The organism is Aminobacter sp. LjRoot7 (genome assembly GCF_964252895.1).
Lineage (GTDB): Bacteria > Pseudomonadota > Alphaproteobacteria > Rhizobiales > Rhizobiaceae > Aminobacter > Aminobacter aminovorans_B.
Genome location: NZ_CAXUPX020000018.1, coordinates 1 through 56418, shown reverse-complemented (window position 1 = coordinate 56418; position 56418 = coordinate 1). Strand labels below are relative to the sequence as shown.

Here is a 56418-nt window from a genome sequence, read left to right as displayed (position 1 = left end):
GTCGCCGATGCCGATGATGCCAGGCCGGGTAATGCCGCCGATACCGATCGGGCCACCTGTCACGTCGACCCAGTTGTTGGTGATGTCAGAGACGATCATGCCGAGCGCGAGCGTGGCCACGGCGAAATAGAGATCGCGGGTACGCAGCACCAGCGGCCCGACCAGGGCGCTGACGATGGCGCCGGCGATCGGCATGACGGCCAGCGCCACGATCATCGGCAGTTCGAAGCGGGTGCTCAGCGCCGCCGCGCCATAGGCGCCCAGCCCATAGAATGCGCCCAGCCCGAGATGGAAATAGCCGGCATAGCCGAGGATGAAATTCAGGCCGATCGCCAGGATCGCCCAGAGCATCATCAGGAGCGCGACCGTGGTGATGTAGCCGTCATCCATGAAGAAGATGACAGCCAGGCCGGCGATGAGCAGGACCCAGCCTGCATGAGACAGATGCCTAGCCATGGTTCCCCCTCGTGAACAGCCCGCTGGGCTTGATGAGCAGAACGGCCAGGAGGAAGATGAAACCAAACGTGTCGCGATAACCGCTCGACAGGTAGCTGGCGCCGAAGGATTCCACCAGGCCGAGCATCAGGCCGCCGATGAAGGCGCCCCAGATCGACCCGACGCCCGCGAAGATGATGACGATGAACGCCTTGAGCGCGATGGCCGCCCCCATTGTCGACTGGACCGCGAAGGCAAGGCTGAAGAGTGCGCCGGCGACGCCGGCCAGGCCCGAACCGATCATGAAGGCCAGCGCGTGATAGCGCGACACCGGAATGCCCATGAGCTTGGCGGCAAACGGGTTGAGCGCCATGGCGCGCATGACGCGGCCCGGATCCGTGAAGCGTATGAAGACGTCCAGGGCGACGGTGGCGACAAGCGCCACCACGAAGATGATGATCCACATGACGGGGACGCGGGCGGAGCCGATGGTCAGGACCTCGGACGGACTGCCCGGCGTCTGGCGGGGGCTGTCGCCCCACACCATGACCCCCGCCGAGCTGATGATCACCACCAGCGCCAGCGATACAATCAGCAGGGATACTTCCGGATATCCGCCGAGTCTCGAAAAGACCGCGGCGGACAGGAAATATCCCATGGCAATGGCCACGGCCACGCCGACGACAAGAGCAAGCGCCAACGGCATGTTGAACGCCGCCATCAGGGTGACCGGCAGCATCGCCGCAACCATGACCGGTTCGCCATGAGCGAAGTTTGGAACCCGCACCACGCTGAAGATCAGGACGAGCCCGACTCCGGCGAGCGAGTAGATGGCGCCTTGCGCCAGGCCGTTGACGAGATCCTGCATTATTCGACGAAGCCCACCGGAACGAAGCGACCGTCTTTCCACTCGCGCACGACGAGGGCGAAGTAGGACTGGTGGTTCTTGAAGATCCTGCCGTCGTCCTGCGGGATCATCGGCTCGATGATCTCGGGTACGTCGGAGACCTTCAGGTCGTCGAGCACCTTGCGGATTGCCAGAATGTTGGTGACGGTGCCGGCCTTTTCGAGCGCGCGGGCGAGCACGAAGACGCCGCCGTAAGCGCTGAGCGAGGTCGCGCCGCTGGCGTCATCATAGGCGGCCCTGTAGGCTTCCTCGAAGGCCTTGGCCTTGTCGGCATTTCGCCCACCCTCGATCAGGTCGTTGGCGAGCGGCACGAAGAGGTCGCGCACATTGGCCATGGATGCCTCCGCCTGGGCGTCGATCACGTCCTTCGCCACGGTGCCGGAACTGGAGACGATCGGGCCGGTAAAGCCGAGGTCGCGCGCCTGCTTGATCGCGCGGGCGACGTCGCCGCCATAGCCGCGGATGTTGATGATATCGGGATTGCCGCGTACCAGCGCGGTGATCTGCGGACCGAACTGGGTCGCGCCGAAGGAGAAATCCTCCTTGCCGACGACTTCCATGCCCTGCTTGGTCAGCAGTTCCTCGAGGACGGGCGTCTGCTGGACGAAGCCGCTATGCTTATGGTCCGTCAGGATGCCCACGCGCTTGATGTTGCCGAGCGAGGCAATGTACTTGACCGTCGAGGTCGTGTACTGGGCTACGGCGACGCGCGGATGGTAGAGCGACTTGTCCTTCTCGGTGATGGTGATCGCCGCGCCGAGCACGACGCTGATCACGTCGTCGCGATCGCGGACGATGGGCGCGTAGGCGCCGGTCACCGCGCCGGAGAGCGAACCGACCATCAGCACCGGCTTGCCGTAGGACAGCATCTTCTGCACGGCAGTCACGCCGGATGTCGCGGCCGAACGGTCGTCATGGACGTCGAGTTCGATCTCGTATGTGGTATCGCCGACCTTGAGGCCGCCGGCCTTGTTGATCGCGTCGACAGCGAGCTTGACGGCATTGGCCTGGGCGATTCCGTTGGTCTGGCCCGGGCCGCTCAGCGACTCCAGGTCATAGAAGGTAAGCGTTTCGGCGGCGAAGGCCGAAGACGTCGCCATGAGCAGGGCGCTTCCCACGCCGAGCCCGATTTTCCTGATTTTCGACAGAAGCAGCATCCCTGATTCCTCCCTTGGGTTGCAATGTTCAATGCGAGCCGAGATAGATCTTCATGACGTCCTCACCGAGCAGCTCATCGGTCGGTCCCGATGCGGCAACCCGCCCGTCGACCAGGATGTAGCTGTGCTCGCAGAGGCCCTGCGTCAGCTGCACGCTCTGTTCGACGACCAGCAGCGACAGCTCCGAATGCTTTTTGAGATTGACGAGCGCCTCGATCATCATCTCGACGACGACAGGCGCCAGGCCGAGCGTCGGCTCGTCGAGCATCAGCACCTTGGGCTCCGACATCAGGCCACGGCCGACGGCCAGCATCTGCTGTTCGCCGCCCGACAAGCTGTCTGCGGCCTGTTCGAGACGCTCCTTGAGACGGGGGAACAGGTCCAGCACGAAGGCCAGAAGGTCTTTGCGACGGTGCGGCTTTGCGTAGCCGCCCAGCCAGAGGTTTTCGGCCACCGACAATCCGGGAAAAACCTGACGGCCCTCGGGCACATGCACGATGCCGCTGGCGACGATGCGGTCCGACGACCAGCCGGACGCATCCTGACCGGCCATGGAGATCTGCCCGCGCGCCGGCTTGACGATGCCCGACACGGCTTTCAGCAATGTCGACTTCCCGGCGCCGTTCGGGCCGACGATCGCGACGCTGGCGCCGATCGGCACGCTCAGCGTCACGTCATGCAGCACGACCGATCGATCGTAGCCGGCTGACAGATTGCGGACAGCGAGCGCCTCTCCCATTCAATTTCCCCCGAAACGCTTGCCGAGATAGGCGGCCTGGACATTCGGGTCGCGGATCGCGTCCGCGCCCTTGCCCTCGAAGATCATCCGCCCGGAATCGAGCACCATCACCCGGTCGCAGAGCCGCATCACCGATTTGACATTGTGCTCGACCAGGCCGATGGCGACGCCGGTGCCGGCGAAATGACGGATGACCGCCGAGAGCCTCTCGATCTCGGATTCCGCGACGCCCTGGAAGGGCTCGTCGAGCAGGAGAACGCGCGGCCGGCAGAGCGCGACCGCGGCGAGATTGATCATCTTCTGCACGCCGTAGGGCAGGTCCGAGAGGATCGTGTCCGCATAGGACGTCAGCGCGAAGAGCTCGAGCAGTTCGCGCGCCGAATAAGCGCGGCCGCCGGCCGATGCGTGCGGCGAGAGCGAGGCAAGCCGCAGCATTTCATTGCCGGTCAGCTCGGTGCTCGGCCGCGTGTTCTGGAAGGTGCGAAGCAGCCCGTGCCGCGCTCTGTCACTCATCGAGAGCGTGGTTATGTCCTCGCCATGGATATGCACGGAACCGGCGCTCGGCGGGTACAGGCCTGAAAGGACATTGATCAAGGTGGTCTTGCCGGCGCCATTGGGCCCGAGGATGCCGAGTATCTCCCCGGCGGAGATCTGGAAAGTCACATCGACCAGCGCCCTGAGGCCGCCGAAGTTGCGCGACACGCCCTGGCAGGCGATCGCCGCGGGCTGGCCGTCGGGCGATCCCCGTGGCGATTCGACCGTCGATGGCTGGTTTATGGCGGCGACGATTGCCATCCGAACTCCTCTTCCGGCGGCTTGTGGAACCACTCGCTTGCACAATTTTCTAACGAGCGCTTGATCAAATAGACCGCTCGTGACATGGTGTCAACATCAATTGAACAAACGTTAGGATAAGAAGCAAAGATGCGCGCTTTAGTATGTCTGGAGCAGGGCAAGCCAGCCAAATGGAGCTGGCAGGAACATGCGCTGAGGAGCGTGGGACCGCGTGACGTCCGGGTCCGCATCCGGGCGGCGGGCGTCAATTTTCCCGATAGGCTGGCCTCTGAGGGCGGCTATCATATTCCCACGCCGCCGCCTTACGTGCCCGGCCTGGAGGCGGCTGGCGACGTGCTGGAAGTCGGCCCTGAGGTCGAGGGCTACAAGGCGGGTGACCGGGTCATCATCGATGGCAGTTCCGAATTGCAGGGCCTGTTCGCCGAGGAATGCGTCGTCGACCAGTCGCTTCTCATCCCGCTGCCGGCGGCAATGGATTACGTGAAGGCGTCCGCCTTCCCGGTCGTCTATGCCACGGGCTATCACGGTCTGGTCCAGCGGGGCGAACTCGAGGCCGGCGAAACGTTGGTGGTGCATGGCGCAGCGGGCGGTGTCGGGCTCTCGGCGATGCAGATCGGCAGGGCGCTCGGCGCGCGCGTCATCGGAACCGTCGGCGACCACACCAAGGCGGACGCATTGCGCGCCATGGGCTATCCCGACATCATCACCGTGGGCACGGAAGACGTGCGCCAGCGCCTGCTCGACCTGACCGGCGGGCGCGGCGCCGATGTCTATTACGATCCGGTCGGCGGCGAGCTTTTCGACATCTCCATGCGCGCCATCGCCAAGGAGGGTCGCATCCTCATCATAGGTGCCGCCGGCGGACAATATGGGATGCTGAAGACCAATCATGCGCTGGTGAAGGAGATCTCGGTTGTCGGCGTGCTCTACGGCGCCTGGAAGGCCCGCAAGCCAAAGCTGGCGGCCGACAACATGCGCGCGCTCGGCGAACTCGCATCCGCGGGCAAGATCGATCCGCATATCTGGAAGACACTGCCGATGAGCGAGGCGCCGGCAGCGCTCGACTATCTCGGCTCGCGCAGCGTCATCGGCAAGATCGTCGTGGTGCCGGACGGGTCGCATGCCTGAGATCGATCATTCGGCCGACGCGCGGCTCGGCGAGGTGCGGCCGCAGCACATGCTAGATCTGCCGCGCCTCGACGCCTATCTCCGCCAGCACCTCGCAGGCTATCGCGGGCCGCTCGACGTGCGGCAATATGCCGGCGGCCAGTCCAATCCGACCTACGCGCTTGCGACATCCGACCGCCGTTACGTCATGCGCAAGAAGCCGCCGGGCGTGCTGCTCGAATCGGCCCACGCCATCGACCGGGAATACCGGATGCTCACGTCGCTCGATCCGATGGGCATCCCGGTGCCCAAGGCGCGGCTCTATTGCAACGATCCCTCGATCATCGGCACGCCCTTCTATGTCATGGACCACCTGGACGGGCGTATCTTTCGTGACCCACGGCTCCCCGACCTCGATAGGTCCGAGCGTTCGGCGATCTATGACGAGATGGGCGCGGTGCTCGCCCGCCTTCATGCCGTCGATCTGAAGGCGGCTGACATCGAGGATTTCGGCCGCATGGGCGGTTATGTCGATCGGCAGATGAAGCGTTGGACGACGCAATATCGCGATACCGGCATCACCGATATCGAGGCGATGACATTCCTGATGGACTGGCTTCCGGCTCATGCGCCCTGCCACGGTGAAACGACGATTGCGCATGGTGACTACCGGCTGGAGAATCTCGTTTTCCATCCCGTCGAGCCGAAGGTGATCGGCATTCTCGACTGGGAGCTTGCCACGCTCGGCGAACCGCTCGCAGACCTTGCCTACAACTGCATGGTCTATCGCCTTTCGCTGCCGATGCAGCCGGGTTTCGACGGGAAGGTCCCCGAGGGCATTCCCGATGAAGCGGATTATGTTGACCGGTACAGCCGGCGCACCGGCCGCGCGGTCAGCGACGCGCAGTGGCGTTTCTACATGGCTTTCTCGCTGTTTCGCCTGGCTGCCATTTCGGCCGGCATCTATGTCCGGGGCATGAAGGGCAGCGCCACCTCGGACAACGCGCTGGCATTCCTGACCCATACCCGCACCATTGCCGATCGCGGCGCGGAAGCGGCGCAGGGTCGATAGGGGAGACGACATGGATTTCGAACATTCCGCCAAGGTGCTTGCGTTCCGCGAGAAGCTGGAAACTTTCATGGTGGCACATATATATCCGGCCGAGGAAGCGCTGATGCGCGGTTCGACCTCGCAGCCGGCCTGGACGTCGCCGTCCTCCTGGACCTCGATCGAACTGACCGAGGATCTCAAAGACAAGGCCAAGGCGGCCGGACTCTGGAACCTGTTCCTTCCCGACGCCGAGCATGGCGCCGGCCTCACCAATCTCGAATATGCGCCGCTTTGCGAGATCATGGGCCGCAGCCCCTTCGCGCCCGAGATTTTCAATTGTTCGGCACCCGATACAGGCAACATGGAACTCCTGGCGCGCTTTGGGACGCCGGAGCAGAAAAGCACCTGGCTCGATCCGTTGTTGAGGGGCGAAATCCGCTCCTGTTTCGCGATGACGGAACCGGCGGTCGCCTCGTCCGACGCGACCAATGTCGAGGCGAGGATCGAGCGTGACGGCGACGACTATGTAATCAACGGGCTGAAATGGTTCACCTCGGGCATTGGCGATCCGCGCTGCAAGGTGATCATCTTCATGGGCAAGTCTGACCCCGGCCATGCCGATGTCTATCGCCAGCAGAGCATGATCCTCGTGCCGCGCGACGCGGCGGGCGTCCGGGTGACCAGAATGCTCGACGTCTTCGGCTTTACCGAAGCGCCGCACGGGCACGGTGAAGTCACCTTCGAAAACGTGCGGGTGCCGGCCGCGAACATGATCCTCGGAGAGGGCAAGGGCTTCGAGATTGCCCAGGCGCGGCTCGGGCCGGGCCGCATCCATCACTGCATGCGCCAGATCGGCGCCGCCGAACGGGCGCTCGAACTGATGTGCCAGCGCGTCACCCAGCGTGTCGCCTTCGGCAAGCCGATCGCCGAGCAGTCGGTGACGCTGGAACGCATCGCCGAGGCGCGCGTCGCGATTGATCAGGCGCGCTTCCTCACGCTGCACGCGGCATGGAAGATGGACCGATCAGGCAACAAGGAGGCGCGCAAGGAGATCGCGATGATCAAGGTCGTGGCGCCCTCCATGGCCTGCCGCGTCATCGACATGGCGATACAAGCTTTTGGCGGCGCTGGCGTCACCCAGGACGTGCCACTGTCTCAGCTCTACGCCTGGGCGCGTTCGCTGCGCATCGCCGATGGACCCGACGAGGTGCATCGTAATCAGATCGGACGGCAGGAATTGAAACGGAGCGGGGCAGCTGCCGCTTCGCATGGGAGGACCAATGGCTGACACCTATCAGGATATCAGGGTCGATCGCGAGGGCGTGATCGCCATCATCACCATCAACCGGCCGGCGAAGCTCAATGCGGTGACGGTGCATTCGATCGATGAGATCGAGGCGGCGCTGGACCAGATGGATCGCGACGACGGCGTGCGCGCGGTCATCATGACCGGCGAGGGCCGGGCCTTCTGCGCCGGCGCCGACATTTCCGGCGGTTTCGAAGTGCCGAAGACCGGCGACCCGTCGACGGGCGAAGGCATCCAGTCCGATCCGGGCGGGCGCGTCGCGCTCCGGCTCTTCCGCATGCAGAAGCCGGTCATCGCAGCAGTGAACGGGCCAGCCGTCGGCTTCGGCTCAAGCGTGCTGCTGCCGATGGACTACCGGATTGCATCGACCACGGCCAAGTTCGCCTTTCCCTTCGTCAAGCGCGCCATCGTCGCCGAATCCTGCTCGAGCTGGTTCCTGCCGCGCCTGGTCGGCATCGCCACGGCGCTGTCGTGGATGATCTCCGGCCGGACGTTTCTCGCCGAGGAGGCGAAGGCGGCGGGGATGATCCAGGAGATCGTCGAGCCCGACGCCTTGATGGAGCGTGCCCGGACCGTTGCACACTCGTTCATCGCGGAAACATCCTCGTCCTCGGTGGGGCTGGTGCGACGGCTGCTCTGGACGATGCTCGGCCAGGATCATCCGATGCAGGCGCACAGGCTGGAATCGCGTGGGCTCGTTGCGGCCTATCGCGGGCCGGACTACGAGGAAGGCTTCAAGTCGTTCCTCGAAAAGCGCCCGCCGCAATTCTCCTCAGCCCCGAGCCGGGACTTGGCATTTGCCAATTCTTGGTGGGCCGAGCCTGGCTTCGAGGAAGAATAATGGGTGACTTGGGTCCAAAAAGCTGGGTAATGACTAAACAAGCGCTTGATTGTCGCATGCATGCTTGTAATGGGATGGGATGGCGGCAAGGCTTGTTGGGGCAGCCAACGCCCGGGGATATCGGATGAAAGTCAAAAAGAGCGTTCAGAAAAGCCAGGCCCCTGACGATGCAAGGGCGGAAGCACGGCGGCGCCAGATCATGCAGGAGGCCGCGAAGCTCTTTGGATCGCGCGGATTTGAGGCGACGACGATACGCGATATCGCCTCGGCCGCCGGCATCCTGGGCGGTTCGATCTATTATCACTTCGGATCCAAGGAAGATATCTTCCTAGCCGTGCACTCCGCGGGTATGGAGACGATCACCAACAGCGTGCTGGAGGCGATCTCCGACATAGACGATCCCTGGGAGCAACTGGAAGCTGCCGCCGTCGCGCATTGCAATGCGCTGCTCTCGTCCGGTGAACTGCCGGTGATCGTGTCGCCCTATTATTCCGAGTCCCTCAAGACGCTTCGGCCGCAGTTGATCGCCCAGCGCGACCGATACGACAAGATTATGGCGGGAATCGTCGAGCGGCTCGATCTGCCGCCCGGCATCGACAAGCATATTTTCCGGCTGCATTTTCTCGGCGCGCTCAACTGGCTGCCAACCTGGTATCGGCCGAAATCCGGCATGCTGGCAGCCGATATCGGTCGCCAGCTCGTCGCGATGGTCCGGCGCTGACCGGACTCGCCGCCGATCTGCGGTGGCAGTCCAGCCAACAGGGAGCGCTCAACGCGGTCCCATCCGGATCGCGCCGTCAATGCGGATGGTTTCGCCGTTGATCATGGTATTTTCGACGATGTGAACGGCCAGTGCCGCATATTCGCTCGGCTCGCCGAGGCGCGACGGGAACGGTACTTGGGCGCCGAGGCTGTTGCGGATTTCTTCCGACACCGTCATCAACAGGGGGGTCAGGAAGGTGCCGGGCGCGATTGTGTTGACGCGAATGCGGGACTGGGCGAGGTCGCGCGCCGCCGGCAATGTCATGCCGACGATGCCGCCCTTCGACGAGGCATAGGCTACCTGGCCGATTTGACCTTCGTAAGCAGCGACGCTTGCCGTGTTGATGATGATGCCGCGCTCCTCGCCGACGGGTTCGAGCGGGATCATGCGTGCCGCCGCGAGCCGCAGCATGTTGAACGATCCGATCAGGTTGACCTGGATGACCTTGCTGTATTCGGCGAGGGACAATGGACCGTTCTTGCCGACCGTCTTGCCCGCGGGCCCGATGCCGGCACAATTGACGAGGATGCGCGCGGCGCCATGCTTCTCGGCGGCGGCGTCCAGTGCGTCGGCGGCACTTTCCTGCGTCACGTCACAGGTGAGTGCCAGACCACCAATTTCCGCCGCCACGGCTTCGGCGCCATCCAGGTTGACATCGAGCACGGTCACCTTCGCACCCTTGGCCGCCAGCGCGCGCGCCGTCGCGGCGCCCAGGCCGGAACCACCGCCAGTGATGACTGCTGCGACGCCCTTGATGTCCATGAATGCAACTCCCTTGCTTGCGGTCGTCCGGTCACGCGACCGTTTCGAGCCATGTTTCGAGAATGTCGTCCGCTTTCAGCACTGTCGATGGCGGTGGCGACTGGATGGAAGACGGGGTGCGCGAGAAACGCGGCGCCGGGGCCGACTGGCGGACGCCCGCGACCTCGACGAAACTCTTGCGGGCGACGATATGCGGATATTCTTCTGCCTCGGTCATCGTCAGGACCGGCGCGAAGCAGGCATCCGTCCCTTCGAGGATCGCGCACCATTCGGCCCGGCTCTTGCGGCGGAATATCTTTTCTGCCTTCGCCGATTGCGAAAGCCATTTCGCGCTGTCGTTCTGGTCGGCGAATTCGGAACCGTCGAGGCCCGCCTTCTCGCGGAGCAGGCTGTAGAATTGCGGCTCGAGCGCGCCGACGGAAATGTACCTACCATCGGCACATTCGTAGGTCCTGTAGAAATGCGCGCCACCGTCCAGGAAATTGCCGCCGCGCAGCCGCTCGTCCCATTGCCCTTCGGCGGCGAGCGAATGGAAAAGGGTCATCATGTTGATGACGCCATCGACCATGGCGCAATCGACCACCTGGCCCAGGCCGGTCTGGAGGGCTTCGACACGCGCGGCGAGAATGCCGGAGACTAGATAAAGCGCGCCGCCGCCATAGTCGCCGACGAGATTGAGCGGCGGCACCGGCACGCCGTCCGCCGGGCCGATGGAGCCAAGCGCGCCCGTCACGGCAATGTAGTTTATGTCATGCCCCGCGGCGCGCGACAGCGGCCCTTCCTGGCCCCAGCCGGTCATGCGCGCATAGACGAGCTTGCGGTTGCGGATGCCGGGGGCGTTCGGACCAAGGCCCATGCGCTCCATGACGCCCGGCCGGAAGCCCTCGATGAGAACGTCGGCGGCATTGATCAGTTTGTGCGCGGTGGCGACGTCGGCCTGCGTTTTGAGATCGAGTTCGACCGAGCGTCTGCCGCGGCTGGTGATATCGGTCGGCTTCGAGCGCCCCTTGCCCCTGCGGTCGATCCGCACGACATCGGCGCCCATGTCGGAGAGGATCATGGCGGCGAGGGGAGCCGGCCCGAGACCGGCGAATTCGATAATGCGCATCCCGCGAAGCGGACCTGTGGCGTTGTTCACCATTTGATATGTCCTTCGCGATGCTGGTAACCGGGGCGGCAGCTATCGCCGCCCCTTCTTTCTACCAATCGTTGGTTTGGTGAAATGACGCTGAAATGCTCGTGGAAACGGGAGATCAAAGGCATTCTCAGCGTCCGACGAATCGTGCCGGCCGCTTCTCACGAAAGGCGGCGACGGCTTCCTGGGCGTCCTCGCTGGCGACGAGGCCGCATTGGACGACGCATTCGCGCTCGAGCTGCTGGGCGAAGTCGTGACCCGTGGCTTCGTCTAGGATGCTCGACAGCGCCCTGAGACCGAGGGGCGGCGCATCCGCCAGCAATTGCGCCAGCGTCCGGACTTCGCTCGGAAGGTCTGCGTCCGGAACCGTCTTCCAGATCAGCCCCCAGTCCGCCGCATCGCGCGCGGGCAGCCTGTTGCCAAGCATGGAGAGGCCCTTGGCGCGCGCGCGGCCGACGAGGCGCTCCATGTGCCAGGTGACACCCATGTCCGGTACCAGGCCGAGCTTCGGTGTGAAGACCTGCATGAAATAGGCCGACTCGGCCGCGACCACGATGTCGGCGGAGAGAGCGAGGCCGATGCCTCCACCGACTGCCGCGCCGTTCACCGCCGCGATCGTCGGCTTCGGAAAGGACTGCAGTTCCTCCATCAGCGGATTGATCTCGTTGCGCATCAGCGCGGCGAGCTTGGCCGGCCGCTCGGAGAGCGGTCCATCCAGCGCTATCTCGGGATCGCCGAGGTCGGCGCCGGTGGAGAAGGCGCGACCGCGTCCGGTCAGGATGACAGCCCGTATGCGATCGTCCTCCCTGATTTCGCGAAGCACGGCGCGCAGCGCGCGTATCGTATTCCCGGCCAGCGCGTTCATGACCTGCGGTCGGTTTATTTCTACGGTCGCGATCCCTGCCTCGACTGAGACGACGATTGATTCTTGGCTCATGCGGGTGCCTCCTTGATCTACAAATCAAACATTTGTTTGTTACTTGTCAAGCCATTCCGCGCCTGCTATCGAAAAGGCATCAGAAAGCTTGGTCGGGGGGGACTGTCCTTGTCGGGACCGCATATCAGACTGGATGTCGAGCGCGACATTGCCGTTGTTACGATGGCGCGTCCGCCCGTGAATGCGTTTACGCCGGGCATGTATGAGGAGATCCGCAAGACCTTCCATGCCATCGCCGACGACAGGAGCATCCGGGTCGCGATCCTTGCCGCGGAGGGCAGGACCTTTTGCGCCGGCAACGACATCAGCGGCTTCCTGGAGCAGACCTTCGACCAGTCGGAAGCCGAACTCGCGCTGATCCGCGTCGCCTTCAACGCGCTGCAGGATTGCCCCGTGCCCGTCATCGCCGCCGTCAACGGCGCGGCGATGGGCACGGGCATCGTGCTTTCGGCGCTGTGCGACATCCGCATCACATCCGAAAAGGCGTTCTTCGCCCTTCCGGAGATCGCGGTCGGCGCCATGGGCGGCGCCCGGCATGTCATGCGCATGGCACCGCAGGGCATCACCCGGCTGATGGCCTTTACCGGCTGCCGTCTTTCCGCAGAGGAAGCCCTGCGCGTCGGCATGGTCGAGCGGGTGGTGCCACCGGAGGCGCTGATGACGACGGCGATGGAGATTGCCGAGCAGATCGCGGCCAGGAGCCCGAACGCGATCCGCCTCGCCAAGCAGGCCGCGAACCGCGTCGAGATGATGCATCTGAAAGAGGCCTACGAATACGAGTGCACGCTGATTTCCTCGCTGCGCAAGAGCGACGAGTCGCGCGAGGCCGCGCTCGCCTTTATCGAGAAACGCACGCCATCCTTCGCGGTTGGCCGGTGAACCGGCCCGACATGGCATGAATCGCGTCCGCGAAAAAAGCAAACGATTGTTAGAATTACAAAACACGAGAGTTGAAGCAGGAGAGTTGCATGGTCGGTCCGGACCTCGCTGAAGAAATGGAAGCCTTTCGAAACAGTGTTCGCCGCTTTCTCTCCGAGGAAGTGGTTCCTGATATCGCGACGTTCCGCGCCGCGCGCCGCGTGCCGCCCGCCGTCTGGAAAAAGGCCGGCGAGATGGGCCTGCTCGGCGTCAGCATTCCCGAGCAATATGGTGGCGCGGGCGGCAATTTCCGGCATGAGGCGGTCATCATCGAGGAGCTTAGCCGCATCGGCTTTCCCGATTTCGGCATTCCGCTCCACAATGGCATCGTCGCGCCCTACATCGCCAATTACGGCTCCGAAGAGCAGAAGCGAAACTGGCTCCCGAAACTCGCGACGGGCGAGATGATCGGCGCCATCGCCATGACCGAACCCGGCACCGGTTCCGACCTCCAGGCGATCCGCACCAAGGCGACCAGGGATGGCAACCGCTATCTCATCAACGGCCAGAAGACTTTCATTACCAACGGCCAGAACGCCAATCTCGTCATCGTCGCCACCAAGACCGACGCGAGTGCCGGCTCGAAGGGCACATCGCTCTTCGTCGTGGAGACCGAGGCGGTGGAGGGCTTTCGTCGCGGGCGCAACCTCGAGAAAATCGGCTTCCACGCACAGGATACGTCCGAACTGTTCTTCGATGACGTCTCTGTTCCGCCAGAGGCGCTGATCGGAGATAGCGAGAACCGGGGCTTCTACCAGTTGATGGAACAGCTGCCGCAGGAGCGACTGATCATTGCCGTGCAGGCGCTCTCGGCGATCGAGGCGGCGATCGATGCCACCATCGACTACACCAAGCAGCGCAAGGCCTTCGGCAAGGCTGTGATGGACTTCCAGAACACGCGCTTCGTGCTCGCCGAGGCGCGTACGGAGGCCACGATCGGCCGGGCATTCCTGGAGCAATGCATCGACAAGCTGGTCAACGGCGAACTCGATGCCGCGACAGCCGCCATGGCGAAGTGGTGGTTCACCCAGAAACAATGCGAGGTGACCGACGCCTGCCTGCAGCTGTTCGGGGGCTACGGCTACATGGCCGAATATCCGATCTCGCACATGTGGGCCGATGGCCGCGTGCAGAAGATCTACGGCGGCACAAATGAAATCATGAAGGAACTGATCGCCCGGACGCTGTGATACGGCCGCGATGATAGTCTGAGGAGAAACTTGCCATGCAGGAATGCTACATCTACGACGCCGTGCGCACGCCGCGCGGCCGCGGCCGGCCGGACGGCGCGCTTCATGAAGTCCCCCCGCTTGATCTGGCGGCACATGTCCTGCAGTCGATCCGGGACCGCAACGAACTCGACACGTCTATCGTCGATGACGTCGTCCTCGGCTGCGTCATGCCCGTGGGCGACCAGGGCTCGAATGTCGGGCGCGTCGCCGCGCTCAACGCCGGCTATGCCGAGACGGTCGCCGGGGTGCAGGTCAACCGCTACTGCGCCTCGGGCCTCGAGGCGGTCAACATGGCCGCCGCCCAGGTGATGTCGGGCCAGTCGGATGCAACGATCGGCGGCGGCGTCGAATCCATGTCGCGCGTACCGATGGGCGCCGACGGCGGCGGCTGGTTCGCCGATCCGCAGATCGCCTTCAAGACCTATTACACGCCGCAGGGCATCGGCGCCGACCTGATCGCCACCAAATGGGGCTTCTCGCGCGACCATGTCGACGCATTTGCCGTCGAAAGCCAGAAGCGAGCGGCCAGGGCATGGGAAGAAAAGCGGTTCTCGAGATCGATCGTGCCCGTCAGGGACGAACTCGGCCAGGTTCTGCTGGACCGGGACGAGCATATGCGGCCGGCAACGACGATGCAAAATCTTGCCGCACTGAAGCCGGCCTTCGCCGCGATGGGCGAGGCGATGGGCTATGACGCGGTCGCGATCCAGCGCTATCCCGAGGTCGAGGCGCTCGACCATGTGCATCACGGCGGCAATTCATCCGGCATCGTCGATGGTGCCGCTGCCGTGCTGCTCGGCTCCAGGGAAGCGGGCATCCGCATGGGCCTCAAGCCGCGAGCCCGCATCCGCGCCTTCTCCTCGATCGGCAGCGAGCCCAGCATCATGTTGACCGGCCCCGAAAAAGTCACCCGCAAGGTGCTCGCCCGTGCCGGCATGACGCCCGGAGATATCGATCTCTTTGAACTCAACGAGGCTTTCGCCTCGGTCGTGCTTCTGTTCCAGCACCTGCTCGACATCGACCCGAACAAGCTCAACGTCAATGGCGGCGCAATCGCCATGGGCCATCCCCTCGGCGCGACCGGCGCGATGATCCTGGGTACTATGGTCGACGAACTCGAACGTGCCGATCTCAACACGGCGCTTGTGACGCTTTGCGTCGGCGCGGGTATGGGCACTGCAACCATTATCGAACGCGTGTGAGGACTGTGATGGAAAACCTGAAAATCGATATCGATGCCGATGGCATCGCGCTCATCACCATCGATATGCCGAAGCGCTCGATGAACGTGCTGAACGAGGGGTCGATCGCCGATTATGCCGAGGCGGTGGAAAAGGTCATCGCCGACGAAACGATCAAGGGCGCCGTCGTCACCAGCGGCAAGCCGTCCTTCATCGCCGGCGCGGATCTGGACTGGATCCTGTCGTTGGCGGAAGCCGATCTGCCGGGCGAGCAGCGCGCCATCAACGTCTATGAGACGGTCATGAAACTGCAGCGGATCATGCGCCGCACCGAAAATGGCGGCAAGCCTTTCGTTGCCGCCGTCAACGGGCTGGCGCTCGGCGGTGGCCTGGAATTGTGCCTTGCCTGCACCCGCCGCATCGTCGCCGACGATCCACGCATCCAGCTTGGCCTGCCGGAAGCCAAGGTCGGCCTGTTGCCGGGCGGCGGCGGCACGCAGCGCTTCGCGCGCATCATGGGGCCGCTCAAGGCTTTGCCGCTGCTGCTCGAAGGTCGCGCGCTTTCGCCCGCCGAGGCGCTGAAGCTGGGCATCGTCGACGAGATCGTGCCGGCTGCCGATCTCGTATCCCGCGCCAAGGCCTGGATCCTTTCGTCCAAGCCGGAGGACTGGGTGAAGCCCTGGGACCAGAAGGGATACAAGGCGCCGGGCGATGATCCGCGCACCATGGAAGGCTCGCTCGCTTTCTCGGCGGCCAATGCGATGAACCGCAAGAAGACATTCGGCAACTATCCCAATCTCGATGCGATCCAGAAGGCAGTCTATGATGGCATCAACGTGCCGCTCGACACCGCACTCAGGATCGAGTCGCGCTATTTCGCCACCCTGATGGTCAGCGACGTCGCCCGCAACATGGTACGCACCCAGTTCGTCAACCTGCAGAAGGCCAACAAGCTCGAAGGCCGGCCGGCCGAAGTCGCGGCGCGGAAGGTGACCAAGCTCGGCGTGCTCGGCGCCGGCATGATGGGCGCGGCCATCGCCCATGTCGCGGCCAAGTCGGGCATTCCCGTTATCGTCATCGACCGCGACCAGCCCAGCGCGGACAAGGTGCTGGACCATATCCGCGCGGCCTCCGCTTCGGATCTGGCCAAGGGACGAACGAGCCAGGCCGCGATTGACAAGCTGCTGGCGCTCTTGACGCCGACAACAGACTATTCGGCGCTGTCCGGTGCCGAACTCGTGGTGGAGGCGGTCTTTGAGGACAGCGCGATCAAGGCCGACGTGACCGGAAAGGCCGAAGCCGTTCTCGGCGCCGATGCGGTCTTCGCGTCCAACACGTCGAGCATCCCGATCTCCAGCCTCGCCGAGGCCTCGTCCCGGCCGGAACAGTTCGTCGGCATCCATTTCTTCTCGCCGGTCGAGCGTATGCCGTTGGTCGAGATCATCATGGGCGGCAAGACCGGCCAGGCCGCGCTGGCGCTCGCCATGGATTTCTGCAGGCAAATCCGCAAGACGCCGATCGTGGTCAATGACGGCCGCTTCTTCTATACGAGTCGCGTCTTCGCGACCTATACGACCGAGGGCTGCCTGATGGTTCAGGAGGGGATTTCGCCCGTCCTGATCGAAAATGCCGGAAAGATGGCCGGCATGCCGGTCGCCCCCCTGGCTCTGTGCGACGAGATTTCGCTCGATCTGATCTACCACATCAACAAGCAGGACGCGAAGGATGTCGGCCGCGGTTTCCCCGGCTCGCCGGCGGAAGCCTTGATCGAGCGGATGATCGAAAAGGAACGCCGACCCGGCAAGAAGGCAGGCAAGGGCTTCTACGACTACCCGGCCGACGGCCACAAGCGTCTGTGGCAAGGCCTCGCCGACGTCGCGACACTGCGCGCCGACCAGCCGGAAGCATCCGCGCTCATCGAACGCCTGCTCGTGATCCAGGCCCTGGAGGCTGCGCGCTGCCTGGAAGAGGGCATCGTCGCGACGCCCGCCGATGCGGATGTCGGCGCCTATCTCGGCTGGGGATTCGCGCCCTGGACCGGCGGTCCGATTTCCTACATCGACACGATCGGCGCCGCCAAATTCGTGGAGACCTGCCGTACACTGGAGGCGTCGTGCGGGCCGCGATTCCGTCCGAGCGAGAGCCTCGTCAGGATGGCGGAGAGCGGGGAGAGGTTCTACGCCCTCAGGGGAGCGGCGGAAAAGGCAGCCTGAATTGCAATGCCATCCTCGGGCTTGTCAGAGCCCGGGGATTCCTGTCCTGAAGATTTATACAATTCTAAATTAAATGACTCTCGCCAGCAGACGGCGCCGCTAGCATTACCTTCGATCAGCGCTTCACGCTGTCCACGCGTGCGGGTCTTGCGACCGGCATTTCCGTTCAGCACCAGGGGCCGGAGACGCCTGATCAAGGCTCCGAAACCCGAACCATCAGCTTGCCGTCGTTCTTGCCCGAGAACAGCAGGTTGAGCGCGTCGGGGGCGTTGTCCAGCCCGTCGACGATGTGGTCCTTCCACTTCAGCCTGTTGTCGCGAATGAGCCCCTCGATCTCGGCATAGCCATCACGCGCCCGGCGGAAATGGTCCATCACCAGGAAGCCGTGGATGGTCAGACGTTGCATCAGCACCCGCTGGAACTCGCGCGGTCCGGATACCGGGCCGCCCTCGTTATAGGCCGAGATCATGCCGCAGAGGGCGATGCGGCCACCGATCTTCATGCTGGCGATCGCGGCGTCGAGGATCGCGCCGCCGACATTTTCAAAATGCATGTCGATGCCGTCGGGGCACAGGCGGCGCAGCTCGGCGCCGACATCCGACGCCTTGTAGTCGATTGCCGCGTCGAAGCCTAGTTCGTCCACGAGCCAGGAACACTTGTCGGGTCCGCCGGCAATGCCGATGACCCGGCACCCGCGCGCCTTCGCGATCTGGCCCGCGATCGATCCGACCGCGCCTGCGGCCGCGGATATGGTGACGGTCTCAGCCTCCTTGGCGCCGCCGATATCGACGATGCCGACGAAGCCGGTAAGCCCGGGCGGACCGAGTGCGCTCATATAGGCGCTCCGCGGCAGGTCGGGCTTCGCCGGCACCTTGCTGAGCCTGGCGGCGGGCAGCGTCTGGAATGCCGCCCAGGCGCCGTCATGCGGCATAACGACATCGCCGGTCGCGAACCGGTCGGACCGCGATTGCTCGACGACGGCCAGCGTCACGCCGCGCATCATGTCGCCGATCTGCACCGGCGGCAGATATTGCTCCATGTCGCTCATCCAGATCCGGTTGGTCGGATCGAGCGAGAGGTAGATCGTGCGGATGAGCACCTCGTCGGGGCTGGGCAGGCGGATCGGTTCCTCGACCAGTTCTAAGTCGCCCTTTCGAGGCTCGCCTTCGGGACGGTGTCTCAGCCGCCAGGCGCGATTGATTTCGTTGCTCATATCAGGACGCCAGCTTCTGGCGCTTGACTGTTATGCCGGCCTTTTCCCGATCCCAGGTGTCAGCCGTGACGCCATCCTTGCGCAGCAGGTGCTTCTGGACGCGCTGCGTCGGGGTGCGCGGAAAGTCCTCGACGATCCTGATATAGCGCGGCACCATGTAATGCGGCATGCGCGGCAGCAGGTATCTCAGAAGCGCTTCCGGATCGATCGTCCGGCCTTCCACCGGGCGCACGACGGCCATCACCTCGTCCTCGGCGAACTCGCTCTGCACGGCCACGGCGGCGGTCTCCTTGACGTCGGGATGTCCGTTCACCTCGAACTCCACCTCGACCGAGGAGATGTTCTCGCCGCGCCGGCGGATGGAATCCTTGATGCGGTCGACGAAATAGTAATTGCCCTCGTCGTCCTGCCTGAAGGCGTCGCCGGTGTGGAACCAGCCGTTGCGCCAGGCGGTCGCGGTCGCCTCGGGGTTCTTGTAATAGCCGGCATTCATCGCCCAGGGCGTGTCGCAGCGCATGATGAGCTCGCCGATCTTGCCGCGCGGCACCTCGCAATCGTGCTCGTCGACGACACGGCACTCGACACCCTGGCGGACCGTGCCGCAGAAATTGGTCGGGACCGGGTCGAGCACGGTGCAGAGCGGCGACGATGTCTCCGTCATGTTGAACACGCCGTAGGGATGGAAGCCGACGCGCTTGGCGAGCTGCTTGGCCTCTTCGGTCAGCGGGTTCATGATCGCGTATCGAAGCGGCGTCTTCTCCTCGTCCTCGGTCCGCTCGGCTTTCAGCAGGAAGGTGGCGGGCGCGCCCATGATGATGGCGAATGTGCCGCCGGTCTTGCGCACGTCGCGCCAGAACGTATCGGTGACGAACTGGTTGAACAGCGCGATCGAGCCGCCCTTCTGGATCGCCCAGGCCACGAAGGAGAAGCCGCCGATATGAAAGAGCGGCATGTAGATCACGCCCCGATCATCCGCGCCCTGATAGGGGTAGGTGTTGAGGCCCGTCGCAGCGACATGCGCATAGGGGCAGAGCACCGCCTTGGACGCGCCCGTCGTGCCCGATGTATAGAGAATGCACTGGATGTCCCAAGGCTCGATGGGGCGATCGAGCGCCGGCGGAGTCCTGTTGCCCGAGGCCAGCACAGCCTCGCCGTGGAATTCGAGATCGCCGATCGGCGTCACGGCCTCGTTGCCGGCAATAATCACCTTCTTCAGCTTGGCGGTCTCGATGTCGGCCAGCAGCGGCACCAGCGCCGGATGCGCCACCATGACCTCCGCGTCGGAGAGCGCGATGGCATGTTCCAGCAGGCGCCCCTTGTAGGCGACATTGACAGGCACGAAGGTCGCACCAAGATAGTTGATGCCGAGCAGCGTCTGCAGGATCAGTTCGCCATTGGGCAGCCAGACCAGCACATGGTCGCCCTGCTTGACGCCGACGGAGGCAAGCCCATTTGCGGTCTCGATCACCTTGTCGCGCAGCTGCGAATAGGTACAGGGCACGCGGTCGTCGTTGAAGGTCGCGAAGATCTTCTCGCCATACTCCTCGGCGCGGCGATCGAGCAGGTTGCGTACCACGCAGCTGTCCGACTGGGGAACTCTTGGATCACTATGTCCCGACATGTCGATCTCCTCCATAACTTCCATAACGCATCAATTGATGGACAGCACGCATTTGCCGACGATTTCGCGGTTCGCCAGCGCCGTCAGCGCATCGGCCGCCTTTTCCAGCGGATAGGTGCGGCCGACATGGGGCGCGATATGGCCCGCCTCGGCCCATTGCCCAAGAATGCGCATGTTCTCGTCGAAGAGATCGGGATGGCGGCCGCGCCAGTTGCCGTGCAGCACGCCGACGATCTCCACTTCCTTGATAAGGATGTGGTTGGTCTTGACCGGGGCATAGGTGCCGCTGGTGGCGCCGATGATCAGGATGCGGCCCTCGAGCGCGATGCAGCGCATCGATGCCTCGAAGACGGGGCCGCCAACCGGATCGTAGATGATGTCAGCGCCCTTGCCGCCGGTCAGCTCCTTCACCCGCTCGCGGATGTCCTCGGTGCTGTAATTGATGACATGGTCGGCGCCCATCGCCTTGACGACGGCGAGTTTTTCGTCGCTGCCGCCGGTGGCGATGACGCGGGCACCGAGATGCTTGCCGATCTGCACCGCCGCCGTGCCGACGCCGCCGGTCGCGCCGTGCACGACCAGCGTCTCGCCCTTGCGGATGCGGCCACGATCGACCAGCGCGTGATAGCTCGTGGCATAGGTCGCGAGATAGCCGGATGCGGCCTCGTAGCTCATGCCCTTCGGTATGGCGGTCAGCGCGGAGAGCGGCGCGGTGACCTCTTCCGCGAAGAGGCCGAGCGGTTCGGCGGCACCGGTCACTATGACGCGGTCGCCCACTTTCCAGGAAGCGACGTCCGGTCCAATCTCGACGATCTCGCCCGCGGCCTCGATGCCCGGAATGAAGGGCAGGTCGGGCTTGACCTGATAGCCACCCGCGATCTGCAATATGTCGGGGAAGTTGAGCGCCGCGGCTTTCAGCTTGACGCGCACTTCTCCCGCGCCTGCGGGGTGGGATGGCCGCTCCTCGATTTCCAGCACCGAGGGATCGCCCAGGCGGTTGCATACGACTGCCTTCATACTCGAAATCCTTCCAAATGCACCGAGGGGGCGCTTCAATCCATGCGAAAACCGCCGTCGACATTGATCGACTGGCCGGTGATGAATGCGGCGTCAGGGCCGCAGAGAAATGCGATCGTCGCGGCTTGATCCTCCGGCACGCCGGGCCGCTTCATCGGGATTGCCTTGCGCGTGCCGCCCTGGACACGCCCGACCTCGATGCCGGCCGACGCGGCCTGCCGGGCATAGGTGCCGAGCATCATGTCGGTCTCGGTGACGCCGGGGCAGACGGCATTGACGCGGATGCCGAGCGGCGCCAGTTCCTGAGCCATCTGCTGGGTAAGCCCGATCACGGCGAATTTCGAGGCGCTGTAGCCGCCATAGTTGGCGATCCCGAAGCGCGCTGCGAGCGAGGCGAGATTGACGATCGCCCCGCCTTCGCCGGCTTCCAGCATGGCGCGGGCCGCGTGCTTGGAGACATAGTAGACGCCGTTCAGGTTGACGTCGATCGTATGACGCCACACCGCGTCGTCGAGATCGACGATCGGCGCCGAACCGGCCCCGCCGGGCACGCCGGCATTGTTGACAACGATGTCCAGCCGCCCGAGCGTCGTTTTCACCCGAGCGATCATGGCTTCGACCTGGTCGGGCTTGGTCACGTCGCAATCGATGGCGATCGCGCGCCGTCCGAGCGCTTCGATCTCGCGCGCCACCGAGGCGACGCCGTGCCAGCCGGCACTCCGTTCATGTTCAGGAAACGACGCGGGATCGCGGGGCAGGGCGGAGACGGCGACATCGGCGCCTTCCGCCGCCAACCGCAATGCCGTCGCACGGCCGATGCCTTTCTGCCGGCCGGCCCCCGTGATCAAGGCCACCTTTCCGTCAAGCTTGCCCAAGTTTTCCTCCCTCGAACGTCAGTTGGAGACGACGACCTTCTCTTCGGTGAAGAAGAGCGGCGAGCGCGAGAAATCGATGAAGCGCCGTTCGTCTTCCAGCAGTTCACGGGCGGCGCGCTTGGCCGCCTTGTCGGTGAAGGTGGCCCTCAGATCCTCGAGCGTTTCCCAGGAGACCTGGGCAATGCCGTCGTAAGGCTCGGGCGCGCCGCGTGCGGTGGCCGGGCTTTCGAAGCCCGGGATCAGCAGTCGGGGCATCTGCACATAGCGCTTCATCCTCAGGGCTTCCGCCCGTTCCTTGACGAAAGGCCCGTGCTCCTCCCACCAGAAGCGCCGGAATTCCTCGACGCTCATGTCGTCCCGCTTGCGGACGCAGAATACGATCGTGATCATGGTGTTCTTTCCTTCCGCCGATCTTCGATGACGTGGCGGTAGGTCGCGTAAGTCGGCTGTTCGATGGCCAGCTTGTCGAGAGTCGTGGCCCAGAGATGGTCCGATAGGCCCGGCGTACCGAGCGTGACGGCGCCGTCGCGGATGGCGGCGCAGAGTTCGGCGTTGAGGGTCTCTAGATCGCCGTCATGGCCCAGCAGTTCCGCCAGGCGTTGCCCTTCGGCGGCCGCGACGGGTGGCTTGCCCGCGATCTCCCGCCGGACGAGATCCAGCGCATTTGCCGCGACGCGGGTCTTGAACGAAGCGGCGCCGTCGAGTTCCGGCACCAGTTCCTCCCGGAGGAACCGGATCACGGCTTCGAGCAACTTGTCGCCGGACGGCCTATCGAGCATGGCGGCCCTCCGGGTCCAAGAGGCAGAGCAGATCGAGTTCGGTCTCGGAACGGCGGCGGCCGATCGAGCCGCGCTCGACAGAGGCGTCGGCGCCGGTCAGGAACTGTTCGGCCATCTGGGCGCACTGGATGCCCCAGTTCATCGTATAGGCCAGTTCCCAGAAATGGGCGCGTTTTGGATCGACGGACCGGCCGCTTGCCTTCTCATAGGCGGCGAACAGATCCTCGCGGCTGCCGAAGCCGCCGACGGGCCTGTCGATCTCGCCGAACCGCCAGGACGGGATGGTGAGATAGCCGAGATCCTCGTGCGGATCGCCGATATGGGCGCCTTCCCAGTCGAGCACCGCGCGCAGGCGGTCCGGCGAGACCAGCAGGTTGCCGTTGCGGAAGTCTCCATGCAGGAGGCTGAGGGGGTCGAGATCGGGCAGCATGTTGTCGCCGAGCCAGCGGAACGCCAGTTCGAAGACCGGGCCGGGCGCGTCCAGTGCGAGATAGTCCTGGTAGATCCGGTCGATCGCCTGCGCGGGCTGGCGCCGTTCCAGCCCGGCGATACCCGACGGGTCGATGCGATGTACGGCCGCCAGCACGCTGCCGCATTCCGCCGCCAGCCGGGTGCGAAGATCCCCATAGGCCGCGTCGCGCAGGATGCGGCGGGGGATTGTTTCCCCCTCGATGAAGCTCATGATGAAACCGTCGCCCAACCGGTCGCCGGGAGAGAGCACGTGATGGACCTCCGGCACGGGAACGCCGGCATGCTGCGCCCGGCGGATCAGCTCCGCCTCGCCGCCGAGATTGATGCCGTAGGGCCGATCCGCGCGCAACGTGCCACGCGCCCGCCGCAGGATGAGCGGCAACGTGCCCTCATCGCGGACGACGTCGAAGGCCCAGGTCTCCTGCACGGCACCGCCCGAAAGCGGCCGCAGGTGGCTCACCTCTTTCAAACCGGGCAGCAGCGGGGCGAGCGCGCCAACGAGGCGCTGCTCCATGCTTGGCTCTATGGGTTGATCGATGTCCACGTCTTCGTTCCGCTATTGCGCGGTCTTGGCGGAAAGATGCGCGAAGGCCTCGCGGCGCGGCCCCATGAAGCCGAACAGGTAGCCGGCGACCTTGCGCATCTGGATTTCCTCTGAGCCTTCGGTGATCCGGTAGCGCCGGTGATGCCGGTAGATATGCTCGAAGGCCTTGTGGCGCGAATAGCCGATGCCGCCATGGATCTGCATGGCGCGGTCGGCCGCCTCGCAGCACATCCGGTTGGCCCAGTAGTTGCACATCGAGACCTTGTCGGACAGGCGCTTCTCGACCTCCGGATGCGGCATCTGGTCCATCTCCCACGCGGTCTTGCGGATCAGCTGCCTGAGCATTTCGGCTTGCGTTGCCAGTTCCACGAGCGGCCACTGGATCGCCTGGTTCTCGGCGAGCGCATGACCGAACGGCATGCGGCTGCGCGCATATTTCACGCTTTCCTCGATGCAGTAGACGGCGGCGCCGAGCGAACTCGCCGCCTGGCGGATGCGGTTCTCGTGCACGAAGGCCTGTGCCAGCGCCAGCCCGTTGTCGGGCGGGCCGAACTGCGCGTCATCGCCCACCCAGACATTGGAAAGCGTGAAGCGTGCGTGGTCGGTCGGCATGTTGAAGGTCCACATATATTCGTCGATGTGAACGCCCGGCGTGGAGGTCGGCACCAGGAAGGCGCTGATCCCCCGCGCATCGCCGTCCTTGCCCGCCGTACGGGCAAAGACGACGCAATGCGTCGCGATATGCATGCCGGTGATCCACATCTTCTCGCCGTCGATGCGCCAGCCCGGCTTGCCGTCGCGGGTCTCGCGCACGGCCCCTGTCTCCATATGGGTCGCGTCGGAGCCGTGATGCGGTTCTGTCAGGCCGAAGGCGATCCAGGCCGAGCCGTCGAGGCAGTCACGGATGAACTTCTCCTTCTGCTCGGGCGTGCCGAAATCGCGCAGCATGACGATGACGGGGAAGTTGCCGACGATCGAGTGTTCGTTCTGCAGGTCGTTGTGAAGGCCCAGCCCCTTGGACGCCAGATGCTCGCGGATGACGGCCATCCATAGGTTCGAGCCACCCTTGCCGCCGAACTCCGTCGGCAGCGCGAAGCGGAGATACCCCGCCTTGTCGGCGCGGCGCTTGGCTTCGTTGAGCAGGGCTTCCCATTCGTGACGCGGCAGGCCCTGGTTCTCGAAATCGGTTCGCGCCCATTCGCGGCGATGGTCGAAGAAGCGCTCGTTGTCGTCGGCGGTCTGGAGTGGCACGATTTCCGCATCGATGAAGCGGTCGAGTTCGACGAGATAGGCGACGAGGTCGGCGGGCAGGTTGAAATCCATCTCGGGTATCCCTCTACTTGCCGGTGAAGACGGCCTTGCGCTTCTCGGCCAGCGCCGCGAAGCCTTCCTTCACGTCCTCGGTCAGGTAGGTCGCATAGGCCCAGTGCTCCTCGCCGGGATAGTCGGCCGGCCCGTAGCCATAGGCGGTCGCGATGCCCTGCTTGGTGGCGGCCAGCGCCATTGGTGGACGATCGGCCAGTTCCTGCGCGAAGGCGGCGAGGCCAGCCTCGAACTCGGCGTCGGCGAAGACGCGACTGACGACGCCGTTCTGGCGCGCTTCCTCGGCCTTCCACATTTTCGCGTTGAGCAGGAAATCCTTGGCGGCGCCGATGCCGAGATAGCGGGTGATGCGCAGCGCCGGCGCGACGAAACCGATCGCCACTTCGGGCAGCGTGAAGCTCGAGCTCTCGGTCGCCACGCGGAAGTCGCAGGCGAGCGCCAGTTCGGCGGCATTGCCGATGACGATGCCGGTCAGGGCTGCGATGGTGATGAAGGGCAGGCGGTCGACGATGTCGAACAGTTTGAATTCGCTGGCGATATAGGCCTGAAAATCCGGCCCCATCGACTTGATCGTATCGATGTCGGCACCGCGGCTGAAGCTCTTCTCGGTACCCGAGAGGATAAGCACGCGCGGCTTGCGCGCGACGGCGTCCTCGATCGCGGCATGGAACTCTTCCAGCAGGACCGGCGTGATCACGTTACCGCGGGTCCTGGTATCGAAGGCGAGGCGGATGATCTGGCCCTTCTCGTCCGAGGTGAGGGTGATCGTCTCGAAGCTCTTGGTCACGCTGCTGTCATCCCTGTTTCAATCGATCCCGGCGCGGCCTTCGCAAAACACCTCGCCGTGCCGCAGGCCCTCGAAAGGACCGGCGGCAGGGATCTTATCTCAATATCGCCGGCGCGTCGGAGGGTTCCGGGCGCCGAGGTCGGTTTGCTAAAACTCGATCGCCTTGCCCGGCGACGGAGCTTCCATCGTGTCGCGTCCGTCGACCTTGATAAAGTCGGCGACGACCCAGCCGCGCTCGTTGTCGGCACGGTCGAGCTTGAGGAAGGTCACATCGCCGATGCACTGGTGGTCCTCCTTGCGGAATTCGCGCACGCCCTTGGCGGTGTCGAACTTCATGCCCTCCATCGCCTTGACGATCTGCTGCGTGTCCGTGCCGCCGGTCGCCTTGATGGCGTTGGCATAGGCGTAGATCGACGCATGCGACAATTCGACGAAATCGTCGGGGAATTCCTTGCCGGTCGCCGCGACATAATCCGTGTAGAGATCACGACCCATCGCAAGGTTCTTGTAGGCCTCATAGTACCAGAAGACGCCCATGAGGATCGACGGCGGAATCCTGTTCTTGAGTGCGGTGGGCACGCCCCAGCCGCTGCCGGCATCGGCGGCGAGCGGGAATTTCGAATCCATTCCGAGGCTTGCCGCCTGGGAGAAGAACAGGATCGCATCCGCCCCGTTCGTCGTGTTGAGGAAGCACTGCGCCGGGGTCGCCATCAGTCGGGCGATCTGCTGCTTGAAATCAGGCGCTCCCACCTTGGTGACGATAGGATCGGTGATCGTCACATCTTTGTTGGCGAGCTTGGGATAGAATTCCTTGAGCCCGCTCTCGAACGCTTTCCAGATCGACTTGCCGTTGGCGGCGTCGGTCACCACGCCGGTCCAGTTCGTCAGTTCCGGCATGCGCTCTGCGAACAACTTCGCCTGGGCGCGATATTTGGTATAGGCGTTCTCGCAGATCCGGAAATAATTCGGCGTGAAGGCCTCGTGCGTCAGGCTGTCGGCGACCGCAGAGCAGGAGATTAGCGCCGCATTCGCGTCGGTCAGCAGCGGCGATATGCCAAGCACCGAAGCTGTCGAGATGTTGCCGCAGAGCAGGTTGACGCCCGAGGCGAACAGGTCTCGGCCGGCGGTCACCGCGTCCTTGCCGGTTCCCTTGTCGTCGCGGGCGACGAGTTCGAGCTGCATGCCGTTGACGCCGCCCGCCTTGTTGATCTGGTTGACGGCGATCTCCGCGCCGGTCAGCAGGGGCCGGCCCATGACCTCCATCCCGCCGCTGAGCGGGCCGAGAAATCCGATCTTGATCGTCTTCGCCTGCGCGCGGGCGCGCCCCGGCAGGAGACCGGTGGAAGCGACGGCGGCAGCGGCGGTCGTCTGCAAGAGTTTGCGTCTCGAAATAGTGGTCAAGGTGTTCTCCTCCCAGAGCTTGATCGATTTTTGGTTGCCTTCGGGGCGTCGCCCCGCGATATGAATTCTAAAGAACGTTTGTTTTATTAACATGCGCCGGAGACGTCGGGGTGTCAAGCATGCCCGGCGTCCGAATGCGCGAAAACCGCTTCGAGAGAGCGAAATTTTTTCGCCATAACATGTTGTAAAACAATAATTATCGCAGAAGGCCGTTTTAGCCTCCGTCGTCGCGATGCCGCTGGTTGCACCGCCGTCAGACAGCGAGATATTTGTCCGCGATCTCCGGATTTCCGTCGAAATCCCCCCAGGAGCCGCCGAACACGATCCGGCCGGTATCGATGACATAGACATGATCGGTGCATTTTCGCGCGAACCAGACATTCTGCTCGCAAAGCAGGAGCGCTATGCCCTCCGCCTCGCAACGTGCGAGAATATCGGTCGCCATCTGTTCGACGATGACCGGCGCCAGGCCCTCGGTCGGCTCGTCCAGCAAGAGAAGGCTCGGCTTGGCCGCGAGGCCTCGCGCCACGGCGAGCATCTGCTGCTGTCCGCCGGAAAGCTCGCCGCCCATGCGTTCGCCGAGCGTGGAGAGCATCGGGATCGACGCGATAACATCCCGCGCCTCCTTCAATGCCACCCTGCGACTGACGCCGAACCGTGCGAAGGATATGTTTTCCAGCACCGTCATATGCGTGTAGATGCGCCGGTCCTCCGGCACGAGCGCAATGCCCTTGCGCGCCCGCTCATGCGCCTTCGTCTTTTCGATCGACGCGCCGCGCCAGGAAAGCCCGCCCCGCACGGTCGTGCCGGCATTCATGATGCTCTTGAGAAGGGTGGACTTGCCGGCACCGTTGCGGCCGAGCACGGCGACGCGCTGGCGCTCGGCCACAGTGAGCGATACCTGGTGCAGGATATGGCTTTCGGCATAGAAGGCGTCGATGGCTGCGACGTCAAGCATGGTACATCTCCTGCCCGAGATAGACATCGCGCACCGTCTTGTTGGCACGGACCTCCTCGGGCGTGCCGATGGCGATGATCTGGCCGTAGTTCATCACCATCAACCGGTCGGAAAGCCCGAAAATGACACCCATGTCGTGCTCCGTCATCAGAACCGTGACCTCGCGCTCGGTCTTGATCTTGCGAATGAGCTGGGTGATCGCAACGCGCTCGCTCGGCGACATGCCGGCGGTTGGCTCGTCGAGCATCAGTATGCTCGGACGTCCCCCGAGCATGACGGCGAATTCGAGCCGTTTCTTGTCGCCATGCGACAGGAACTTCGCCTTGATCGTGGACGATTGCGCAAGGCCGAGATCGGCGAGCAGCGCATGGGCTTCATCGCGCACCGCAGCCGCCGGCCTGAGGTCATACCATCTGCCGATGCGCTTGCCTTCGGCGCGAAGACGCGCTTCGATCACGACAACGACATTTTCCTCGACGGTGAGTTCGGGAAAGACGCGCGCCACTTGGAAAGTGCGCCCGAAGCCTGAATGGACGCGGCGGAAGGCAGGCTCGGCGGTGATGTCGCGGCCACGGAACCGGATCTTTCCGCTGTCCTGGCGGGCCTCGCCGGTCAGTACCTTGAACAGGGTTGTCTTGCCCGCGCCGTTCGGACCGATGATCGCGAAGGTCTCGCGTTCCCGCACGTCGAAATCGAGACCCTTCAGGACCTTCATTGCGCCATAGCTCTTGTGCAGGTCTGCGACATCGAGAAGAGCGGTCATGGCGCGGTCCTTTCGATCTGTTGTGCCTGGGCCGGCTTGTTCCCGGCCCGTGCGCCGGAGAGCCAGCGCTTCAGCGCGACCGCGGCGCCGCTGATACCGGTCGGCGCGATCAGGATGATGCCGATCAGCACCCCGCCGATGACGATCTCCGATGCGCCATCCAGCGTCCGCGTTGCATAGTTGATGAGCGCATAGGCGAAAGCGCCGACCGCGGGGCCCCAGAAGAGGCTGGAGCCGCCGAGCAATGAGTTCAACATCGGTTGCGCGGAATGCAGCCAGTGGCTCAGGTCGGGCGTGACGATCTGCACCCAGGGCGCCGACAGCCCGCCGCAGATCGCGGCGACCGCGCCGGATACGGCGAAGGAAATGACCTTGAACCGGTAGACATTGATCCCTATGAATGTCGCGCGCTCGGGATCCTGTGCGATGGAGCGCAATGCGCGTCCGTACCGGCTCCGGACGAGCCACCAGAGCGCCAGCGCGACGACCAGGCACACGGCGAGAATGCACCAGTAGTAGGCGGTCGACGACCGAAGGTCGAGCGAGGCTACTCCCAGATTAACGACGGGCCGGGGAATGCCGCCCAGGCCTTCGTCGCGGCCGAAATAATCGACATAGCCGATCACCATTCGGACCAGTTCGGCGATGGCCAGCGTCAGGATGGCGAAATGGATGCCGGAGGCACGCTTGAGCGCGACAGCGCCGATCACGAACGCCGTGGCGCCGCCCAGCAGGAAGGCTACCGCGAGCTGGCCGAAAAAGTCGAGCGGCCAGCCGTATCGTTGCGCGCAGCCGACGAAATAGGCGCCGAGCGCGAAAAAGGCGGCATGGCCGAAGCTCGCGATGCCCGCATAGTTGAACAGCAGGTTCCAGGACAGCGCGAAGACCGCCTCGATGATCGCCAGGCCTATGATGAAGGTCACGCCGTCATTGACGAACAGCGGCAGCAGCGCTAGCGCGACAAGGGCGATCAGGCCGGCCATGAGCCAGAATTGATTGTCTTTGCCGGGCATCAATGCACTCCTGAACTGAAGATACCCTGAGGTCGGATCAGGATGAAGAGGATGAGGACGACAAAGAGGCTGATACCCGGCAGGTCGGGCAGCAGTACGGTGCTCACGCTTTCCACCAGGCCGAGCATTATCGAGGCGAGGAATGCGCCGCGCACATTGCCGAGCCCGCCGATGATCACGGCGGTGAAGGCGAGAAGCAGGAAGACGTCGCCGAGCGAGGGCGAAAGGCTCTGATTCGGCACCAGCAGCCCGCCCGCGACGCCGGCAAGCATGAAGCTGACGACGACGGCTGCGGTCATGATCACCGGCGTGTTGATACCGAGGGCTTCCGCCATCCACGGGTCACGCGCCACGGCCTGCACGGTCTTGCCGATCCACGACCGCTGCAGCAGGAATTCCAGCAGGAGAAAGACGGCGATGCCGGCGGCGATTACGAACAGGGAATAGACCGGAATGAAGACGCCGCCGACGAACCAGGTCTGGTCGAGCATTTCCGGCGGGCGGACCAGCTGGAAATCCAGTCCCCAGATGACCTTGATGCATCCGGTCATCACCAGGAGCAGCGCGAAGGTCGCGATGAGCGTATAGTGATAATCCGCATTGCGCAGCCGGCGGAAGACGACCAGATCTGTCGCCAGACCCACGATCCCGACCGCGAGGCCGGCGATGAGGCTGGCGACCAGGAACCATGCCATCGAACTCGGCTGCGCGCCGACCAGCGTATAGGTCACATAGGCACCCAGCATGAAAAACGTGCCATGCGCGAAGTTCAGGATCTTCAGGATGCCGAACACCAGCGTCAGCCCGGCCGCGACCAGGAAGCCGGCCATGCCGAGCGTGAGGCCGCTGAAAATGGCAAAGCTCCATTCAGCAAACATGGCATGCCTTCCGGTTCCAAGCTGGATCGCAGGCGCAGCACGGCGCGCGGCCACATAACGACATTCGATCCTCCGTCTTCTCGTTGGCCTGTCCGAATTGGTGTCGAACGCGGCTTCTCCATGGCAGAGAGATACCAAGTGAAAGTCCACCAAGCAAGCGTTTGTTTTTTACCTTTGACATTCCGCCCATGTCGGATATTCATGCGGCGGGAAAGCCCGATCGGATATCACCGCGGGCTCGAGGATCATGGGATGGCAGAACACGGTCTTGTAGGCAAGAAGGTGCTGGTCACGGGTGCATCGAGCGGCCTGGGACTGCATTTCGGCACTGTCCTGGCGGCCGCGGGCGGGGAGGTCATTCTCGCCGCCCGAAGCCTCGACAAGGTGGAGGCCGCCGCCGCTGCCATGGTCGAGGATGGCGGAAAAGCCCATGCCGTCAGGATGGACGTCGCGAACAGGAAATCGGTGGAAGACGTTTTCGGCCGGTTCGAAATCGACGTGGTGGTCAACAATGCCGGGATCACGGTGAGCGCCTCGGCGAAAGACCTGTCCGACGATGATTTCGATGCCGTGATCGACACGAACCTCAAGGGCGTGTTCACTGTTTCACAGGTCGCGGCCCGCCAGATGATCGCGCGTGGCGGCGGCGCCATCGTCAATATCGCCTCGATTCTCGGCTTGCGCGTTGCCGGCCATGTTGCAGCCTATGCCGCGTCGAAGGCCGGTGTCATACAGCTTACCAAGGCGCTCGCGCTCGAATGGGCGCGCTATGGCATTCGCGTCAACGCGCTCTGCCCCGGCTATATCGAAACGCCGCTCAATCGCGACTTCTTCGCCAGCGAGCCCGGCCAGGCGCTGATGAGGCGCATACCGATGCGCCGACTGGGTCGGCCTTCCGATCTCGACGCTCCGCTTCTGCTGCTTTGCTCGGATGCGGCCAGCTACATGAGCGGTTCAATCATTGCCATCGATGGCGGTCATCTCGTTTCCAGCCTGTGAGTGATCATGGATTTCACCATTTCCCCAGAGACCGAAAATCTTCGCCAGCGGATCGCTGCCCTCGTGGAGAGCGAGATCCTGCCGTTGGAAAGCCAGCCGCAGGCCTATGACGCCCACGGCAATATAGGCCTGGACGCACTGGAGGCATTGCGTGCCAAGGCGAAGAACGCCGGAATTTGGACGCTGCAATTGCCCAGGAGCGTGGGCGGCGGCGGACTCGGCAAGATGGACATGGCCGTCTGCTACGAGGAAATGAACCGCTCTATTTTCGGCCCCGTCGTCTTCAATTCGGCGGCGCCGGAAGATGGCAACATGATGGTGCTCTCCGACCTCGGCACGGAGGCACAGAAGGAGCGCTGGCTGATGCCGATCGCCCGCGGCGAGGTGCGCTCCGCCTTCGCCATGACTGAACCGCATCCAGGCGGCGGCTCCGACCCCTCCATGATCCGGACGCGCGCCGAGAAGAAAGGCGACCGCTACGTCGTGACCGGCCGCAAGTGGTTCATCACGGGCGGTGCGGAGGCAACGCATTTCATCCTGATCGCGCGGACCTCGGACGATCCCCGGTACGGCCTCACGGCCTTCCTGTTTCACAAGGACCAGCCCGGCTGGAAGATCGTCCGCCGCATCGGAATCATGGGCCCGGAGGAACATGGCGGCCACTGCGAACTGGAATTCGACGGGCTGGAAATCCCCGAGGAAAATATCCTGGCGGGCCTTGGCCGTGGCCTGAAGGTCACCCAGGTCAGGCTCGGACCGGCGCGCCTGACCCATTGCATGCGCTGGCTCGGCCTCTCCAAGCGCTGCGTCGAGATCGCCCGCGACTATGCCGAGAACCGCTTGGGTTTCGGCGTGCGGCTGGCGGATCGCGAGTCGGTCCAGGTCATGCTGGGCGAGCTCGCCATGGCGATCGAGATCGGCCGCCTGCTCGTCATGAAGGCAGCCTGGGAGATCGACCGTGGCGGCTTTGCCCGCAAGGAAGTCTCGATGGCCAAGGTGCATGTCGCCAACGTGCTGCACAAAGCCGCCGACACCGCGATCCAGATCAATGGCGCGCGCGGCTATTCGACCGACACGGTGCTGGAATGGATCTACCGCTATGCCCGCCAGGCGCGTCTGGTCGATGGCGCCGACGAGGTGCACAAGATGGTCCTAAACCGCCATCTCGCCGAGGAGCGGCGCGATTTCTGGCACTGGCAGGCGTCCTGACGGCGTCCAGGTGCGAGGAGGTGGCGAGCATGAATGACAACGAAGGAAAGCCGGCATCCGACGCCGACCTGGATTTCGATCCCCGGGCTTTCGAGACCTTCCTGCGGCAGTCCCTAGGCGGGGCCGACGGACCGCTTCGACTGACGCGGATTCAGGGCGGACAGTCGAACCCGACCTACTTCGTTGACCATGGATCAAGGCGCATGGTCCTGAGGAAAAAGCCGGCGGGCGCGATCCTCAAGGGCGCGCATGCCGTGGAGCGCGAGTACCGAGTGCTCAATGCCCTGAAACCGACCGGCGTGCCGGTCCCCGAGGCCATTCTGCTTTGCGAGAATCCCACCATCATCGGCACGCCCTTTTACCTCATGGAAAGGGTGGAGGGAAGAGTGCTGTCGGATTGCTCCCTGCCGGGCATGTCGCCGGCGGAGCGGCGGGCGATCTACATGGCCATGGCGGAGGCGCTTGCCGCCCTGCATCGCGTCGATCCGCGCGTGATCGGGCTCGAGGACTACGGCCGGCCCAGCAATTATTTCGTGCGGCAACTCGCACGCTGGAACCAGCAGCTACGGCAATCCGACGGCCCGCCGATTCCTGATCTTTATGAGCTCATGGAGTGGCTGGAAGCCAACATGCCGCCGGAGGATGGCCGCATGTCGATCGCCCATGGCGACTTCAGGCTCGGAAATATGATGTTCCACCCGACCGAGCCGCGGGTGATCGCTATCCTCGACTGGGAACTGTCGACTCTCGGCCATCCACTGGCCGATCTCGGCTTCTGCTGCATGCCTTGGCATACATCGCCCGACGAATATGGCGGCATCCTAGGGCTGGATATGACGCAGCTCGGCATCCCGGCCGAAGCGGAATTCGTGACGCATTACATGACGCACGTCGGCAGTGAAGCGGAACTCCGGCCCTTTCACGTCGCTTTCGCCCTATTCCGGTTCAGCGTGATCTTCGTCGGCATCGCCGATCGTGTCAGGGGCGGCAACGCCGCCGACGCAAACGCCCAGGCGCTGGGGCCCCTCGCCAAGCGCTTTGCCAAGCGGGCACTCGACGTCACGAGACCCGCCGTATCGTGCTCGTGACTGCGTCGGTAACCCCTACGACCTTGTTGCCGTCGCCGGCGGCTGAAAGCACCTGACCCGGCCGGCCTATGCCGACGCCATCCGTGCGGCCATCGGTAGAAATGAGAAGGCGGCCGAGCTAACGCAGTCCGAGGTGCTGGTGCTGATGTGCATTGCTTATTTCCAGCCGATCACGCGTGGCGAGCTCTCCTCCTTCTTTGGCAAGGAAGTTTCGCGCGATCTGATCGGCCATCTGCGCGGCGCCGGCTTCATCGCGTCCGGTCCGCGCAGCCCGACGCCCGGTGCGCCTTATACCTATGTCACAACCAAAGAATTCGAGTTCGGCCTCGGCCCGCTGAGCGACCTGCCGGATTTCGAGGCGCTTGAGGATGCCGGGCTGCTGTCGAAAGAAAAATTGTTGGCAGGCGATACCCCGGTCGGGCTGAGCCGCGACGAGGGGTATGCTGGGGAGGACTTGGCAGGCGTCGACCACTCGACGACACCTGCGGCTGATTGACAAGGGAAAAAACACAATTGCGCGATACAAATCACCGATGAAAAGGTAACGTCGCAGCCGCGTTTCCGAGTTGCCGGAGACCTAAGAAGAAGAGCTTAACCACTGCCCGCCATATCGTAATGCTGCTTAAGAGCCACATTGCCGGCGATGAGGATCGTTTCCTCGCCACCGCGATGCAGCTTGCTGCGCTTGAGGCGCGTCAGGGTCATGGCAAGCTGGCGCAAGAGCTCAGGAATCTGATCGATGCTGCCAAGGGTAGCGATACCGGAATCGTGAAGAACGGTCGGCCGCGAACTCGCCGGGCTCCTGAATGCGCGCTATCCCGCCTCGAGGCTGACCGACATGATCCTGCCGGATAGCCTTCGAGCGTGCTTGCAACGCGTGCTTGGCGAGCAGCGTCAGCAAGCCAGCTTGCGCACACACGGTCTGGCGCCCCGTCGCAAGCTTCTCCTGGTCGGTCCAACCGGGTCCGGCAAAACGATGACCGCGTCGGCATTGGCCGGCGAGCTCCATCTTCCCCTCTTCACGATCGTCCTCGATGGATTGATCACCAAGTTCATGGGCGAGACGGCTGGCAAGCTGCGGCTCGTATTCGATGCGATTCAGGCGACGCGTGGAGTATTTTTTGACGAGTTCGACCCCATCGGCGCGCGGCGAGGAGAACGCCACGATGTCGGGGAAATTCAGCGTGTGCTAAATTCGTTCCTACAGTTCCTTGAGCAAGATGACAGCCAAAGCCTAACCATCGTGGCCACGAACCATCCCGAACTGCTCGACAAAGCCTTGTTCCGCCGGTTCGACGACGTCATCGAATACACAGTCCCCGACCGGTCGCTCATCGAGGCGTTGCTTCGGGCTCGGCTCGATCGCTTCGATACCAGAGGGCTTGCGTGGAAGGAGGCGGTATCTCAGGCCGAGAGATTGTCACCGGCGGAGATCACCCGCGCGGCGGACGATGCAGCAAAAAACATCATATTGCGGGGCGGAAACGCATCACCTCGGAGGCCCTCATTGAGGCGCCGACGGAACGCCGGCAGACCTCACTGCCTGAGTAGCAACGCACAGGCTGGAATGGCAGACGACTTTCCGCGCGACCGTCCTCATATCCACCTCCGCAACAACGGTATCGGACCGAGCGCGCCAGGCGATCGAGCCGCACCACGGCTGGTGTCTCGCCGGCTCCAATCTCGCGTACCAGCAGGGTGTGCACGCGAAGCGCCGGAACCATGTTCCTGGACGATCAGGTCGCATCCGGCCGAGCGCAGCTCGATCTCCTGCGCTTCCGTGGCCTGTTCGTCGACACGCGCGCATAGCCGATCAGGCCCTGTTTGTGCTCGGACGTTTCATCGGTCGGGCCGAGGCCGGTCGCCGAGAAGCGCGAGCAGCGCCGGACTGATGTATAGATTTTCACGGCCGGCTTTCATCTCCTGCAGCAGGCCCTGCTCGGTGAGGGTCTTGAGATAGGCCGATGCCGCCTGTCGCTTTGCGCCGCACTGCCTTGCCAACTTGGCTACCCACAACCGCCAACCCGTCCCCAATGCCGGCGCCGAATGAAAAATCTGAGTGCCCGAATGATGCGGTGACTTGGTTGAGGCGGCAGCGTCTACAAACCCCACTCGCCCGCTTTGGCCTGGTGCCATTGATGAGGAATTGTGCGAAGCGCACCGGCCGAACCTGCCGCCCATATGGCTGAGCACGGCCTCGACCCGTTCTGCATCGATCGTCGGCGACCACTCAAAACCGGGCCGAATGATGCTGCCGACGATTATGACGCGTCCAAATGTTCGATCCCGAAATTCTTTGTCCTGGAGAACCAACGAAAGCAGCCGGCTTACCGAGGCTATGGGCCAAAATGTCTGGCGCTGACGTAAGCCCCCGTGTCTGCGCATATTCGGTTGCGCGTGGGATTGTGTTGCCAAGCGGTGCCACCAGAACCAGCTGACCAGCGACGGAGGCAGCACCATGAAAGGCGGCGCGTACCACTTCTGCCGGGTGAGGGCTTGCGGGAGGGAAGGGGACTGCCGTCCAACCTTCTCTGATGAGTGGGACCGTTCGGCCGTTTGGCTAAGGTGGATCTGGGTAGGCCGACTTCCAGCAACTCGTGAGTGATCGCCCAGCCGACTGGATCGCCCGAGCCGGCAACTTCTCCCTCCCCTTTCAGGGTATGACGATCCCCGCATCTTTATCTTACTTTAGCGTTGGACGACATCGGCTGGAGGCGTGGAGTTGGATGAACGCATAGGCACTAAGTGTGTGCAACCGAACCAAGTTGGCGCTAAGCAGCCGGATGGGACGGTATAGGACATCCAATTCAGGGGAGCGCCATTAAGCGACGTTATCTGCCCTTCAACGAATTCCATTGAGCTGGAAAAGGAGACGCAAGATGAACAACAGAGCACTAACCACCCTAGGCACAACGGCGTTGATGGCACTGACGCCCGGTCTGGCCTCCGCTCATACCGGCCTCGGCCACGTCGATGGCCTGGCCCACGGCTTTACCCATCCGCTGGGCGGGCTCGACCATGTCCTTGCCATGGTCATGGTCGGGCTGTTTGCAGCCCAGCTGGGGGGCCGCGCCCGCTGGCTGGTGCCGACGAGTTTCGTATCTGTGATGATTCTGGGCGGCGCACTTGGCCTGGCCGGTATTACCGTACCTTTCGTCGAGCTCGGCATCGGCCTGTCCATCGTCGTCCTCGGTGGCGTTGTCGCCTTCAACTTGCGGGCCGGAGTGGCGGTCGCCATGGCACTGGTCGGCTTCTTTGCGGTCTTCCATGGTTATGCCCACGGTGCCGAGATGCCGGAGAACGCCAGTGGCTTGGCTTATGGGCTGGGCTTTGTGCTGGCGACCGCGATGCTGCATGCGGCGGCCCTTGGCTTCGGCTTGCTGCTCGATGGCAAGAGCGGGACGAGGGGGGCGCTGCTTGTTCGTTCGCTCGGCGCAGTGGCAGCCGTCGCCGGTGTCGGCGTGGTGACCGGTCTCGTCTGAGACCGATGAAGCCATCTGCTGCTCCGCGAGCGCAGCAGCATGCATATGCCCAACAGCATGAGGTGCCTGGATGAGTACTTCAGCCCCCGTACATCAGACCCGCCCCGTGGGGTTCCCTCGGGGCGGGGCTGTCGCCGGCAGGAAAGCCGTATCGGTTCCGCTGCAGCAGGATCCTCACGCCGTTCGCGCGCCTGGGGAGAACGAGCTGCAGGCGGCGATCGGCCGGGAGGTGCGGGCTTGTCGCAAACGCCATGGCATGACGGCCAACGAGCTTGCGGGCGCCGCAAACATCTCGGTCGGCATGATGTCGAAGATCGAAAACGGCGTCATCTCGGCGTCGCTGACCACGCTGCAGGCGCTGTCCCAGGCGCTCGGCGTGCCGATGACCGCACTGCTGCGAAGCTTCGAGGAAGAGCGCAGCGCGGTGTTCGTCAAGGCGGGGAAGGCGTCGGGGTGGAACGGCGCGGCACGCGAGCGGGTCATCAGTACAACCTTCTCGGCTATATCGGATCCGGTTCCAGTACGGTGTCGGTCGAGCCTTACCTCATCACCTTGACCAGCGACACCGACACCTTCCCGCTGTTCCAGCACCCGGGGATGGAGTTTCTCTACCTGCTCGAAGGCGAGATCACCTACCGGCACGGAACAATGCTCTATCCCATGGCCCCCGGCGACAGCCTGTTTTTCGATGCCGACACCCCGCACGGCCCGGAGCGACTGGTCCAGCTGCCGATCCGCTTGCTGTCGATCATCTCCTATCCGCAGGGCGGAGAGGATTGACGTCGCAGACTGGCCAAAGACCGGAGCACCTCATCTCCCTTGGCTACCACTTCGGATATCGCTTGCTTCGCCTCGGTACAAAGACGGCATTTCGTCCATGTTCTGGAGAGCGATGTCGTTTACGTACTCCCACAACACGGACCCCAGGAGACAGCCTTCTGGGCAATTCGGACATGCATTAAGGTTCGGAGCGCATGGTCTTCGATCCGACTCCTCTCGGTAATTGCGCCGACAATGCAAACGATTGATCTCAGCAACGCGAAGTTAGTTGGATGCGCCCATCAGCACCGCCAAGGAAGCGCATCCGGTGCCGTACATCCGGCTGGGCATCCTTTTTTCATCAAAAATTTCCTTTCCTGAAATCCAGGCTCAAGATGGGATCACTCGCAAGATCCGCGCTTTCTAACAATACCGTCGGCCGTATCCTACCCGGACAGGTAGATATACAGGCCCGGCGCACATGGCATTATTGGGATGAACCAAGCGCCTACAAGCGCCTAACTGAGAACATGCGGAAGGACAGCCGACTATGCATCTGACCATACGAGAGGAGGAACGGATCCAACTGTGGGCGGCAGCCGAAATGGCGCGCCGTCGCTTGGATAAAGGAATCCGGTTGAACTACCCGGAAGCAATAGCGCTCATTTCGGACGAAATCTTGGAGCGCGCTCGCGAGGGCGCCATCCCGATGCTGACCGACATGATGGAATATGGCGCGACGATCCTCAAGCGCGAGCATGTGATGGAAGGGGTGCCGGATATGCTGACGATCCTGCAGGTCGAAGCGTTGTTCCCCGACGGCACCAAGCTCGTGACGGTAATGAATCCGGTTCGCGACTAAAGCGATCGAAGTCACTGAGTTCCCGCTCGTTTCCCCTAACTGCATTTCCTGGAGTAAAGCTATGACCGCCAAGTGGTCCCGACCCCCTTTGCCCAAATCCGTGGTAGCCGCCGAAGCATTCGATGTCGGCGAACCTACGAAGGCTGGATTGATCGAGTTTGCCGATGGCGACATCGAGATCAATGTCGGCCGCCGGACAGTCGAGCTGGTGATGGTCAATACTGGCGACCGCCCGGTCCAGATCGGCGCCCATTATCACATCGCCGAGTGCAATCGGGCGATGGCCTTCGACCGCGAGGCCGCCATCGGCATGCGCCTCGACATCGCAAGCGGGACGGCCGTGCGTTTTGAACCCGGCCAAAGCCGCAAGGTCCAACTGACGACCTATGTGGGACGCGAGGTGGCCTACGGCATGAACAACATGACCAACGGCTCAGTTCGCTCGGACATCATCAAGCAGCAAACCGTTCGGCGCCTTAGGGATCATGGCTTCTGCTTTGAGGGTGAGCGCTACGCTGTCAATACGCCGCCGGATGCGCGGTACGCTACGCGCTCCAAGAAAGAAGCGAACTAGGCCAAGTAGGACGGCACGGAGATCAATCATGAGCATAAAGCTGTCGAGACCCGAATATGCGGTCCAATATGGTCCGACCACCGGCGACAAGATTCATCTTGCCGATACGGGACTGGTTGCCGAGATCGAGCATGACTACACCACCTACGGAGATGAACTCGTCTTCGGCGGCGGCAAGACCATCCGAGACGGCATGGGGCAGGCCTCCAAATGGAAAGCCAGTGATGGCGCCCTTGATCTGGTGATCACCAATGCCGTGATCATCGATCCTATTCTCGGTGTCGTTAAGGGCGACATCGGTATCAAGGACGGGCTGATCGTCGGCGTCGGCAAGTCCGGCAATCCCGACACGATGAACATAACCCCGGGACTTATCGTCGCGCCCAACACCGACATCCTGTCGGTGGAAGGTATGATTGTCACGCCGGGCTTCATCGACATCCATCCGCACTTCGATTCCGTGCAGCAGCTCTATGAATACCAGGGCGCCGGATTCACCACCGTGATCGGCGGCGGCTCGGGCCCGAAGACGGTCGGAATCGAATGTCCTGGCGTCTTCAATCTTCACCGCATGCTCGAGGCGATGGCCGAGATTCCGCTCAACTTTGGCAATTTCGGCAAGGGCAACTCCGCCACCAAGGGCTCGCTCGCCGAGCAGGTGATCATCGGTGGCGCCACCGGCCTGAAGATCCACGAGGACTGGTCCTCGTCGCCGGCGGCAATCGAAGCTTGCATGGACCTCGCCGATGAGCTCGATTTCCAGGTCCAGGTTCATGCCGATACACTGAACGAGACCGGCTACTACGAAGACACGCTTGCTGCCATCAACGGCCGCGTGATGCACATCTACCACGCTGAGGGTGCTGGCGGCGGCAACGCCCCCGATATCATGCGCTGCGTAATGGAGCCGAACTGCCTGCCGAGTTCGACGAACCCGACCAATCCGTTCTCGATCAACACGTACGATGAAGAAATCGACATGTTGATCACCTGCCACAATCTGAACAAGCAAGTGCCGACCGACATGGCCTTCATCCAGGGCCGCGCGCGGGCGGAGACGATGCGGGCCGAGGACGTACTGCACGATCTTGGCGCCATCAGCATGATTGGCTCCGATAGCCAGGGTGTCGGCCGCGCCGCCGAAAGCGCGCAGCGCGCGTTCCAGCTTGCCGCCGTCAACAAAGTGCGCTTCGGGCGCTTACCGGAAGACGGCGTTGGCAACGACAATTTCCGCATTAAGCGTTATCTCGCGAAGGTTACCATCAATCCCGCCGTCACTTTCGGCGTCGACAGTTATGTCGGTTCGATCACACCCGGAAAGCTTGCGGATTTGGTGCTGTGGCGGCCGAAATTCTTCATCGCCAAGCCGGAAACCTCTGTGAAGGGCGGTTTCATCTCCCATGCCGTGATGGGCGACCCGGCCGGTTCTCTGATGACATGCCAGCCCCTGAAATACCGGCCGCAATACGGCTCGCTAGGCGCCAACCCGGCCCGCACTAGCTATTCCTTTGTCACCCAAGCGGCGATTGATGCGGGACTCGAGGGGCGCCTGCGCAGCCATCAGACACTGATGCCGGTGAAGCGCACGCGCACAATCTCCAAGCGCGATATGGTCCATAACAACCTCATGCCAAATATCGAGATCGATCCGGAAACCTACAATGTCTATGTCGATGGCAATCGAATTACCGTGAAGCCAGCGAAGACATTGCCCCTGACACAACTTTATTACTTCCGGTGATAGAATGAGCATCATCTCCAGCATCATTGGCCATGTTACCGATCTCAAGCATCCCAAGAAAATAGATATGCTTGAGCTTACGTCGGAAGAACGGGCCTCTCCGCATTTCGCTGTGACCACTCAGTTGGGGCGGCCGTTGCGGGTATCCCTGCCGCGCGGTGCCGAACTCCAGGACGGTGACGTTCTTTGCTTCGACGACGAGACGGCGGTCGTAGTCAAGGCCAAGGACGAGGACCTACTCTTCCTGAAACCCGGCGACGATAGCATTGCGTGGTGGGCGGCTTGTTATCAGCTTGGCAATTTCCACCGGCCAGCCCGTTTTCGCGAGGACGGCATTTTGACCCCCGACGATCCCCTAGCGGCACAGATGCTGCATCGTCTGGGCGTTGCCATCGAGCGTGTCCGCGCGCCTTTCGTCGGTCGCCGTTTTGGCGCCGCCGGTGCTCATCATCACCACGATCACGAAACGGATGCCCACGATGTGGCCCGGCACCACGACCATTAGGAACGAGGTGACAACCCCTCGACTTAATAGCAATGGCGGCGATCGCTTGCTTGCGCTCCTGCAGGTGACGAACGCCGCCTTCCCGACTGGAACGTTCACCCATTCCTACGGCTTCGAGACGTGGCTGCACGACAGCACGATCTGCAATGCCGCTGAAGCAGAAACCAAATGTGTCGACTGGTTGCGCTTCAATCTGGCCACGGGCGATGCCGCTGCGGTCGCGCTGGCTTATCGCAGCTGCTACCTGGACGACATGGGCGGCATCGCGGAAATCGACCGGCAAGTTGGCGCCATCAAACTGAGCCGGGAAGCACGAAATGCCTCCATCATGACCGGGACCGCCCTCATTGCCGCGGGCAAAGACATTTTTGACCTCGCGCAGATCGTCCGGCTCGCCGAGATGGTCGCTAGGCAGGAGTGCGACGGCCACCACGCGATCGCCTATGGCGCCCTTTCGACAGGTCTTGGCTTCACCGAGCAGGAAACCGTCACCAGCTTTCTCTGGGCGAGTTTCTCCAGCCTGGTCGGCGTGGTCCAGAGGCTGACCCCGCTTGGCCAGACCGAGGCGCAGCGGATCGTCGCTAATGTCGCGCCCCTCGTAGAACACTGTTCCGAAATCGCTCGAACCCGCGAGTTGCGCAAGCTGTCGTCGTCATTTGCGACGCTCGACATTGCCTCCATGCGCCATGAGCGGCTTCGAACTCGGCTTTGTATCTCTTAATGCGTGAAAGGATCAGTTCATGCGCAAACCAGTCCGCCTCGGCATTGCGGGGCCCGTCGGTTCGGGGAAGACCACGCTTCTCATCCAGCTCTGCCGAGAGATGGGGCGGCGGTATTCCATCGCGGTGATCACCAACGACATATTCACCCAGGAGGATGCAGAGATCGTTGCGCGTAGCGGCGCTATCGATCTGGACCGCATTGTCGGCGTGGAGACGGGAGGATGCCCGCATACGGCCATCCGTGAAGACGTTTCCATGAACCTCGTTGCCGTCAACAACCTGGTCAAGCGATTCCCCGACCTCGACCTGATCCTGATCGAAAGCGGCGGCGACAATCTCTCGGCCACATTCAGTCCGGAACTCGCCGACAGCCATATCTACGTGATTGATGTCGGCGAGGGCGAAAAAATCCCGCGCAAGGGCGGGCCTGGCATCACCCGTTCACCGCTCCTGCTAATCAATAAGATGGACATCGCGCCCTATGTCGACGCGGACCTATCGGTCATGGATCAGGACGCTCGCAAGATGCGCGGCACCAAGCCTTATTTTTTTACCAACATGAAGACCGGTGCCGGACTTGAGGCCGTAACCACCTGGATTGAGCACAGCGTCCTCATGTCTGTAGCAGCCTGAGGCCGTCACCATGCAGATCGTTTATCCCGACAGCAACTGGATCATCGGCAAGCATGCGCTGATGAATCTACATGTCATCAGGCGCAACGGCCGAACCGAGATCGACCCGAAGAGCTGGCGCATTCCCTACCAGTGGCAAGGATGCCACTATCAGGACAATGACGATCAGCCCTTTCTACTCACCATCAATAGCGGCGGCGGCTTTGTCGAAGGCGATTCGGCCGAACTCTACGCCACCATGGAGAAGGGCACGCGCGCGCTGATCACGACGACGGCGGCCAGCAAGTTCTACAAATGTCCGCAGGGCGCCACCTCGCGTGAGCAGATCCGCATCACCGTTGGTGCGGACGCGCTGCTCGAATACCATCCGGACGAGGCCATCCTGTTTGCGGGTTCGCGTGTGGAACGTCGCACGCGCATCGATCTCGATGCAACGTCGCGCTTGTTCGCAACCGACATGATCGCGGCCGGCCGCATCCACTACGGATCGGGCGAGGCCTTCAAATTTCACGCGCTGGAGTCCGAATTCGAAGTACGAATCGACGGTGAGGTCATGTTGCTTGACCGCCTGATCGCCGAAGGCGCTGAGGAGGCCGAAGCGCTCTGTCGATTGTGGGGAGGCGCGTCGCAGATGGCGACGGTCATCGCTGTGGGCAGCGATCTGCCGCCCGGGATTGAAAGCAAGATCGAGGCAGAACTCTCCGACTGTGAGGTCGGCTCGGCTGGCGCCACCCGCATCGGCAACACCGTCATCTGTCGAATTCTCGCTGCCGAAGCATGGGCCTGCCAGGAGGCGGTGTACAAATGCTGGAGCCTCGTGCGGCCCTATCTAGCCGGCAAGCCGGCTCGCCCCATCCGCAAATGTTGACTGGCATTTGCTGACCGCAGTTGTGCGAGGGGGCCAGGCGGCGAGCGTGAACTGGCAGCAACGCAGGGGTTTGACTGACCGGGCTCCCAGTAAAGCCAGAGGAAGTATTCGGTATCCGCTGCCGCCTTCCAATTGCTTTTTCAAGTTCCTTCCGGCGGGAAGCCACCTGGCAGCGAGCTCGAAATACCCTCCCTCTTCGGGTAATGGCAGACACTGCACCAGCGCCTTACACTTCCCTTAGGTCAATCCGCAAAGCTTTCATGCTTGGCTCATGGCCTACCACCAGAGGGAAAAAACAATGAAACTGGTTCCTACCCACCTCAAGAAAACTCTAGCTACGCTTGCATGCATTGTAGGGGTCCAGGCCTTTTGGGCCAGTGCGCCGGCTTGGGCTCAGGATGAGATCGTCCTTTGCACGGTAGACGATCTTTCGGGCGACTTCTCGATTATGTCGACGCCAAAGACTTACGGCTATCGTCTGGCCGTGAAGGAGATTAACGACGCCGGCGGCATCGAAGTCGATGGTGCAAAAAAGACGATTAAGTTGGTGTCCTATGACGGCCAGTCAGACGTGAAACGTTATCAGGAAATGGCCCAACGTTGCATTTTCGACGACGAGGCCAATGTCGTCATGGCCGGCTATACCGGCGCCGAGCGCGAAGCTGCGCGCAAGGAAGTCGTCCGCAACAAGGTAATCTTTTGGCACAACAATCAGGGCGAGGGCGGCATCGCCGACAAGTATTCGTTCTTCTCCGGCCCAACGCCAGAACAGCAGGTCCTTCCCGCGCTCAGGCATATGATCAAGGAGATGGGCCCTCGGATAACCTTCATCGGGGCGGACTACAATTTCTGCCGGGCCATCGGACAATGGGTTCGCGTTGCCGCAGGGCTCTATGGCGGCAAGATCGAGATGGAAGAATACTTTCCTTTCGGCGTCTCGCAATGGCAGTCGACGATCGACAAGATCAAAGGCATCAAGCCTGACTTCCAGGTGCACTGCCTAGTGGGTGCGGAGCAGGTGCAGTTTTATCCCCAGGCGCGCGCTGCCGGCCTTGTGACGCCGATGTGGTCCAATGTCACCATCTCCGATGGATACGAGCACAAGCGTTTCGCTCCGCCGTCGTTGGCCAACATGTATGTTCCGCCGGCCTATATCGAGGACGTTCCGGGTGACGCAAGCAAGGCGTTCGCCACCAAGATTCGCGCCATGTTCCCAGACGCCGTGTATGTGAACGAGCACGCTGCCTTCGGTTATGTTGCGGTCAAGGCGATGGCCGATGCGTGGAAGCGCGCCGGCACCACTGACACCGACGCCGTTATCAAGGCGTTGGAAGAAGACGTGTCCATTCCCGATGCGCCGGGCGGTCCCTGGACGTTGCGGGGCTCACAGCATCATGCCGCCATGCCGACCTACCTCTTCAAGGTCGATGATACCCATAAACTCCAACTCATCACTCCGCTGGGCGTGACCGAGCCGACCTTCCTCACAGATGTCGACGTCGACATGCGCAAGGATGGCCCTGGCCGGCAGTTTCTGCCGCCGGACAATCCGAAGTGGAAGGACTTTTTTCAGAAGGACTGAAGTCATCGTGTGTCGTGGCCTTGCGCCACGGCACGCTTCCTTGGTTGCCACACCGGTGCGGTAGCGTGGAGATCGCTATGGATATTCTCGGTCAGATTATCAGTTACATATACCAATACTTTGACAATCTCGGCTTTTTGCTGCTAACCGGCGTTGGCCTGATCATAATCTACGGCATGATGGGCGTCATCAATATGGCGCATGGGGAACTGATGATGATCGGCGCCTATGTCGCCGTCACCGCCTTCCACGCAGGCGCCCCCGCCCCGGTAGCGGTTGCCCTTGCCGGGCTCGGAGCGGGGCTCGCCGGTATCGTCATTGAGCGTCTCGTCATCCGCCATTTCTACAATCAGTTGCTTTCCTCCCTGGTCGTGACCTGGGGGGTCAGTCTGATCATCAGTCAGGGCACACTGCTGGTGCTCGGTCCTTCAATCATGAACATGCCGACGCCGCTTGGCAGCTTCAGCGTCGGTCCGTTCTCGTTCGGTGTCTATCGCGTTGTCATGTTTCTGGTGGCGGTCGGGCTCATCGCCGGCGTCTGGGCGATCTTCCGCTGGACCAAGCTGGGAACACAAGCGCAGGCTACCATGGAAAACCCCGCGATGGCCAACGCGCTCGGCATCGACACGCGGCGCGTCTATACGCTGACTTTCGGCCTTGGCTCTGCGCTTGGCGGCGTCGCAGGCGCGATGTTCGCCATGACCGCGACGATTTCGCCGTTTTTCGGCCAGAACTACACGCCCATGGCCTTTATCACAGTGGTGATCGGTGGGGGCGCCGCCCCAATCCTCGGTCTGGCCTATGCCGGTCTCTACCTGGCCAGCGTGCAAACGTTCGCCTCCAACGTCTTCAACGAATACATCGGCTATGTCTCGGTCATGGCCGCGGCCTTATTGGCTCTCCTCGTCATGCCATCCGGCATTTCCGACTTCATCGAGCGACGTCGCACGCGCGCGACGCAGAGGTGACCATGCAAACCCACTCCAATCGCTTTCTGCGTTCCCTGAGTTCGTTCAATGGCCAGCAGACTCTTGGCAACAGCCGGTTCTTCTGGGCCTGTTGGCTCCTGGTGGTGGCTCTTCTCGTGCTGCTGCCGTTCTTCGGATCGCGCTATCAAGTCATCACGGCCAGCAACTTCCTTATTTCATCGATCCTCGCTTTGAGCCTTTGCCTGATTTGGGGGTATTGCGGCATATTGAGCCTGGGCCAAGCAGCCTTCTACTGCATCGGGGGCTATGCGTACGGTATCGTCGCGATGAACCTCATCGATACCCATGGCAACACCGATCTTGCAATTGTGGCGGGAATCCTGGTGCCAGCTATCTTTGCTGTGCTGATCGGCGCGCTGATGTTCTACAGCCGCTTGAAGGGGGTCTATGTCGCTATCCTGATGCTGGTGACCTCATTGCTTTTCGGCCTCTTCATGCGCCAGACGGCGGACCCGAGTTACGTCGTCGGTGCTGCTTACCTTGGAGGCATGAATGGCCTAAGCCCAGCCACTGCGTCCGATCCCTCCCTTCCAAGCCTTATCCTTGGTTTCGGCAGTGCCGTGTTCGAGTTCGATGGCCGTGGTCGGGCCTTCTACTGGCTTGTGCTCGGCGTGGGTATCGCCGTGTATTTGGGTCTGCGCTGGATCGTGAATTCCAGCTTCGGCTATGTCCTCGTCGCTGTGCGCGAGGATCCGGAGAGGGCCGAGACCTTCGGCTATGACGTGCGGCTGGTGCAACTCGGCGTTTTCTGTCTTTCGGCGGCGATCGCTGGGCTCGCCGGCACACTCTATACGGCCTGGGGTACCTACATCCACCCGGACGGATTTAGTGTCGCGGCGAACATCCTAGTCGTCATTTGGGTGGCCGTGGGTGGGCGCAAGGACTTGACTTCGGTGATCGTCAGTACTGTCGCGCTCAACTGGATTTCAATCGAACTGTCGACATGGGGAGAGGTTTCCATGCTGGTGCTTGGCTGCATCCTGGTTACCGCCATGCTGGCAGCTCCCGAGGGAGTGTTCACGGGCGTCGGCCAGGCAATCGGCCGTCTGCTCAGCCGACGCCGGCCCGTGCCCCCCGCATCCGACAACGCGACTTCCCAGGTTTATGGTCTTCCAAAGATGGAGCGCACGCGATGAACGACCAGGCCTCAATCGGCGCGACGCCCGAAGCAGCGCAGCTTACGCCGACCCAATCGCCCATCCTTGAGGTGCGCGACGTGCACAAGGTGTTCGGTGGCGTGCGTGCCCTCAACGGGCTGTCGCTGGCAATCGCCGAGGGCGAGATCCATTGCGTTCTTGGGCCGAACGGTGCTGGCAAGAGCACGTTCTTCAAGATGCTCATGGGAACTGACAGACCAACATCGGGCCAGATATTCTACAGGGGGCACGACGTCACCCGCGTACCGGCTTTCCGCCGTGCCCGCCTTGGCCTGTCGGTGAAATTCCAGAACATCCGAGTCTTCGCCGACCTCACTGTCTTTCAGAACCTGTTCATCCCGTTGCGCCGCCACTATAGCGCCCGCCAGATTCCAGAACGAGTCGAAGCGCTTCTGGCACAGATCAGCCTCTCCGGGAACGAGCAGCGCCTCGCTCGCGAACTCTCTCACGGCCAGCAGCAGTGGCTGGCTATCGCCATGTCCATGGCGTTCGATCCGGAAATCCTGCTTCTCGACGAGCCGACAGCCGGAATGTCGGTGGAGGAGACCGATAAAACGGCCGCAATCATTCGCCAGCTCAACGTGCAGAAAGTCACCACCATCGTTATCGAGCACGATATGGGGTTCATTCGCGATCTCTGCGCCCGCACCAGCGTCTTGCATTATGGCAAGCTGTTTGCGCAGGGCAGCTTCGACGAGATCGCCTCTGATGCGGACGTGCGGCGCATTTACCTCGGCACCTTGTGAGGGAGACATCGAACATGCAGCTCCAGATTTCTGACCTCAGGTCCGGATATGGCACCGTCCGGATCATCAATGATGTGTCCGTGGACATCAAACCCGGTGAGATCGTCGCCGTCATTGGGCGCAACGGTGTCGGCAAGACTACCTTGATCAAGACGATCATGGGCGCCTTGCCGTCCATGTCCGGGTCAATTACTTATCGCGACAATGACATCACCAGCCTCAGTGCTGCCGGCCGGGCTCGATTGGGAATTGGCTATGTACCGCAAGGGCGGGGAATATTCACGCGTATGACCGTTGCCGCGAACCTGACGCTAGGTTCTGGTGTCGGTAACGCCGTAGCCCCCGACTGGAAGCGGGCCTTTTCATTCTTCCCGATACTTGAGAAGCGGCTGCCACAATTGGCTGGCTCGATGAGCGGAGGCGAGCAGCAGCAGCTTGCCATCGGTCGTATTCTGGCAGGGCGGCCAGAGATCATCTTGTTCGACGAACCATCCGAAGGCATTCAACCCAATATTGTCCAGGAAATTGGCGCGATTATTCGTCGCCTCAGGGACGAGGAAGGGCTAACAATCATGATCGTGGAGCAGAATCTCCAATTGATCCGCTCCGTCGCCGACTACTGCCTGGTCATGGACAAGGGCCAGATCGTCGCGCGAATCTCTCCCAACGAATTGGAGGATCCGGAAGTAGCGCAACGCTATCTCGCGATCTGAAGCGACAGCCAGCGACCAGCCGGTATAGGGTCAAGGTCAGATCAGACCAAGCCGAATGGCCATGGCAACAGCCTGAGACCGGTTCGCTGCGTCAAGCTTGGCAATCGCATTCTTGATGTGCAGTCTCACCGTTTCGAGCGATCTGCCAAGAATGATCGAGGTTTCGCTCGAAGTCTTGCCCGCTGATGCCCAACGAAGGCATTCTAGTTCACGCGGGGTTAGCTTATTCCAGCGAACGACGTCTATCTGGCTTTCGAACTTCAGGTCGAAGATGACCTTCGTAAAAAGGTGCATCAGACTGAAGAGAGGTTCACGGGTCTGATCAAGTAGCGAGTCCCATTCAACCTTTGTCCGGTCGATGATAGCGCTCATGACGGCAAAACGCCCGAACGGCAGGTGGGCCGGAACCGTAATGCCGCGCGACAGTCCGAAATCCCCCAAGTAAGCACAGGCTTCCCGCTGTATGGATGCAAGTTGTTCGCTAGCCTGCACCTGTACCCAATCGATGGGCAACGTCCCATCGAAGCAGGCCCGATAATAGGGGTCGATTTTCATGAACCGTTCCCAGCCGTCCTCAAACCCCTTTGGGAAATTCCGCACATTGAGTTTGAGGGGTAACCAGTCACCACTCGGTAATTGTGGTCGCACTGGCTGATAGGCGTACAATACTTGAGTAAATCCAAGTTCTCCAGTAATCTCCATCAATATATCGAGCGCTTCGCTGAAACTCGCAGACGCCTCTATTCTACTTTTGGCATTCTTAGGCAGTCTCGCTACGTCACCTTGGAACATTTCGACAGCTTCCGATTGAATGAGCACCTGTCCGCAAAAGAATGTAGAATAAGAGTGTAGTAGAAAATTCACCTGGCACAACGCAAAAATGACTGGGTATTCTGCCAATTGCGGCATTTCAGTTGGCGTTGGCCTCACCGCAGGGATAGGTTTGCGCCCCTGATGGCTGCGTTGCGGCACCCTTGCGGCAGCAAGTACCCCACCTTACCACAAACCACGCAACTCTTGGTCAAAAGGGCCGAGGCTCCAGATCGTTTCCATCGAGCGGTGGTTTTCCATGGTGAACGTCCTGTTCTGCCCTCGATTGGTCATGTCCCGTGCGCCCGCGCTAGGGGGGGAAGCGCGGGCGCTAGGCTCGCGGGCTGCCTGGACGGGGATCTGGGCTAGATTTGAGCTTGGGCCGACCATTAGTAACTTCTAACGTAACGTCAAGCAACTAAAGCGGGCAAGGCGCGTGGTGCATTCAACCAGATATAGCGGTCGGACCGGCTATCCTAAAGCGATTCCTGTTCAAGGTGCAGTTCGGGGCCATGTCACCGGAGCAAATCGATACGGCATTCCAGCGGTTCTTCGGATGCAGCGCTCCGTTGACCCTGCGCCGGCGCCAGAAGGGGGTGTTCATTCCGAACCCCGAGGTGCTTCGTCTGCCCCTGCGGGTCAGTTGTTCACCACCTCAGCCACTTGGAGAAAGGCGAAGGGAGGGTAGCGGTCCAGCTTCTTGGCTACCTCCATGTTCACGACATAGGCGAAGTCCGTTGCCCGCACGATCGGAAGGTCCCCGGGTGTCGCACCGTCGCGCAGGATCTTGAGCGCCTGTTCTGAGCGAGACGCCCGACGTCTTCCAGCCGGGCCGCAATGGAAAGCATCGCGTGGTGCTCGCGCACCAGCGGCTCGTATGGGCTGACTATGGCGATGCCGTGCTCAACCGCCGTCTTTGTGAACAGCTCCCCATTGGCGTTCAGGAACGAGCTTGAGCCGACGTAAAGCCACCGTACTCCCTGCTCGCGCAACTCGGCCATGCGCTCGGCAATCCGGGCGATGTCCGGTACACCGACATTGCCGGGGTCAATTTCGAGTGCGACCAGCTCGACGCCGAGCGTAGGCGCGATCTTCTTAAGCTCCGCCGCCTTGATCGCCGAATTGAACGCTGAGTATTCGCATGGAGAAGGCCAACGCCAACGCCCGCATCGTCGCCGAATTCCTGGCCGAGCATCCAAAGGTCGCAAGAGTGGCCTATCTGCCGTTCCTCGGCGAAGGCACCCCGGCTGCAAATGTCTTCAAGACGCAATGCACAGGAGCCGGATCGACGTTCTCGTTCGACATTGTCGGTGGTCAGGCCGCAGCGTTTGCCTTTCTCAATGCCTTGCAGATATTCAAGCTTGCTGTCAGCCTCGGCGGCACGGAATCGCTGGCGAGCCACTCGGCTGCGATGACCCATTCGGGTGTGCCCAAAGTTGTCCGGGAACGGATCGGCGTTCTTGAATCGACAATAAGGCTGTCGATCGGTGTCGAGCATCCCGACGACCTTGTTGCCGATCTCACCCAGGCGTTAGCTGTCGCCTGAGGGTGTTGTCAGAGCATCGATGGCGCCGTAGGGGAGGACCAGAGATGAAGGTCAACCATTACAAGGACCTTGAGTGAAGGCCGCCGGCAATTCGCGTCACTCAGCAACCTTCGATCGCCTTCGCCATCGTCCACGCCGGTGAACTCCCACGTCGCGCGAGAGACGGTCGAGCTTGGCCACGGGGATCGGACATTTCTCCGGCGCGCTGTCGCCGGCGCAGCGGCAAGCTGAGGGCTTCGATCGGCGGACGGATGGGATGGCGCGCTACCAGGTTCCGCCTGGCGGCGCTCGGCGATGACGCCATCACCGAAGCGCTCGGCGAAGGTTCGTCGTCGACAAAGCGGGACGTCGCAGATTATTTTGTAGGCTGGTTGGGGAGGGGGAAATGTCTGCAAGCCAAGCTGATCTCGAGGTGCGCCACCAGGATGCCAACCACGCACTGTTCATGGTCCTGATGGAGTGCGCCCGAATTGTTGCTGACATTGCAACGGCGAGGGACAGCCAATCCGTGGCTCTGACAGTCGCCTCGAACATTCGTGATTGCGGGAAATCCAAACTAGCGAACAGGGAAATAGCTGATCTGGCCTTCAGGCTTGCGACAGCAGTGCGCCCCTTAGCCACTGACGACCCCGCCCATCAGATGAAGCGGATACTCGAACAGCTCATGCTTGCCGATCGATGGGAAGCGCAGCTTCGTGGGCGCCAATAGCCTCGTGCATTGCATCCACGCGAACTGGCGAAACATTGAGGGATGCAATGGTGCACATGTATCGTGAGAAAACGATGCAGCTTGCGGCAACGGCCTGGATGTAAACTGAGACACTACCGAAAATTGTGGTCCGACCAAGGGCGCTAGGCGGGCAGTTTTTGGGACGGCTTCAAGTAAGCCAATAGATCGTCGCCGCAGCCGCAATCACTGCGATCAGCCATACCGCGACAAACCATTTCGTGGCTCGCGGCCCGCCATAGTCTGGCGATTTGTCGTAGCCGGTCATGACGTTGAACCTATATCGCTGCCCAACAGTGCTGCAAGGGCTGTCGCTCCGATCACTGCTATCTGCACGAGCTTCTCCGCGACCGCGCGCTGGCCGGCATTCCGGCGAGTATCGCCAAACATGACGATAGCTCAAGGAATCCGGCAACTGGCTTGAGCCGTGTGCTATGAGGCTACAAACTGTATCCATAGTTCTGATGTGGGGGCACGTCGTGCGAGATTCGACGGCGTTGGGCATCTGTGCTTCTCTACAACCGGGATTTGCCAATACAGGCATTCGCGGGTGGGGAAGATAGTTGAATTCGGCAGAAGGCCGCAACGGCGACGCCGCCATCTGGCCGGTCATCGCCGCGGTCGGGGTGCGCCCGTCTGGCTGCCGCTGGCAGTGCTGGTTGCGGGGGCTGGCGCGCTCTATGTCGGGACTAGCGAATTCAACCTCAGTCCTTTTGCCCCCGCTGCCGAGACCATTCATGGGCGAGCTACTGTCGTTGATGGCGATACGATCGAGGTTGCCGGACAACGGGTCCGCTTCAACGGCATTGATGCACCCGAGTCGTCGCAGCAGTGCGAGGACTCAAAGGGCTTTCGCTATCAATGCGGCTCAAGGGCTGCCGAAGCTCTCGATGAGTTCTTGGCCCAATCTCGGCCGATCCGATGCGAGTTTGCCGAATGGGATCAGTACGGGCGATTTGTCGGCGACTGCTTTCGCTCTGACGGTCTGAATGTGGCCGCCTGGCTGGTTGAGAACGGTCATGCGCTCGACTGGCCAAAGTATAGCGGAGGCGCATACGCCGGGCAGCAGGTGTCGGCGCGCGCGGCGAAGCGCGGAATCTGGTCAGGGTCGTTTCAGGAGCCTTGGGCGTGGCGCGGAGAGCACCAGCCCGCCGAGCAGTCAATCAGCTCGCCGCCGTTCAGTGTCTGGAGCAGCGATTGCAACATCAAGGGAAACATCAGCGACAAGGGTGAGCGGATCTATCACGTCCCCGGACAGGCCTATTACGACGAGACCAGGATTTCGACAGGGAAGGGGGAGCGCTGGTTCTGCTCCGAGCAGGAGGCGCGGAACGCAGGCTGGCGAAGGGCGAGACGCTGAATTACAGCGCCGTGTCCTGTGCGGTCCACCGAGGAAAACATTGATGGAGGACATATGTTGGCACCTGACGTAAGCATCAAGGACATTTGGAACATCCTGAACGACAACAAATCCTATGCGGAAACCATTCTGAATTCTTTGGATCACTGCATCCGGGAGCATGGGAACGCGCGAGTCAGAATTGGGAGGGACGGCAACGGAAAGTACCCATCGTACAGAGTGGTCTATGACATACACGCTTCGGACGGCACGAAAACAGAATGCGTCTTCAATTCGTATATCGACAGCGGAAAGCCTTTCCCGAAAGATTTTGCGTTCGTCGTGCCGGGAGATTGGAGCACGTTTCATACAACCACGGCTCAGCTGGAGGAACTGCTGGCAGTCGAAATCCAAAAACGGCGGAACAGAGCTCTTGGAAAAAAAACCTAGGTCTTGGCGGGCAAAACAGGGCGGAGGAGACTTGAATGGTCAAGTCGAAAGCAACGGGACATCATGGATCGTGGTTCGCGCTCGTGGATGGCGAAAAGCTACCGTGCGTACACAAGCACTGGTGGGTAGGGCAGAGTTATAATGACCCGCAGGTCCGACCCGGATCGCCCAAATCCGATGAACTGGTAGCGGCTATCCTTGATAAGAAGCGAGTAATTCTGACCAACGACGATCCGTACGCCGCTGATCGGGGAACCGGTTTTACTAGAACTGGGTACATTGCCGAGTACGCCGTCGATGACGTTGAGTTTGACGCTGCGGGTCTGCGTTTCCGCTTTGTGGCTCGCCTGAAGGACCTCCATTAACTTGGGATGCAGCGTCGCTGGCTTACATTGCTATTTTTGGGTCGATGATGGATCTCGCAGCCAAACCCTATCCTGGTGCCAGCGCAACCCCTGCAGAGATAGTCAAGCTCGCCGATGAATATCATGCGGCAGCGGAGACGCTCATGTCGAAAGGCAGGTCTCGCGAGCCGATTTCCCGTGCCCCAGCGCGATTGTGCGCGATCCATGCCATTGAACTCTACCTGAACGCCTTTCTATTGGCTCGAGGGACGCCTCCCGAAAGAGTTCGTGCGCATTTTCATAACTTGGCAGATCGCGCCACGTTGGCCGTTGATGGTGGACTTATCTTGCGCAAATTGACGCTCGCCCACCTGATCAAGATGACCGATGATCGCGAATATTTGATCTCTCGCTATGGACCCGAGATGTCCGGGACGCTTTCAGAAAGCAACCGGCTTGTGGCGACGCTCAACGAAGTGGCAAAGAAAGTGAAGTCTCGCCTTCTGGTAGGCCGTCATGATTGAATTGGCGCACACAAACCGCCGCCGGCTACAGGGGTCGCCTTGCCGGCGCCGATGCTCATCGATCAGCCGAGAGCGGCCGTCGCGGGATCCCGGCGGGGAGCCAATTCCGTCTGGCTCAGGGGCGGCATGCCTGATTCCGTTTAAACGCAGCCGCCCCGTCTATTTACCGCAAGTGTCCCTGAACCTCAGGCGGCTTGCAGGTGCCGTTCAGCGTCGCGTGCGGCGATTTTGGCAAGCGGTGCGAGGATCGAACTTTCGCCCTTTAGAGCGATATCACCCAACGAGATGAGGCCCGTCATCCGCTTCTGCCGGTTGAGCACTGGAAGGTGATGCACCTGGTGCTCCTGCATTTGTCCAAGCGCCTGCTCCAGGGTCTGGTCCTCGAAACAGAAGAATATGCCGGGCGACATCACAGCGCGGCACGTCAACGCATCGAGGCGTTCGCCGGCGGCCACGCCGCGGCAAGTGATGTCGCGATCTGTGATCATGCCAACGAGCCGATCGTTCTCGCCGATCGGCACGCAACCGATACCTTCGTCACGCATGACGCGCGCGACTTCCTGTATCGGAGTATCGGGGGAGTACCAACGCACTTCGCCTGTCATCGCTTCCTTTACCAGCATGGTAGCCTCCATGTGGCCTGGTCCCATCGGGATCGCGGACGGATGCAGCACAAAAGACAGGACCGAGCAATGGCATTGCTAGCGGACCCGCCCGCGACGTCCCGGACATCACTATGCACCCGGACGATGCGGTCTGACCAGACTATTCAGGCGCGTGGGATCCGAAACGCGGCATGCGTTTAAATGAATCAGGCATGCCGCCCCAAACTTTTTTGTCGCATCGTTTTTCCAAAACCGTTCCGGAAAGCCGGACCGGACGCGAAACCTTCGTGGTAAACATCCGGGAGTGAGTGGTCGAACCACG

At 62.1% G+C, this 56418-nt stretch carries 55 protein-coding genes and 6 pseudogenes (1 of these 61 only partly in view); 35 read left to right on the top strand and 26 right to left on the bottom strand.

The window, feature by feature from the left end:
- The 5 genes in view from ACSQ3E_RS29430 to ACSQ3E_RS29410 are tightly spaced (at most 28 nt apart) and all read right to left on the bottom strand, a layout consistent with a single transcriptional unit that may run on beyond the window.
- Positions 1-456, bottom strand: partial view of a branched-chain amino acid ABC transporter permease gene (locus ACSQ3E_RS29430; protein WP_436125351.1) — the 5' end (the start) only. It extends 534 nt beyond the left edge of the window; the window shows 456 of its 990 coding nt (coding positions 1-456); its start codon is at positions 454-456; its stop codon lies off the left edge, out of view.
- A complete protein-coding gene (locus ACSQ3E_RS29425) occupies positions 449-1303 on the bottom strand; it encodes a branched-chain amino acid ABC transporter permease (protein ID WP_436125350.1) in 855 nt (284 codons plus the stop codon). Before ACSQ3E_RS29425 ends, ACSQ3E_RS29430 begins: the two co-directional genes overlap by 8 nt.
- Positions 1303-2499 carry an ABC transporter substrate-binding protein gene (locus ACSQ3E_RS29420; protein ID WP_436125349.1) on the bottom strand — a complete coding sequence of 399 codons (1197 nt, stop codon included), beginning with the start codon at positions 2497-2499 and terminating at the stop codon, positions 1303-1305. Before ACSQ3E_RS29420 ends, ACSQ3E_RS29425 begins: the two co-directional genes overlap by 1 nt.
- A 28-nt stretch (positions 2500-2527) precedes the next feature.
- Positions 2528-3238, bottom strand: a complete 711-nt coding sequence (locus ACSQ3E_RS29415) for an ABC transporter ATP-binding protein (RefSeq protein ID WP_436125348.1) — start codon at positions 3236-3238, stop codon at positions 2528-2530.
- A complete protein-coding gene (locus ACSQ3E_RS29410) occupies positions 3239-4033 on the bottom strand; it encodes an ABC transporter ATP-binding protein (RefSeq protein WP_436125347.1) in 795 nt (264 codons plus the stop codon).
- A 129-nt stretch (positions 4034-4162) separates the two neighbouring features.
- On the opposite strand from ACSQ3E_RS29410, the gene ACSQ3E_RS29405 reads away from it, so the two are divergent.
- From ACSQ3E_RS29405 to ACSQ3E_RS29385, 5 genes are all read left to right on the top strand, one after another.
- On the top strand, positions 4163-5161 hold the full coding sequence (locus ACSQ3E_RS29405) for an NADPH:quinone oxidoreductase family protein (protein ID WP_436125346.1): 999 nt from the start codon (positions 4163-4165) through the stop codon (positions 5159-5161).
- Positions 5154-6212 carry a phosphotransferase gene (locus ACSQ3E_RS29400; protein WP_436125345.1) on the top strand — a complete coding sequence of 353 codons (1059 nt, stop codon included), beginning with the start codon at positions 5154-5156 and terminating at the stop codon, positions 6210-6212. The genes ACSQ3E_RS29405 and ACSQ3E_RS29400 overlap by 8 nt, the downstream gene beginning before the upstream one ends.
- 10 nt (positions 6213-6222) lie before the next feature.
- Positions 6223-7479: an acyl-CoA dehydrogenase family protein gene (locus ACSQ3E_RS29395; protein WP_436125344.1), complete on the top strand. Its 1257-nt coding sequence runs from the start codon at positions 6223-6225 to the stop codon at positions 7477-7479.
- Complete coding sequence (locus ACSQ3E_RS29390; RefSeq protein WP_436125343.1) at positions 7472-8338, top strand: enoyl-CoA hydratase-related protein; 867 nt, start codon at positions 7472-7474, stop codon at positions 8336-8338. Before ACSQ3E_RS29395 ends, ACSQ3E_RS29390 begins: the two co-directional genes overlap by 8 nt.
- A 124-nt stretch (positions 8339-8462) precedes the next feature.
- The gene (locus ACSQ3E_RS29385; RefSeq protein ID WP_436125342.1) at positions 8463-9059 is read left to right on the top strand and encodes a TetR/AcrR family transcriptional regulator; all 597 of its coding nucleotides are present in this window, start codon (positions 8463-8465) and stop codon (positions 9057-9059) included.
- A 48-nt stretch (positions 9060-9107) separates the two neighbouring features.
- Here the strand turns inward: ACSQ3E_RS29385 and ACSQ3E_RS29380 are convergent, their stop codons facing one another.
- The 3 genes from ACSQ3E_RS29380 to ACSQ3E_RS29370 all read right to left on the bottom strand — a co-directional run bounded on the left by ACSQ3E_RS29380 (position 9108) and on the right by ACSQ3E_RS29370 (position 11935).
- Complete coding sequence (locus tag ACSQ3E_RS29380) at positions 9108-9863, bottom strand: SDR family NAD(P)-dependent oxidoreductase (RefSeq protein ID WP_436125341.1); 756 nt, start codon at positions 9861-9863, stop codon at positions 9108-9110.
- A 31-nt stretch (positions 9864-9894) separates the two neighbouring features.
- Positions 9895-10971, bottom strand: coding sequence for a CaiB/BaiF CoA transferase family protein (locus ACSQ3E_RS29375; RefSeq protein WP_436125340.1), 1077 nt, complete (start codon positions 10969-10971; stop codon positions 9895-9897).
- Between the two features lie 157 nt (positions 10972-11128).
- Positions 11129-11935 carry an enoyl-CoA hydratase-related protein gene (locus ACSQ3E_RS29370; RefSeq protein WP_436125339.1) on the bottom strand — a complete coding sequence of 269 codons (807 nt, stop codon included), beginning with the start codon at positions 11933-11935 and terminating at the stop codon, positions 11129-11131.
- 108 nt (positions 11936-12043) lie between these two features.
- Here ACSQ3E_RS29370 and ACSQ3E_RS29365 point away from each other — a divergent pair, with 108 nt between their 5' ends.
- The 4 genes from ACSQ3E_RS29365 (at position 12044) to ACSQ3E_RS29350 (ending at position 17479) form a co-directional block, all read left to right on the top strand.
- On the top strand, positions 12044-12814 hold the full coding sequence (locus tag ACSQ3E_RS29365) for an enoyl-CoA hydratase-related protein (RefSeq protein ID WP_436125338.1): 771 nt from the start codon (positions 12044-12046) through the stop codon (positions 12812-12814).
- 89 nt (positions 12815-12903) lie between these two features.
- On the top strand, positions 12904-14043 hold the full coding sequence (locus tag ACSQ3E_RS29360; RefSeq protein ID WP_436125337.1) for an acyl-CoA dehydrogenase family protein: 1140 nt from the start codon (positions 12904-12906) through the stop codon (positions 14041-14043).
- A gap of 35 nt (positions 14044-14078) precedes the next feature.
- Positions 14079-15287 carry an acetyl-CoA C-acetyltransferase gene (locus ACSQ3E_RS29355; protein ID WP_436125336.1) on the top strand — a complete coding sequence of 403 codons (1209 nt, stop codon included), beginning with the start codon at positions 14079-14081 and terminating at the stop codon, positions 15285-15287.
- A gap of 8 nt (positions 15288-15295) precedes the next feature.
- A complete protein-coding gene (locus tag ACSQ3E_RS29350; RefSeq protein WP_436125335.1) occupies positions 15296-17479 on the top strand; it encodes a 3-hydroxyacyl-CoA dehydrogenase NAD-binding domain-containing protein in 2184 nt (727 codons plus the stop codon).
- 193 nt (positions 17480-17672) lie between these two features.
- Here the strand turns inward: ACSQ3E_RS29350 and ACSQ3E_RS29345 are convergent, their stop codons facing one another.
- The 14 genes from ACSQ3E_RS29345 to ACSQ3E_RS29280 form a co-directional block, all read right to left on the bottom strand.
- Positions 17673-18692, bottom strand: coding sequence for an NADP-dependent oxidoreductase (locus ACSQ3E_RS29345; RefSeq protein ID WP_436125334.1), 1020 nt, complete (start codon positions 18690-18692; stop codon positions 17673-17675).
- A 1-nt stretch (position 18693) separates the two neighbouring features.
- A complete protein-coding gene (locus ACSQ3E_RS29340; protein ID WP_436125333.1) occupies positions 18694-20313 on the bottom strand; it encodes an AMP-binding protein in 1620 nt (539 codons plus the stop codon).
- Between the two features lie 30 nt (positions 20314-20343).
- Complete coding sequence (locus ACSQ3E_RS29335; protein ID WP_436125332.1) at positions 20344-21330, bottom strand: NADPH:quinone oxidoreductase family protein; 987 nt, start codon at positions 21328-21330, stop codon at positions 20344-20346.
- 35 nt (positions 21331-21365) lie between these two features.
- On the bottom strand, positions 21366-22205 hold the full coding sequence (locus ACSQ3E_RS29330) for an SDR family NAD(P)-dependent oxidoreductase (RefSeq protein WP_436125331.1): 840 nt from the start codon (positions 22203-22205) through the stop codon (positions 21366-21368).
- An 18-nt stretch (positions 22206-22223) separates the two neighbouring features.
- On the bottom strand, positions 22224-22595 hold the full coding sequence (locus tag ACSQ3E_RS29325; protein ID WP_436125330.1) for an EthD domain-containing protein: 372 nt from the start codon (positions 22593-22595) through the stop codon (positions 22224-22226).
- Positions 22592-22984, bottom strand: coding sequence for a DUF6285 domain-containing protein (locus tag ACSQ3E_RS29320; protein WP_436125329.1), 393 nt, complete (start codon positions 22982-22984; stop codon positions 22592-22594). The genes ACSQ3E_RS29325 and ACSQ3E_RS29320 overlap by 4 nt, the downstream gene beginning before the upstream one ends.
- Positions 22974-23969: a phosphotransferase family protein gene (locus tag ACSQ3E_RS29315; protein ID WP_436125358.1), complete on the bottom strand. Its 996-nt coding sequence runs from the start codon at positions 23967-23969 to the stop codon at positions 22974-22976. Before ACSQ3E_RS29315 ends, ACSQ3E_RS29320 begins: the two co-directional genes overlap by 11 nt.
- 42 nt (positions 23970-24011) lie before the next feature.
- On the bottom strand, positions 24012-25322 hold the full coding sequence (locus ACSQ3E_RS29310) for an acyl-CoA dehydrogenase family protein (protein WP_436125328.1): 1311 nt from the start codon (positions 25320-25322) through the stop codon (positions 24012-24014).
- A gap of 13 nt (positions 25323-25335) precedes the next feature.
- Positions 25336-26109 (bottom strand): enoyl-CoA hydratase/isomerase family protein, encoded by a 774-nt coding sequence (locus ACSQ3E_RS29305; RefSeq protein WP_436125327.1) that lies wholly within the window; start codon positions 26107-26109, stop codon positions 25336-25338.
- Between the two features lie 147 nt (positions 26110-26256).
- Positions 26257-27510, bottom strand: a complete 1254-nt coding sequence (locus ACSQ3E_RS29300; RefSeq protein ID WP_436125326.1) for an ABC transporter substrate-binding protein — start codon at positions 27508-27510, stop codon at positions 26257-26259.
- A gap of 253 nt (positions 27511-27763) precedes the next feature.
- Complete coding sequence (locus tag ACSQ3E_RS29295) at positions 27764-28468, bottom strand: ABC transporter ATP-binding protein (RefSeq protein ID WP_436125325.1); 705 nt, start codon at positions 28466-28468, stop codon at positions 27764-27766.
- Positions 28461-29231: an ABC transporter ATP-binding protein gene (locus ACSQ3E_RS29290; RefSeq protein WP_436125324.1), complete on the bottom strand. Its 771-nt coding sequence runs from the start codon at positions 29229-29231 to the stop codon at positions 28461-28463. Before ACSQ3E_RS29290 ends, ACSQ3E_RS29295 begins: the two co-directional genes overlap by 8 nt.
- Positions 29228-30214, bottom strand: coding sequence for a branched-chain amino acid ABC transporter permease (locus tag ACSQ3E_RS29285; RefSeq protein ID WP_436125323.1), 987 nt, complete (start codon positions 30212-30214; stop codon positions 29228-29230). The genes ACSQ3E_RS29290 and ACSQ3E_RS29285 overlap by 4 nt, the downstream gene beginning before the upstream one ends.
- A 29-nt stretch (positions 30215-30243) precedes the next feature.
- A complete protein-coding gene (locus tag ACSQ3E_RS29280; RefSeq protein ID WP_436125322.1) occupies positions 30244-31176 on the bottom strand; it encodes a branched-chain amino acid ABC transporter permease in 933 nt (310 codons plus the stop codon).
- 198 nt (positions 31177-31374) lie between these two features.
- On the opposite strand from ACSQ3E_RS29280, the gene ACSQ3E_RS29275 reads away from it, so the two are divergent.
- From ACSQ3E_RS29275 to ACSQ3E_RS29255, 5 genes and pseudogenes are all read left to right on the top strand, one after another.
- Positions 31375-32121 (top strand): SDR family NAD(P)-dependent oxidoreductase, encoded by a 747-nt coding sequence (locus ACSQ3E_RS29275; protein ID WP_436125357.1) that lies wholly within the window; start codon positions 31375-31377, stop codon positions 32119-32121.
- 6 nt (positions 32122-32127) lie between these two features.
- The gene (locus ACSQ3E_RS29270; RefSeq protein WP_436125321.1) at positions 32128-33330 is read left to right on the top strand and encodes an acyl-CoA dehydrogenase family protein; all 1203 of its coding nucleotides are present in this window, start codon (positions 32128-32130) and stop codon (positions 33328-33330) included.
- Between the two features lie 29 nt (positions 33331-33359).
- Positions 33360-34418 carry a phosphotransferase family protein gene (locus ACSQ3E_RS29265; protein WP_436125320.1) on the top strand — a complete coding sequence of 353 codons (1059 nt, stop codon included), beginning with the start codon at positions 33360-33362 and terminating at the stop codon, positions 34416-34418.
- A gap of 7 nt (positions 34419-34425) precedes the next feature.
- Positions 34426-34914 (top strand): annotated as a pseudogene (scpB, locus tag ACSQ3E_RS29260) (SMC-Scp complex subunit ScpB); the annotation flags it as partial.
- A 342-nt stretch (positions 34915-35256) separates the two neighbouring features.
- Positions 35257-35667 (top strand): annotated as a pseudogene (locus tag ACSQ3E_RS29255) (AAA family ATPase); the annotation flags it as partial.
- A gap of 370 nt (positions 35668-36037) precedes the next feature.
- Here the strand turns inward: ACSQ3E_RS29255 and ACSQ3E_RS29250 are convergent.
- Both ACSQ3E_RS29250 and ACSQ3E_RS29245 read right to left on the bottom strand, forming a co-directional pair.
- Positions 36038-36235: pseudogene (locus tag ACSQ3E_RS29250) on the bottom strand (recombinase family protein); the annotation flags it as partial.
- A 22-nt stretch (positions 36236-36257) separates the two neighbouring features.
- Positions 36258-36731, bottom strand: coding sequence for a hypothetical protein (locus ACSQ3E_RS29245; RefSeq protein WP_436125319.1), 474 nt, complete (start codon positions 36729-36731; stop codon positions 36258-36260).
- Between the two features lie 566 nt (positions 36732-37297).
- Between ACSQ3E_RS29245 and ACSQ3E_RS29240 the strand changes: the two genes are divergently transcribed.
- From ACSQ3E_RS29240 to ACSQ3E_RS29170, 15 genes and pseudogenes are all read left to right on the top strand, one after another.
- Complete coding sequence (locus ACSQ3E_RS29240; RefSeq protein ID WP_436125318.1) at positions 37298-37900, top strand: HupE/UreJ family protein; 603 nt, start codon at positions 37298-37300, stop codon at positions 37898-37900.
- 70 nt (positions 37901-37970) lie between these two features.
- Positions 37971-38680 (top strand): annotated as a pseudogene (locus ACSQ3E_RS29235) (helix-turn-helix domain-containing protein).
- Positions 38681-38948: 268 nt separating this feature from the next.
- Positions 38949-39086 carry a hypothetical protein gene (locus ACSQ3E_RS29230; protein WP_436125317.1) on the top strand — a complete coding sequence of 46 codons (138 nt, stop codon included), beginning with the start codon at positions 38949-38951 and terminating at the stop codon, positions 39084-39086.
- 123 nt (positions 39087-39209) lie between these two features.
- Positions 39210-39521 (top strand): urease subunit gamma, encoded by a 312-nt coding sequence (locus ACSQ3E_RS29225; protein WP_436125316.1) that lies wholly within the window; start codon positions 39210-39212, stop codon positions 39519-39521.
- A 148-nt stretch (positions 39522-39669) separates the two neighbouring features.
- Positions 39670-39960, top strand: a pseudogene (locus ACSQ3E_RS29220) (urease subunit beta); the annotation flags it as partial.
- A gap of 163 nt (positions 39961-40123) precedes the next feature.
- Positions 40124-41836 carry an urease subunit alpha gene (gene ureC, locus ACSQ3E_RS29215; protein WP_436125315.1) on the top strand — a complete coding sequence of 571 codons (1713 nt, stop codon included), beginning with the start codon at positions 40124-40126 and terminating at the stop codon, positions 41834-41836.
- Positions 41837-41840: 4 nt separating this feature from the next.
- Positions 41841-42341, top strand: a complete 501-nt coding sequence (locus ACSQ3E_RS29210; RefSeq protein WP_436125314.1) for an urease accessory protein UreE — start codon at positions 41841-41843, stop codon at positions 42339-42341.
- The gene (locus ACSQ3E_RS29205) at positions 42277-43062 is read left to right on the top strand and encodes an urease accessory protein UreF (protein ID WP_436125313.1); all 786 of its coding nucleotides are present in this window, start codon (positions 42277-42279) and stop codon (positions 43060-43062) included. The genes ACSQ3E_RS29210 and ACSQ3E_RS29205 overlap by 65 nt, the downstream gene beginning before the upstream one ends.
- A gap of 19 nt (positions 43063-43081) precedes the next feature.
- Positions 43082-43696 (top strand): urease accessory protein UreG, encoded by a 615-nt coding sequence (ureG, locus tag ACSQ3E_RS29200; RefSeq protein ID WP_436125312.1) that lies wholly within the window; start codon positions 43082-43084, stop codon positions 43694-43696.
- Positions 43697-43706: 10 nt separating this feature from the next.
- Positions 43707-44564, top strand: a complete 858-nt coding sequence (locus ACSQ3E_RS29195) for an urease accessory protein UreD (protein WP_436125311.1) — start codon at positions 43707-43709, stop codon at positions 44562-44564.
- Positions 44565-44862: 298 nt separating this feature from the next.
- Positions 44863-46146, top strand: a complete 1284-nt coding sequence (locus tag ACSQ3E_RS29190; RefSeq protein WP_436125310.1) for an ABC transporter substrate-binding protein — start codon at positions 44863-44865, stop codon at positions 46144-46146.
- A gap of 77 nt (positions 46147-46223) precedes the next feature.
- Positions 46224-47114 (top strand): ABC transporter permease subunit, encoded by an 891-nt coding sequence (locus tag ACSQ3E_RS29185; RefSeq protein ID WP_436125309.1) that lies wholly within the window; start codon positions 46224-46226, stop codon positions 47112-47114.
- Positions 47115-47116: 2 nt separating this feature from the next.
- Positions 47117-48271, top strand: a complete 1155-nt coding sequence (locus ACSQ3E_RS29180; protein WP_436125308.1) for a branched-chain amino acid ABC transporter permease — start codon at positions 47117-47119, stop codon at positions 48269-48271.
- A complete protein-coding gene (locus ACSQ3E_RS29175) occupies positions 48268-49038 on the top strand; it encodes an ABC transporter ATP-binding protein (protein WP_436125307.1) in 771 nt (256 codons plus the stop codon). Before ACSQ3E_RS29180 ends, ACSQ3E_RS29175 begins: the two co-directional genes overlap by 4 nt.
- A gap of 14 nt (positions 49039-49052) precedes the next feature.
- The gene (locus tag ACSQ3E_RS29170) at positions 49053-49751 is read left to right on the top strand and encodes an ABC transporter ATP-binding protein (RefSeq protein WP_436125306.1); all 699 of its coding nucleotides are present in this window, start codon (positions 49053-49055) and stop codon (positions 49749-49751) included.
- Between the two features lie 36 nt (positions 49752-49787).
- On the opposite strand, the gene ACSQ3E_RS29165 is transcribed toward ACSQ3E_RS29170, so the two are convergent.
- Entirely contained in the window at positions 49788-50651 is an 864-nt protein-coding gene (locus ACSQ3E_RS29165) for a helix-turn-helix transcriptional regulator (RefSeq protein ID WP_436125305.1), read from the bottom strand.
- 1036 nt (positions 50652-51687) lie between these two features.
- On the opposite strand from ACSQ3E_RS29165, the pseudogene ACSQ3E_RS29160 reads away from it, so the two are divergent.
- The 6 genes and pseudogenes from ACSQ3E_RS29160 to ACSQ3E_RS29135 all read left to right on the top strand — a co-directional run.
- Positions 51688-52107 (top strand): annotated as a pseudogene (locus ACSQ3E_RS29160) (PLP-dependent transferase); the annotation flags it as partial.
- 385 nt (positions 52108-52492) lie between these two features.
- Positions 52493-52816, top strand: a complete 324-nt coding sequence (locus tag ACSQ3E_RS29155) for a hypothetical protein (RefSeq protein WP_436125304.1) — start codon at positions 52493-52495, stop codon at positions 52814-52816.
- 568 nt (positions 52817-53384) lie between these two features.
- The gene (locus tag ACSQ3E_RS29150) at positions 53385-54194 is read left to right on the top strand and encodes a thermonuclease family protein (protein WP_436125303.1); all 810 of its coding nucleotides are present in this window, start codon (positions 53385-53387) and stop codon (positions 54192-54194) included.
- A 54-nt stretch (positions 54195-54248) separates the two neighbouring features.
- Entirely contained in the window at positions 54249-54623 is a 375-nt protein-coding gene (locus tag ACSQ3E_RS29145) for a hypothetical protein (RefSeq protein WP_436125302.1), read from the top strand.
- Between the two features lie 35 nt (positions 54624-54658).
- Positions 54659-54988 (top strand): hypothetical protein, encoded by a 330-nt coding sequence (locus ACSQ3E_RS29140; protein WP_436125301.1) that lies wholly within the window; start codon positions 54659-54661, stop codon positions 54986-54988.
- Between the two features lie 44 nt (positions 54989-55032).
- Complete coding sequence (locus tag ACSQ3E_RS29135) at positions 55033-55491, top strand: hypothetical protein (RefSeq protein WP_436125300.1); 459 nt, start codon at positions 55033-55035, stop codon at positions 55489-55491.
- Positions 55492-55676: 185 nt separating this feature from the next.
- Here ACSQ3E_RS29135 and ACSQ3E_RS29130 read toward each other — a convergent pair whose 3' ends face one another.
- Positions 55677-56114, bottom strand: coding sequence for a CBS domain-containing protein (locus ACSQ3E_RS29130; RefSeq protein WP_436125299.1), 438 nt, complete (start codon positions 56112-56114; stop codon positions 55677-55679).
- Positions 56115-56418 lie beyond the last annotated feature (304 nt).

Coding starts and splice junctions, on each gene's coding strand:
- ACSQ3E_RS29425 (WP_436125350.1), bottom strand. CDS start 1,303: ATGCAGGATCTCGTCAACGGCCTGGCGCAAGGCGCCATCTACTCGCTC.
- ACSQ3E_RS29420 (WP_436125349.1), bottom strand. CDS start 2,499: ATGCTGCTTCTGTCGAAAATCAGGAAAATCGGGCTCGGCGTGGGAAGC.
- ACSQ3E_RS29415 (WP_436125348.1), bottom strand. CDS start 3,238: ATGGGAGAGGCGCTCGCTGTCCGCAATCTGTCAGCCGGCTACGATCGA.
- ACSQ3E_RS29410 (WP_436125347.1), bottom strand. CDS start 4,033: ATGGCAATCGTCGCCGCCATAAACCAGCCATCGACGGTCGAATCGCCA.
- ACSQ3E_RS29405 (WP_436125346.1), top strand. CDS start 4,163: ATGCGCGCTTTAGTATGTCTGGAGCAGGGCAAGCCAGCCAAATGGAGC.
- ACSQ3E_RS29400 (WP_436125345.1), top strand. CDS start 5,154: ATGCCTGAGATCGATCATTCGGCCGACGCGCGGCTCGGCGAGGTGCGG.
- ACSQ3E_RS29395 (WP_436125344.1), top strand. CDS start 6,223: ATGGATTTCGAACATTCCGCCAAGGTGCTTGCGTTCCGCGAGAAGCTG.
- ACSQ3E_RS29390 (WP_436125343.1), top strand. CDS start 7,472: ATGGCTGACACCTATCAGGATATCAGGGTCGATCGCGAGGGCGTGATC.
- ACSQ3E_RS29385 (WP_436125342.1), top strand. CDS start 8,463: ATGAAAGTCAAAAAGAGCGTTCAGAAAAGCCAGGCCCCTGACGATGCA.
- ACSQ3E_RS29380 (WP_436125341.1), bottom strand. CDS start 9,863: ATGGACATCAAGGGCGTCGCAGCAGTCATCACTGGCGGTGGTTCCGGC.
- ACSQ3E_RS29375 (WP_436125340.1), bottom strand. CDS start 10,971: ATGCGCATTATCGAATTCGCCGGTCTCGGGCCGGCTCCCCTCGCCGCC.
- ACSQ3E_RS29370 (WP_436125339.1), bottom strand. CDS start 11,935: ATGAGCCAAGAATCAATCGTCGTCTCAGTCGAGGCAGGGATCGCGACC.
- ACSQ3E_RS29360 (WP_436125337.1), top strand. CDS start 12,904: ATGGTCGGTCCGGACCTCGCTGAAGAAATGGAAGCCTTTCGAAACAGT.
- ACSQ3E_RS29355 (WP_436125336.1), top strand. CDS start 14,079: ATGCAGGAATGCTACATCTACGACGCCGTGCGCACGCCGCGCGGCCGC.
- ACSQ3E_RS29350 (WP_436125335.1), top strand. CDS start 15,296: ATGGAAAACCTGAAAATCGATATCGATGCCGATGGCATCGCGCTCATC.
- ACSQ3E_RS29345 (WP_436125334.1), bottom strand. CDS start 18,692: ATGAGCAACGAAATCAATCGCGCCTGGCGGCTGAGACACCGTCCCGAA.
- ACSQ3E_RS29340 (WP_436125333.1), bottom strand. CDS start 20,313: ATGTCGGGACATAGTGATCCAAGAGTTCCCCAGTCGGACAGCTGCGTG.
- ACSQ3E_RS29335 (WP_436125332.1), bottom strand. CDS start 21,330: ATGAAGGCAGTCGTATGCAACCGCCTGGGCGATCCCTCGGTGCTGGAA.
- ACSQ3E_RS29325 (WP_436125330.1), bottom strand. CDS start 22,595: ATGATCACGATCGTATTCTGCGTCCGCAAGCGGGACGACATGAGCGTC.
- ACSQ3E_RS29320 (WP_436125329.1), bottom strand. CDS start 22,984: ATGCTCGATAGGCCGTCCGGCGACAAGTTGCTCGAAGCCGTGATCCGG.
- ACSQ3E_RS29315 (WP_436125358.1), bottom strand. CDS start 23,969: ATGGAGCAGCGCCTCGTTGGCGCGCTCGCCCCGCTGCTGCCCGGTTTG.
- ACSQ3E_RS29310 (WP_436125328.1), bottom strand. CDS start 25,322: ATGGATTTCAACCTGCCCGCCGACCTCGTCGCCTATCTCGTCGAACTC.
- ACSQ3E_RS29295 (WP_436125325.1), bottom strand. CDS start 28,468: ATGCTTGACGTCGCAGCCATCGACGCCTTCTATGCCGAAAGCCATATC.
- ACSQ3E_RS29290 (WP_436125324.1), bottom strand. CDS start 29,231: ATGACCGCTCTTCTCGATGTCGCAGACCTGCACAAGAGCTATGGCGCA.
- ACSQ3E_RS29285 (WP_436125323.1), bottom strand. CDS start 30,214: ATGGCCGGCCTGATCGCCCTTGTCGCGCTAGCGCTGCTGCCGCTGTTC.
- ACSQ3E_RS29275 (WP_436125357.1), top strand. CDS start 31,375: ATGGCAGAACACGGTCTTGTAGGCAAGAAGGTGCTGGTCACGGGTGCA.
- ACSQ3E_RS29270 (WP_436125321.1), top strand. CDS start 32,128: ATGGATTTCACCATTTCCCCAGAGACCGAAAATCTTCGCCAGCGGATC.
- ACSQ3E_RS29265 (WP_436125320.1), top strand. CDS start 33,360: ATGAATGACAACGAAGGAAAGCCGGCATCCGACGCCGACCTGGATTTC.
- ACSQ3E_RS29240 (WP_436125318.1), top strand. CDS start 37,298: ATGAACAACAGAGCACTAACCACCCTAGGCACAACGGCGTTGATGGCA.
- ACSQ3E_RS29225 (WP_436125316.1), top strand. CDS start 39,210: ATGCATCTGACCATACGAGAGGAGGAACGGATCCAACTGTGGGCGGCA.
- ureC (WP_436125315.1), top strand. CDS start 40,124: ATGAGCATAAAGCTGTCGAGACCCGAATATGCGGTCCAATATGGTCCG.
- ACSQ3E_RS29210 (WP_436125314.1), top strand. CDS start 41,841: ATGAGCATCATCTCCAGCATCATTGGCCATGTTACCGATCTCAAGCAT.
- ureG (WP_436125312.1), top strand. CDS start 43,082: ATGCGCAAACCAGTCCGCCTCGGCATTGCGGGGCCCGTCGGTTCGGGG.
- ACSQ3E_RS29195 (WP_436125311.1), top strand. CDS start 43,707: ATGCAGATCGTTTATCCCGACAGCAACTGGATCATCGGCAAGCATGCG.
- ACSQ3E_RS29190 (WP_436125310.1), top strand. CDS start 44,863: ATGAAACTGGTTCCTACCCACCTCAAGAAAACTCTAGCTACGCTTGCA.
- ACSQ3E_RS29185 (WP_436125309.1), top strand. CDS start 46,224: ATGGATATTCTCGGTCAGATTATCAGTTACATATACCAATACTTTGAC.
- ACSQ3E_RS29180 (WP_436125308.1), top strand. CDS start 47,117: ATGCAAACCCACTCCAATCGCTTTCTGCGTTCCCTGAGTTCGTTCAAT.
- ACSQ3E_RS29175 (WP_436125307.1), top strand. CDS start 48,268: ATGAACGACCAGGCCTCAATCGGCGCGACGCCCGAAGCAGCGCAGCTT.
- ACSQ3E_RS29170 (WP_436125306.1), top strand. CDS start 49,053: ATGCAGCTCCAGATTTCTGACCTCAGGTCCGGATATGGCACCGTCCGG.
- ACSQ3E_RS29155 (WP_436125304.1), top strand. CDS start 52,493: ATGTCTGCAAGCCAAGCTGATCTCGAGGTGCGCCACCAGGATGCCAAC.
- ACSQ3E_RS29145 (WP_436125302.1), top strand. CDS start 54,249: ATGTTGGCACCTGACGTAAGCATCAAGGACATTTGGAACATCCTGAAC.
- ACSQ3E_RS29140 (WP_436125301.1), top strand. CDS start 54,659: ATGGTCAAGTCGAAAGCAACGGGACATCATGGATCGTGGTTCGCGCTC.
- ACSQ3E_RS29135 (WP_436125300.1), top strand. CDS start 55,033: ATGATGGATCTCGCAGCCAAACCCTATCCTGGTGCCAGCGCAACCCCT.
- ACSQ3E_RS29130 (WP_436125299.1), bottom strand. CDS start 56,114: ATGCTGGTAAAGGAAGCGATGACAGGCGAAGTGCGTTGGTACTCCCCC.